Below are 55,408 nucleotides of genomic sequence, written 5' to 3'. Positions count from 1 at the left end.
AAAGACTTATGATTTGTTAAAGTATAGAGATTTTTATAGAACTTGATTGGTATAGGGATGGTAAATGAAAACTTTTTGATATAGTAAATAAAATGTCTGTAAGAGCATGTAGTTGGTAAATTTGATTAATATCTTTGTTAAAAATAAAAATTTAAGTTACTCAAATTTGGGGAAAGCAAGAAGCTATAGCTATGACGGGCTTGGAAACAGGATAGGCTTTAAAGAACATGAAAAAAAGATAAAACTTAATAAATATACTGAAAAATTGTTTTTTCTATGGAATAGGAATGAAAAATTATATTGGTTGGTATATATAATAATTATAAGTGAAAGTATACTTTTTATTGTGGTCTGGGTTCTTTATTTCCTAGGTGATATAAATATTTTGAGAAAATTTTTAAATATATATGTAGGAATATGCTCAATATTTGATACGATACTTGTAATAAAGATTTTGATAAAAAGAGTAAAAGATTATATTACGAGTAAAAATAGATAAATATATTTTAGTATATTGGATCAGTTATGGAGAGATTATGCGGAAGTGATATGAGCAGTATTTGTGTTTTCCGGTGGAACAATGCAATAAGGAGTAAAAGAACAGTAAGAAATTTAAAAGATAAACAGATCGACCAAAGTTGAAAAATTCTTTGCAGAATAGGAGGATTTCATGTCAAGTTTCAGCACTACGGCAATGGTTACTTTTTTAGGATATATACTGCTTTATGGTGTCTGTTGGGGAACAGATAAAACTGATATAGATAAACATAAGAAAAAAATAAAGCTTGATAAGTATACAAGCATATTATTTTTTTTATGGCAAAGGAATGAAAAAGTATATTGGCTAATATATATAATAATAATTACCGAAAGCGTAGTATTTATATTAGTGTGGATATCATACTTCTTAAATGTAGTATTTTTATATAAAATATTAATTGATTTGTACATACGAATATATTTATCCGGAATGGTTGTTCTTGGTGTAATAATTTTAAAGAAAAGAATAAAAGATTTTATAAGTGGTAAAAGCAGATAAAACCAATTAGAATCCCTAAAATATTATATTTCTGTGAGGTATATAATGTCTATGGTATTTCGGAATATATTCAAATTCAAAATATGATGATTTCAGAGAAGTTTAGTATGAAATATATAAGAATAATTGGATCATAGTAGATTAAGGGGATTGTTATGAAGAAAAATATAATAAAAGTATTTATATTTTTGATAATAATTGGAAGTATATATTGCCTTTATACTAAATATAACAAGTATCAGATGTTGAAAGAAATGGATGATAGTATACCTATAGTATTTGCAGCAGAACTTGAAGACGGAAATAAAGGGACTTTTAAGTACAATATAAAAACCGGAGAATATGAAAAAATTTCAGACTACATATTTCAGGAATTATCCTATAGTGATGATTATGAAAAGATTATTGGTGTGATATGGGAGGACAGATTTCAGGGTATAGCAGAACTTGATATGAGGGATTATACATTTAAGCCTATTATAAATATTAGTGATTTAAATAAATGTGTTAAACAATTAGGATTGGAAGAGATTAAGTATGATATTCCGGGAGAGGCAGAGCTTCGTATGCCTAAATACTATAAAGATGGATATACATTTTTTTGGGGTTATTATTCAACACATATATGTTATATAAAACCTGTAAAAAATAATTGGGATATTAGTATTGTTAATAGTGGTAAATTCTTATGTTATTCATATTTCATAAAGGAAGAATATATGGAGAATAAATTGTTTTTAGAAACAGATGAAACGTTGATGAGTAAGAATAAAGATAGAGGGACTATTATTGAAAGAAATATAGGAGAAGATAATAAAGAAGGTATATTAGATATAGAGTTACCGGATCTTCTTGACTCGGATGGACTTATGGATATGCCGGTTGATATGAGCAAGATTGCATATTATGAGGAACCGGAAATATATATTTACAATTTGAATACTGAGAAAAAGAAACATGTGACCAACCAATATTTATTTAATCAGAACATTATAGAATTGAAATTCTCGCCTTATGGAAAATATCTGTTTTATACAGTAGGTGACAATCCATTTTTTGGTGGGAGTTTTTATAGAAGAACTTTTTATCTGGTTGATATAGAATCAGGAAACAAAACAAAGCTGGTTAAATGGAAGACAACAGATATGTTTTATGGAATTGATTGGTAGAGAGGAAGCTTAAGTTACTCAAAATCGGGAAAAGCAAGAACTACAGCTATGACGTGCTTGGAAACAGGATAGGTTTTAAGGAATATGAAAAATAGATAGGCTATGGAGAAGATACCTATTGCACACAGGAACATTTGCATCAATTCGGATATACCGGTTACAGATATTATAATGTAGCTGACACATACTTTGTACAGGCAAGGGAGTATTTGCCGGTTTGGTGGGGAGGACAAGGACTGAATTTTTTAAAATTAGAAAAGTGTAAAAATAAGATGTGTTGGAAAATTTCATAGAAATTATAAAAGGATTGGAATTATCACGACATGAACAGTTAATACCATTTTTACTTGAATGTCTTAGAGATCCAAACTGGCCAATTTTCGAACTGGTAATAAGGGATGCATTACATCTGATTAGGAGAAAATGTTATGAGAAGGACGATAATAAAAGTATGTGCTATTTTAATGGGCATTTTATGTATGTTTTATATGTATAAGGTATATGTCGGTTATCAGATGGTAAAAGGAATAGTAGATCAGCCACCAATAGTATTTTCAGTGCGGTTTAAAAATGGAGACAGAGGAACCTTTAAATATAATATCAAAAATAGAAAATATGAAAGAATTTCAGACTATATATTTCAGGAATTGTCTTATAGTGATGATTATGAAAAGATTATAGGTGTGATATGGGAAGACAGATTTCAGGGGTTGGCAGAACTTGATATGGAAGATTATACATTGAGGCCAATTATATCCCTTAAAGATTTAAATAAATGTGTTAAAGAGGTTAACCTGAAGGAAATTGAATATGATGGTCCGGGAGTTACGCAACTTCGTATGCCAAAATACTATAAAGATGGATATACATTTTTTTGGGGTTACTATTCAACAGCCATTTGCTATATAAGAGAAGAAGATGGAAAGTGGAATATACGAATATTAAATAATACAGATTCTACAGGACATAACTACTTTCTAAAAGAAGAACAGGAAACATTATTCTTGGAAACAGAGAAGCCATTTGTAGAAAATAAAACTGAAACAGGAATTATTATAAAAAAGACAATTGATAAAGATGATGAGATTGTGTTAGTTGATGTTACTGATGAAAATTCTTTTATTGACATGCCGGATGATATGACTAAGATTGTGTATTATAGTGAACCTAAAATCTATATGTATAACCTGGAAACAGATAAAAATAATTATATTAGTAGTCAATTTTTGATTTGGCAACATATGTTATACCTTAAGCTGTCATCGGATGGAAGATATCTATTTTACACAGTTGGGGATATTCCATTTTTCTGGAGTGATTACTATAGGATGAATTTCTTTATAGTGGATACTAAAACCGGAAACAAAGTGAATTTAAATAGGTGGGAGAAAGGAGATAGGTTTTATGGAATTGATTGGTAGTTAGAAGGCAAATAAAAACTCAATATAATAGGACATGATAGAACAGCACAATTTACAAAGTGTATGACTACGGAAATAGCAAAGTCTATACAAGGAAGTGCATATATGGTGATGAATCTTGCTAAAAATAAAATTTAGGGAGTGTGAGACTAAAACGAGTCTCACACTCCCTATTTTGAAGTTATCTATTTCCGGACAACTCCTTTTTAGATTTATAATTTATTTTTTAAGATCTGTTTTATCTTTTGGAAGGACTACATTCAATAGAACAGCCATGATAGTTGCAACAACTACAGGGCTCTTTCCGAAGATAGTAGTAAATTCCGGTGGGAAAGCGGCAAGTGAACCTTGTGCCTGTGATATACCTACACCGAGAGCTACTGAAAGTCCGACAATAGATGTGTTTCTAAAGTCCATCTTCTCTGTGAAGATAAGCTTGATACCTGTCATTGCTATTGAAGCAAATACTGATATTGTAGCACCACCTAGTACACAAACAGGGATAGTAGTAAGCAATGCAGAGAACTTAGGTATAAGACCTGCTATAAGTATTATAATACCTGCAAGTCCAAGTACTGCTCTGTTTATAACCTTTGTTGTTGTTACAATACCTACATTCTGTGAGAATGTAGCTGTAGGAAGTCCGCCAAGTGCGGCACCGAGTATATTTGAGATACCATAACCGATGATACCGCTTCTAAGCTCATCACCTGTAGGAAGTCTGTCCATAGAACCGCTTGTTGTAGCTGATAAATCTCCGATAGCCTGAATAGAGTTTATAGCAAACAAAAGTCCGATTGCTATACAAGCTGCCAGGTCAAACTTTATACCGAAGTGAAGTATCTGAGGCAGTGAGAATACACCTGCACTTGCGACAGATGAGAAGTTGACCATACCAAGCACCAATGCAAGAATATAACCGCAAATCATTGCCACCAATATGGAAGCAAGCTTTAAGATACCTGTAGCAAAGTTGTTGAGTACTATAACAATAATAAGTGTAAAAATTGCTACACCCCAGTTCTTTAAAGAGCCGTAGTCATCTTTTCCAAGACCGCCTGCCATATAGTTTACAGCAACTGAGTAAAGTGAAAGACCGATAGTAAATACTACAGTACCTGTTACAAGCGGTGGGAAAAGCTTCTGAATTTTCTTAACAGAGAAACCTACCAATATAGCAACAATACCACCGACTATCTGAGCTCCAAGTATGGAAGCTACACCCGAAGTTTTCGCAATATCCTGCATAGTAGGAACGTATGCAAAGCTTATACCCATAATAACAGGAAGTTTTGCACCGATTCTAAATGTCTTGGTACCTATACCGAAAAGCTGTAAAAGTGTAGACAATGCGGCAACTACCAAAGCCGCTTGAACCATAAGCACTCTGTCCGGACCTGAAAGCTCAGCAACATTTGATACGATGATAGCAGGTGTTATACATCCTACAATCATTGCAACCACGTGTTGAAGTGCAAGTGGAAGAGCTTCTGAAAACTTTGGGAAACCGTCCAATTCAAATATAGAAGCATACTGCTTCTGGCCTGCATTTGCTGAATTACTCATATTATCAATACCTCCCTGATCAATCTACAATTCTTGTACCTGTCTTACCGTTAATAGCATCTTTAGCTTTTTCGAGCAATGTTATCATTGCAGTTTTGTTTTCACCTGAAGCAGCGAAATCTACTGCGGCAAGTACCTTTGGAAGCATTGATCCCGGAGCGAACTCTCCGTCATCAGCATACTTTAAAGCTTCAGCTGTGCTGAGCTTATCTAACCATTTTTCATTTTCTGTGCCATATCCGATGGCAACCTTTTCAACAGCGGTAAGGATAATAAGTGTATCTGCACCTACATTCTTTGCAAGAAGAGCGGCAGCCGCATCCTTATCGATTACTGCAGGAGCACCTGAAAGATGCTTTCCGTTTGATACTACAGGAATTCCGCCACCACCGCAGCAGATTACAACCTGTCCGTTGTCAGCCATTGACTTAATAGCAGACAACTCAATAATTTCCTGTGGAGCAGGAGAAGCAACAACTCTTCTGTAACCTCTTCCGGCATCCTCTTTTACGATCCAACCTCTGTTTCCTGCAGCTTCAAGAGCTTCATCCTTGCCCATGAACTTTCCGATAGGCTTTGTAGGATTTTCGAATGCTTTATCATTCTCATCTACTCTGATCTGAGTAACAACTGTAGCTATTGGAGGAACTTCAAGATTTCTGTTCATGAATTCCTCACGAAGAGCGTTCTGTATATCATATCCGATATAAGCCTGGCTCATTGCTACACATACTGAAAGTGGTGTTGAATCGGAGTCGGTATTATGTGCGTACTCTGTCATGGCATTGTTTATTACACCAACCTGTGGACCGTTTCCATGAACGATAAGAACCTCATGACCATCTTCGATCAAATCTACGATAGCCTTTGCAGTAGTTTTTACAGCTACCATCTGCTCTTTTAAATTATTACCTAGGGCATTACCACCAAGAGCGATTACAATCTTGCTTTTGAATTTCATATAAATTTCCCCTTAATGTTAGGATATAGTTTATAAAGACAAAGGGGCAGCCAAATATAGCCGCCCCCCTTTTGTATAGGCGATAGATTATCTACCGCCTTATTTACTAAGACTCACTGGCCTTTTTATTTTTCTGAAAAGATTCTGTCCTGTCCACGTGCCTCAAGCTGCTCTAAAACCTTAGCAGGATCTTTGAACTTCTCAAGTAAGATCATAGCAGCGATAACATATGGCTTGAAGCTTGCTTCTTTGTAAAGCGGATCTCTGTATCTGTCAAATACTGAACCGTCAACCTCGCCTTCCTTGCAAGAAACACCTGTGATATCAGCAGGTAAGCAGTGAAGATAAAGAGCCTTACCGTCCTTTGTAAGCTTCATCATCTCTTCTGTACATGCCCAATCCTTGTGCTCTGCATTCTGAGCAAGAAGCTCCTTCTCTAAAGCCTTGATTCCCTCTGAATCGCCCTCTGCATAAAGGTTTGTTCTCTTCTCCATAGCTGCAAAAGGTGCCCATGACTTAGGATAAACGATATCTGCATCCTTGAATGCTTCCTTCATATCGTTTGTGATAGTGAACTTACCGCCACACGCGGCTGCCTGCTCCTCTGCCTTCTTTGCAACCTCAGGCATTACCTCATAACCTTCCGGATGAGCTAAAACAACATCCATACCAAGTCTTGTGAAAAGACCGATAACACCCTGTGGAACTGAAAGAGGCTTACCGTAAGATGGTGAATAAGCCCAGCTCATAGCGATCTTCTTACCCTTAAGGTTCTCGATACCGCCGAACTCATGGATTACATGAAGAGCATCAGCCATACACTGTGTTGGGTGATCGATATCGCACTGAAGGTTTACAAGAGTAGGTCTCTGCTCAAGAACGCCGTCCTTGTATCCTGCCTCAACAGAATCTGCAACTTCGTGCATATATGCATTACCCTTACCGATGTACATATCATCTCTGATACCGATAACGTCAGCCATGAAAGAAATCATGTTAGCTGTCTCACGAACTGTCTCACCGTGAGCGATCTGTGACTTACCCTCGTCAAGATCCTGAACCTCAAGACCTAAAAGGTTACAAGCTGAAGCGAAAGAGAATCTTGTTCTTGTAGAATTATCACGGAAAAGTGATATTCCAAGGCCTGAATCAAATACCTTTGTAGAGATGTTTCTCTGTCTGAGGTCACGAAGTGCATCAGCAACTGTCCATACAGCATTAAGCTCATCATCTGTCTTTTCCCATGTAAGGAAGAAGTCGTTCATGAACATATCCTGTGTTTTGAGGTTCTTTAACTTTTCAACTAAACTCTTGAAATTTGACATTTTTTATTACTCCTTATTTTTAAAGCGCTTTGCGCTTAAAGTTTATATATTTATTTTATAGCTTGTACATAAGTTTAACCCTCCGGGCAGAAGCCCGTAACGTTAAACATAAATATTATTTTAATTAGTCACAGTAGTAAGCAGGAAGAGCTGCATAGAATGCCGCACATGTTACCAAGTCTTTCTTCCATGTGATCTCGTTTGGAGCATGAGCCTGTGCCTCTGCACCAGGTCCGAATCCGATTACAGGGATACCGTTTCTACCCATGATTGAAACACCGTTTGTAGAGAATGTCCACTTGTCAAGAAGCGGTCTTACCTCACGCTCAGGTGTAGTCTTAGCATTACCGATTCTCTTATCACCGAAGAGATCCTTGTAAGCTGCAACAGCACTTGTACAAACTTTGTGATCCTCAGGAAGTACCCAAGTAGGGAAGTAGCACTCGATAGGATATACAACACCTGTAAATGAAGGTCTGTCATAGTTGTACATGCTTACAACTACATCATCACCGTACTTCTTAACTGCAGGAAGCTGTCTGATCTCCTCAAGACATGACTCCCAAGTCTCACCTACAGTCATTCTTCTGTCAAGAGATACTGCACAAGAGTCAGCAACTGCACAACGAGAAGGAGATGTATAGAAGATTTGTGAAGCTGTAACAGTTCCTCTACCAAGGAATCTTGCTTCTTTCCACTGATCATTGTACTTAGGGTTAAGCATCTTTACAAGACCTCTGATGTCTGTAGACTCTGCATCACCGTTGTTGTTAAGTGCACGAACGTCTCTTAAGATATCGGCCATCTTGTAGAGAGCATTGTCACCTCTGTCAGGAGCTGAACCGTGGCAAGAAACACCCTTAACATCGATTCTGATCTCCATACGTCCTCTTTGTCCTCTGTAAAGACCACCGTCTGTAGGCTCTGAAGATACAACGAACTCAGGTCTGATCTTATCCTCATGGTAGATGTACTCCCAGCAAAGACCGTCACAGTCCTCTTCCTGAACTGTACCTACAACCATTACACGATACTTATCGTTAAGAAGACCGAGATCCTTCATAATCTTTGCTGCATATACTGCAGAAACTGTTCCACCGAGCTGATCTGAAACACCACGACCACCGATTTCTTCCTCGTCCTCAAATCCCTCATATGGATCAAAGTTCCAGTTGTCGATGTTTCCGATACCTACTGTATCGATATGTCCGTCAAATGCGATAAGAGTCTTGCCTGATCCCATGAATCCCATAACATTTCCCTGTGGATCAACTTTAACTTCATCAAAGCCTACTTTTTCCATCTCAGCTTTGATTGTAGCAACGTGAGCAGCCTCGTCAGATGACTCGCCCGGATTAGCAACTATAGCACGAAGAAAAGCTGTCATATCAGCCTTGTAGCCTTCAGCTAAAGATTTAATCTTCTCTAACTCTTCTTTTGATAATTTACCCATTGTATTGTTCCTCCTTCAATATATAACTATCTTATCTTTCCTTAGCTTCCCAGATAATATTTCTCCAACGTTGTGGATCAGTGTCACCCTCAGTTGAGAAGAGTAATACCTTAGAATCCTTGGTTAAGTTTAGTTTCTCTCTAAGCTCCTTGTACTCATCATCCATCATGATAGTAGCGAGTGCACCGAACGGAGCGGCTCCCGACTCACCTGAAAGAACCTGAGTATCTCCCTTTAAAGGAGCGTTAAGCATACGCATACCTCTTGCAGCTACGATATCCTCAGCAGCTATAAAGCATGTCACATGATTCTTTAATATGTCCCAAGATGTGATATTCGGCTCACCGCAAGCAAGACCTGCCATGATTGTATCCATATCTCCATCTACTATTCTTATATCACCGTCAGCAGCCTTTGCACCCTTGTAAAGACAAGCTGCAGCCTCAGCCTCAACAACTACCATGACAGGTGGGTTCTCTTTGTACTTATTAGCAAAGTAACCAACCATTGCACCTGCAAGTGAACCTACACCTGCCTGAACAAATACATGAGTAGGTCTCTCGGCAAACTGAGCATCAGCCTCAAGTGCCATAGTACCGTATCCTTGCATAATCCATGCAGGAATCTTCTCATAGCCTTCCCAAGCTGTATCCTGAACCACAACACCGTGCTCAACACCGGCAGCAAGCTTTGCAGCCTCACGAACGCACTCATCATAGTTTACATCGGAAATCCAAGCATCAGCACCCTCAGCCTTGATGTTGTTAAGTCTTGTCTCAGTTGAACCCTTAGGCATGATGATTACCGATTTTTGGTGCAACTTATTTGCTGCCCAAGCTACTCCACGACCATGGTTACCATCTGTAGCAGAGAAGAATGTAGCAGGTTTGAATTTCTTTGCAAACTCGTCGGATGTAAGAACTGAATAAGGTAGTTCAGATACATCTACATTCATTTCATCAGCTATGTACTTAGCGATAGCATATGAACCGCCAAGAACCTTAAATGCGTTCAAACCGAATCTGTAAGACTCATCCTTTACCTTTACTGTTCCTAATCCAAGGAATTCAGCCATTTCCTTTAAATCAGCCAATGGTGTTTGAGTATACTGAGGAAAGCTCTCATGGAATGCTTTCGCTTTTGTTACTTCTTCCACAGACATTATCGGAAGATTGGCATCCTCTGTTTTGGGCATATTATTTAAGACCCATTTTAGTTGTGACATGAAATTTTAAACCTCCTAAATTGTTTAGCAAAAATGCTATTATTCATTAACTGTCTTAGCCTGTTCAATGTAGCTATACAGTGTGAATTTACTAATTCCAAAAAATTGAGAAATCTTGTCCCCGGACTTAGTGATGAGAAAAGCACCGGCATCCTGTAAAAATTTAATAGCCTTAATCTTTTCATCCTTTGTCATAAGGGCAGGTGTCTTTCCTACAATCCTTACGCTTTGTTCTATCAGATTTTCAAGCAAATCATTTACACTAAGTGGGATTTGTCCATAAACGTCTTCCTCGGCAGCTTCAAAATTCTCAACTATATTTGAGAGTGTTGCCTGAGCATTTATGAAATTTGTCATATCATGGTTTATACCAAGAATAAATCTGTATTTACCGGTTTCATCCTTTAAGAATACGGAGGAAGATTTTAATATCCTGCCGTCGGTGGTATGAGTCTTATAGCCGAGGTGATCACTTACGTTTTCACCATTTTTCAAAGCCTCAAGAGTACCCAGAACTATCTTTGAAGCACCGTCACCGATTTTTCTTCCCGTTACATGACCATTAATGATATAGCAAATAGTGTGTTCCAGATCGTCAGCTTGTAAATCATGAATACAGACCTCACAGTCATTGCCGAAATGTCTGGCTATACCATGAGCAATCATTACCAAAGATTCTAAAGTCAAATCATCTCTTTTCATAAAATTCACTATTGCCATTCCTTTATTATTTGAATACCTAAAATTTTTTTAGGTATCTATAATATAGCACCTTTAACATAGCAAATCAATAGCAAACTAAAAAAAATTTAGATAAACAAAAATATTGTAAGAACACATAAAAAATAAGGGATTTAGTTGAATTTATACAGTTAAAGGTGATTGAAGATTAAATGACAAAAAATAAGCAACAAATATTTAAATAAATAGTATATAAATTTTAACTGTACATATTTAGGTGAAGAAAATATAATAATAGACATAATAAACAAAGGAGGAAATACTTACGAAGAGGTTTATAATAGTGCTTTCCTGCCTTTTCCTGGCCGGGTGCGGCAGTGCCGGTAAAGCTGATAATGAAAAGACAGTTGCTGAAAGCAAAATAGCAAACGAGAGTAATATAAATGAGAACGGTACAGAGGAAACGACAGAGAGTGAATCTGTAAAAAAGGACGGAGATATAGACTATGACCTGACAGTCATGGGAGCGGATATGGTCTATGCCACAGTATATCAGATGATGATAGACCCCAAGTCATATATAGGCAAGAGCTTTAAAATAAGAGGAAACTATTATTCTTCATACAGCAATGATAAAGATGTATACTATCATTTCTGTATGATAAAAGATGCGGCGGCATGTTGTGCACAGGGATTGGAAATTCTTTGGGCGGATGAAAAAATGAACAGACATGAAAACTGTCCTGAAGAAGATACTCTTGTTACTGTGGAAGGTGTATTTGAGACTTATGAAGAAGGCCCTAATACATATGGAAGAATAAAAGATGCGAAGATAGTGGAAGAGTAAGTATAAAACCGGGATTGTCAATACAGTTTGACTCTCCCGGTTGTTTTTATGATTTGCTCTGTCTTAACGATTTAAAAAAGGAGGTAAGCATACCGGAACATTCTTCATGAAGGGGACCTGATATAAGTTCTACTTCCGTTTTGTGATTGAAGCCGTCTGTTTGCAAAATATTTATAATGGAACCGGCACATCCGGCTTTCGGATTCATGGCGCCGAGAACAACTTTTTTTATTCTGGACTGGACTATCGCACCTGCACACATCGGGCAGGGCTCAAGGGTGATATACATGGTGCAATCTTCAAGCCTCCAATCTCCAAGCTTTTTACAGCCTTTTTTTATTGCAATAATTTCAGCATGTGAGAGTGTACTTTTGTCCTTGTTTCTTCTATTATATCCCCTTGCTATTATCTTATCTTCAAAAACAATAATACAGCCTATAGGAACATCACCTATATCACCGGCTTTCTTTGCCTGCTTTATGGCTTCTTTTAAAAAATATTCATCTCTATTCATAAATTCCCTTTATAAGACACAAAAAATTAACACTTTAGGTTTATAATTATAAAACTACAAAACTGTTAGAAAATATTCATTTTTTTATATTAAAACAAATGGTATAATATAAACAGTTACATTTTAAACTAAATCAAAATAAAAATTAAGTCAAGATATAAAGGTGGAACAATGGAATTAATATTGGTATGTGATGACGACAGAGAGATAGTAGACGCAATAAAAATCTATCTTTCAGGGGAGGGCTTTGAAGTACTTACAGCCTATGACGGTGAAGAAGCGGTAAAATTGATGGCAAAACACAGAGTTGATTTGCTTATAATAGATATCATGATGCCTGTACTGGACGGAATAAGAGCTACGATGAAGATAAGAGAGAACAGCACAGTGCCTATTATAATGCTTTCGGCAAAATCTGAGGATGCAGATAAGATTTTAGGACTGAATATCGGTGCGGATGATTATCTTACAAAGCCTTTTAACCCTCTTGAGCTTGTTGCAAGAGTAAAGAGTCAGCTTAGAAGATATAAAAAACTTGGAAATATGTCTGTGCCTGAGTCACAAAAGGTTGTTGTAGGTGATCTTGAAATTGACGATGAGACCAAGGAAGTTACAATTGCAGGAGAACTGATAAAGCTTACACCTATAGAGTACAATATACTCTTACTTCTTGCAAAGAATGCAGGAAAGGTGTTCTCTATTGATGAAATATATGAGCAGATTTGGAATGAAGAGGCTATCGGAGCCGACAATACGGTTGCTGTACATATAAGACATATAAGAGAAAAGATAGAGTTAAACCCTAAGGAGCCAAGATACTTAAAAGTGGTTTGGGGAGTCGGATATAAGATAGAAAAACAAAGCTGATATGGATAAGAATACATTTTTATCAAAAAGCAGGATGAAAGTATGGGTAACCATATTACATATAGCGGCTTTCATAGTTTTTGTTATAGGTATTTCAATTATTTATTGTAATGAAAATTTTAATAGGGGTCTGCTGTGGATCAATGCGGAGAAGTATGATGATTCGCCGGCATTCAGAACACAGTTTGACTCCGATATTTCATTGCTTTTTTCGTATGCAAATTTAAAGGATATCTTTGAAACGGACGGGAAATTTGACATAAATAAGGATGTATTCGGTCTGAATATGGGCCCAAGCAATGATGTGGATTTTACTGTAGGTGCAATAATAGAATATGCCAAGAGACATGGATTTTATATAGATGAGCATTTTCAGGTCAGTATTGTAGATCAAAGCCTGGTAAATCAGATAGAAGATACATCATATTTTGTTAATTACAGAACATATGCGGATACCTCAGGTCTTGTGGAACCGGGTGATGCATATATAAGTATGAAGACAATTATAACGGAGAGTCTTGTTTTGCTGTCAAAATACTACAATGCCTATGAAAGATTTATTCTCACCCCTTCAAATTTCAGATACAGACTCGAGTATGGTGATACTGTATATACAAATGACAGAACGCTTAATATTAAGAGTGTTTATGAATACGGAAAGTATGCAATAGCGTCTTCTCAGGGGATGATGGTTGACACTAATCTAAGTGAAATACCGAAAGAGTTGTCGTATCAGGCGGAAAAACTTACAGATAAACTGCCGAAGCCTTATAAGGTATATATCGCAGTGAATACCGTATACACCGCAACGGATACATATGCTTTAGCTAATGTGAATTATTTGAGGCAGAGGAGAGCATACTCTATAGGATTGGTATCGGCTACAGTAGGCCTTATTTTGATGGTTTTAAGTATGGCTTATCTTCTTATTTTCAGCGGTCACAGTGAGGGTAAGAAGGGCATAAAAATAAATAAGCTTTTTGATATTATACCGGTTGAAGTGAAAATTCTTTTGCTGACCTTCGGAATAGTTTTAGTTTTTGCCTCAAACAATTTTATAGGTCAGAAAGTATTACATATTTATATAGAAAAAAAACATTGGAATTTTGCAAATCAGATGCTGAATTACGCTTCTGTTTATATTGTTGCATTACCCATTGTATTTTCAATTGTAAGAGAGTATAAGGCCGGACTTTTGTGGAAAAACTCATACACAAAAGTGATTAAGGAAAGTTTTTCCGTATATATGTTAAAAAGAAGTTTTAAGAAAAAATGGGGATCGAATTTCCTTGTTTTGATGCTTGTGGATTTTATTGCGGTTACATTATTCCTTGTAACAACTATAAATGAAAAGAGACTTCTTGGAAGATTGATGATATTTATCTGCTTTATTATATTTTTAGTTATAAACTTTATTATATTTAATAAGATTTATAAAACGGCTATAGCTTTTGACAGTATTGCGGAAGCTATAAAAGAGATTGCAAGCGGCGATACCAGATACAGACTTAATGAGGATGAGTTTGCCGGAAGAGAGGCAAGTGTTGTAAAGGATCTCAACAATATAAGTAAGGGACTTCAGGGAGCGATAAACGATCAGGTAAAGAGCGAAAGATTAAAAGCCGATTTGATAACCAATGTGTCACATGATATCAAGACACCGCTCACTTCAATAATAAATTATGTCGATCTTATAAAGAGAGAAAAACCTGAAAATGCCAAAATACAGGAGTATTTGGATATACTATCCGTAAAATCACAGCATTTAAAGAACCTGACTGAAGATCTGGTGGAGGCAAGTAAGGTCTCAAGCGGAAATATATCAGTAGATCTAAGGGATATTGATCTTGTAGAGATGATAAACCAGACAAACGGAGAGTTTGAAGAAAAGTTCAGTGAAAAAGGACTGTCAATTATTTCAAATACTCCTTCAAGCGGAGTAATGATAAAGGCCGACGGAAGACATCTTTGGAGAGTTTTGGAAAATCTTTATAATAACGCTTTCAAGTATGCGGCTAAGAATTCAAGAATTTATATTGATATTATTTCAGATAATACCGGAGCAACATTCGTTATAAAAAACATATCTGAAAATCCGCTAAATATAAGACCTGATGAGCTTACAGAAAGATTTGTAAGAGGTGATGTATCAAGAACCACTGAAGGCAGCGGACTTGGGCTTTCTATAGCAAAGTCTTTGACAATACTGCAAGGCGGAAAGTTTGATATAATTATAGATGGTGATCTTTTCAAAGTTCAAATAAAATTTGAAAAAGTAGCATAAAGATTGGTATATGGTTAGATTGAATACAATCTAACCATATATTTACGTTGACATTTAGCACTCAAGGTGATATAGTGCTAACAACAACCCCTTAAAACCGGTTGGATAAAAGTAAACAAGGTTGATTACATTATCAAAAAAAGGAGGTAATATGATAGATGATCCCAAAAACAGAAGGCCGTTTTTGTATTATTATTTTATAGTCTTGATAATAATGACGGCAATAAACTTTATGGTACTTCCGTTTATAAAGGAAGGGCAGATAAAGCAGGTAGACTATGGTACATTTATGATCATGACTGAGAATAAAGAGATTTCGAAAGTTGATATACAGACAAATCAAATTCTTTTTACAGGAAGCAATGATAAGACGGTATATAAGACGGGACTTATGAATGATCCGGGACTCACAGACAGACTGCATAATGCAGGAGTACAGTTTTCAAGTGAAATAGTCAGAAAAGATTCACCTTTTGTGGATGCGCTTTTGAGCTGGATTATTCCGCTGGCATTATTCTATTTTCTTTGGAACAGAATTTCAAAAAGAATGTTTGATAAAAACAGTGCAAACTCTTTGATGTTTGGGAATATGGGCAAATCCGGTGCCAAAGTATATGTTAAGTCTTCAGAAGGAATTAAATTTGGAGATGTGGCAGGTGAGGATGAAGCTAAGGAAAATCTTACCGAGATAGTTGATTACTTACATGATCCGAGTAAGTACAAGGATATAGGTGCTTCAATGCCTAAGGGTATCCTTCTTGTAGGCCCTCCTGGAACAGGTAAGACAATGCTTGCAAAGGCTGTAGCCGGTGAGGCGAATGTTCCTTTCTTCTCAATGTCGGGTTCCGAGTTTGTTGAGATGTTTGTAGGTATGGGTGCTTCAAAGGTAAGAGACCTTTTCAAACAGGCAAAGGAAAAAGCGCCATGTATAGTTTTTATTGATGAGATAGATGCTATAGGTAAGAAAAGAGACGGACAGATAGGCGGAAATGATGAGAGAGAGCAGACTCTCAATCAGCTTTTGACGGAAATGGACGGTTTTGAGGGTAATTCAGGTGTTATGATTTTGGCGGCCACCAACAGACCTGATGCGCTTGATCCGGCGCTTACAAGGCCGGGCAGATTTGACAGAAGAGTACCTGTAGAACTTCCGGACTTAAAGGGTAGAGAGGAAATACTCAAAGTTCATGCTAAGAAGATAAAGATTGCGGATGATGTTGATTTTAAGCTGATTGCAAGAATGGCTTCAGGTGCTTCGGGTGCTGAGCTTGCAAATATTATAAACGAGGCTGCACTGAGAGCGGTCAGAGATAAAAGAAAGTTTGTAAATCAGTCCGATCTTGAAGAAAGTATTGAGGTTGTTATTGCAGGCTATCAAAAGAAAAATTCCATTCTGACGGATGCCGAGAAGTGGAGAGTGTCATACCATGAGGTTGGACATGCGCTTGTAGCCGCAAAGCAGACCAATTCGGCACCGGTTACCAAGATAACCATTATTCCGAGAACTTCGGGAGCACTCGGATATACCATGCAGGTGGATGAGGGTAATCACTATCTGATGACAAAGAGTGAACTTGAAAATAAGATTGCCACTCTTACAGGCGGAAGAGCGGCAGAGGAAGTGGTATTTGGAGATGTTTCCACAGGAGCTTCTAATGATATAGAGCAGGCTACAAAACTTGCAAGAGCTATGATTACCAGATACGGAATGAGTAAAGACTTTGATATGGTTGCACTTGAGACGGTTACCAACAGGTATCTCGGAGGTGATACTTCTTTGGCGGCTTCGGCTGAGACTGCCGCTGTTATAGACAAACAGGTAGTGGCCTTGGTAAAAGCTCAGCACGAGAAGGCTGCACAGATACTTATGGAAAACAGAGAAAAACTTGAAGAAATATCTCATTTCCTGTATGAGAAGGAAACTATCACAGGTGATGAGTTTATGGAGATATTAAACAGATAATATATGGAAAAATTAAAAGAGATTCGATTTGTCTAAAAATACTTTGTATTATACAGTTTATGAATAAAGAGAGGTATGGCTGAAAAGTCGTATCTCTTTTTTATGTTGAATGCTATAAAAATATAAAAACATACATTAATTTTAAAATTGTGGCTTACTTTTAGTTTACATTTTTTATAACGGTGTTATAATAACAGTGTTATAAGAAATGGGGAGGCTTATGAAAGATACAGATATTGAATTAAAAATACTTGAAATTGCAAAAAAAGAGTTTATGGAGCAGGGATATATGAATGCTTCCATGAGAGTTATTGCTGAAAAATCAGGATGTACTACGGGAATGCTGTATAGCAGATTTGTCGATAAGAACAAGATTTTCAGTATTCTGGTAAAAGAGGGGGCGGATAAACTTCTAAACGGATTTAAAAACAAGTTGGATTTGTTCGGAAGTTCCACCCCTAAAGAACAGATATCTTCCATGCACAGTTTTTCGGAGCAGGGAATGGAGGAAATAATGGATATAATATATGAATACTTTGACAGCTTTAAGCTGATAATATGCTATGGTTTCGGTTCAAGTTATGAGCATTATGTAGACAATCTTGTAGATATGGAGGTGGAAAGCAGCATTAAATTTATGGATGTGCTTAGGGAAGAGGGCTATATTGTTCGGAATATAAGAGTGGATTTGTGTCATATGTTGGCAAGCTCTTTATTAAACGGAATCTTTGAGACCGTTGCACATGATTTTGACAAAGATGATGCCATAGAATATGTAAACAGTTTGCAGGATTTTTTTGCAGCCGGCTGGGACAGATTACTTGGATTAAAACATGAGAAGGAGAATTGAGTATGAAGAAAAGATATGATTTTACATGGTTAAAAAATATCATTAAACAAAAAAGGGGATGGTATATTATATCTGTAAGTGCGGCAATACTTGGAGTATTTTTTGCGATGGCGCCTTATTTTATAATAGGCAATATAATGGTAAATCTTTTGGAGGGAGTAAAGGATTATTCCATATACCTTAATTTATGTCTAGTCATAACGATTGTTTGGCTTTTTAGGATATTATTTCATAATATATCAACATTTATTTCGCATAAAATAACTTTTGCAATGTTGGGAGACATAAGAAAAAATCTCTGTGAAAAACTTTATAAACTTCCATTGGGATATGTAAAGGATATTCCGTCAGGTTCACTAAAAAATATCATAGTTGAAAGAGTTGACAGCATGGAAATCACCCTCGCACATATGATACCCGAGCTTACAGCCAATATTTTAGGACCTGTATGTATAGTGATTTATTTGTTTTTCCTGGATTGGAGAATGGCATTGGCATCCCTTATAACTGTTCCGGTGGGTATAATTGCCTATATGGGAATGTTTAAAAATATGGATGAAAGATATAATAATACCATAGTAAAAACAAAAGTGCTAAATGATACCGCAGTGGAATATATCAACGGTATCGAGGTAATAAAGGTATTTGGAAAAGCGCAGAGTTCCTATGATAAATTTGTGCTGGCTGCCAAGGAGGGAGCTGATTGCTTTATAGAATGGATGAGGGCATGTATCTGGTATTCGTCTACGGCAATGTCTTTGCTGCCTGCAACCTTGGTAGGAATTTTGCCGATAGGAGTGTATCTTTATAATAAGGGCAGCCTTTTAGGTCCGGTATTTGTACTTATCATTATACTTTCTTTTGGAATCGTGGCACCTCTTATTACATGTTCGGCTTTTGCCGAGGATCTTGCCAAGGTAGGCACTATTATGTCTGAAATCAGCAGTGTGATGGAAGAAAAAGATATGGAAAGACCTAAAGATTTCAATCGCAAGTTAGGAAATGCTGATGTAGAGCTTAGGGCTGTTCGTTTCGGCTATCATAAAAAAGAAGTTTTGCATGGTATCGATATGAAAATAGATGACGGAAATGTGGTGGCACTTGTAGGTCCAAGCGGAAGCGGAAAGTCCACAATAGCAAAGCTTATAGCAGGTCTGTGGGATACAGGTGAGGGAAATATTTTAATAGGTGGAATAAATACAAAGGAAATACCCTTAGATGTGCAAAATAAATTTATAGCCTATGTATCACAGGACAATTATTTATTTGATTTGAATATAAGAGAGAATATAAGGCTTGGAAATCCGAAGGCAAGTGATAAAGAAGTGGAAGAGATTGCTAAAAAAAGCGGATGTCATGATTTTATAATGAATCTGAGTGACGGATATGAAACTGTTGTAGGAGGTGCAGGCGGACATCTATCAGGTGGTGAAAGGCAGAGAATTTCCATAGCAAGGGCGATGTTAAAGGATGCAAAGCTTATAATCCTGGATGAAGCTACCGCATATACCGATCCTGAAAATGAGGCATTGATACAATCAGCTGTGGCAAAGCTGTCACAGAATAAAACAATGATTGTGATAGCTCACAGATTAAGTACTATAAAGGATGTGGATAAAATATATGTGATAAATGACGGAAAAGTGGAAGCTGCAAATACTCATGATGAACTATTAAAGAGCAGTAAGCTTTATAAAGATATGTGGGAAGCACATATAGAAGTAAAAGACAGGGCATAGGAGAAGAGTATGATAGAAGTATTAAAAAAGTTTTTTGATTTTTGCGGAAATGTAAATAAAAAGAAATTTTATATATCTATAGTGCTGGGAGTAATGATGGCTTTCCTTGAGGCTTTGCGTATACCTGCAACCTATGTGGTTATAAAGGCGATAGTAAAGGGAAGTATAAATACAAATACCGGCTATATAAGTTTGGGAATTTTACTTATAAGTATAGTTTTTACCATAATAGTAAAAGCAAAAACCACAATGTTGCAGACAGAGGCGGGATATGGTACATGTGCAAATAAGCGTATAGAGATTGCGGAGCATATGAGATATATTCCTATGGGATATTTTAATGAAAACAGTCTGGGATATATTACCTCGGTTACGACAAATACTATGGAGGCTTTGGCTGATGTTGCGACCAAGGTAGTTATGATGACCACTCAGGGACTTCTTACAACTTTACTTATAATCTGCATGATGTTTACCTTTGATTATCGTCTTGCTCTTATAGCTGTTACCGGTTTACTTATATTTTTGGCTACAAACAGATATCTGCAGTACAGAGCTCTCAGTGTATCTGAAAGTAAGGACAATGCGGACAGAACTATGGTTTCCTCAGTGCTGGAGTATGTGCAGGGTATGTCTGAGATAAAATCATATTCACTGTATGGAGGAGAAAATAAAAAATTGACAGAGGCTATAGAAAATGCTTCAAATGTAAACTTTCAAATGGAAAAAAGACTGCTTCCGTTTATGGCATTGCAGACAATTATTACAAAGGCCACAGGTGTATGTCTGGTGGCGGTTTCCATATATTTTTATATAAATAACAGTATGAGTCTTGAAGACTGTATTATGATGCTTATATGTGCCTTTATGATGTATTCGGCACTTGACAGTGCAGGAAGTTTCTCGGCTCTTATAAGAAGTGTAAATATAGCTATAGAAAAGGCTAATTCCATCTTAAAAATAGATCCTATGGATATAAACGGAGATGATATAGTTCCTGAAAACTATAATATAGATTTGGAAGATGTTGATTTTTCATACGATAAAAGAAAGATTATAAATAATATATCTTTGCATATAGAGGAGGGAACCACAACTGCGATAGTAGGACCCAGCGGAAGCGGAAAGACCACATTATGCAGGCTTATGGCAAGATTTTGGGATGTCAACAGCGGAAGTATAAAGCTTGGAGGCAAGGATGTGCGTGATTACAGTATGGACTCTCTGATGAAAAACTTCAGCTTTGTTTTTCAAAGTGTTTATCTGTTTGAGGACACTGTTGCAAATAATATAAGGTTTGGAAATCCGGATGCAAGTATGGATGAGGTAATAAAAGTGGCAAAGAAGGCATGCTGCCATGATTTTATAATGAAACTTGACAAGGGTTATGATACTGTGATAGGAGAGGGAGGAGCCTCTCTTTCAGGTGGAGAAAAGCAAAGGATTTCAATAGCCAGAGCTATGATGAAATCGGCGCCTATTATAATACTTGATGAAGCCACCGCAAATGTGGACCCGGAGAATGAGAAGGAACTTGTGCAGGCTATAGAGGAACTTACCAGAAAAAAGACGGTAATAATGATAGCCCACAGATTAAAGACCGTTAGAAATGCGGATAAGATAGTGGTTATAGATGAGGGCAAAATAGTACAGGAAGGAAAGCATGAAGAGCTGATAAAGCAGGAAGGAATTTACAAAACATTTATAAATGCCAGAGAATTGGCGGTAAGCTGGAAGATAGCATAGGGTATGGAAGCTTTCTGTTTACATAATCCCCAAACTTTAATATAATGTCGTTGATATTCGTTTGGATATTTAGAAAATAATGAAAGTGGGTGAGCAAATGGTAGAATTAGACGGTTTTAAAACCACACTACAATCCTACGAAAAAATATTGCTGGAAGTGAGGGATTCACTTTGACTTAGACAGTAAGGAAAAAAAGATAATTGAGCTTGATCGTGCTATGGAAGAGCCTACATTTTGGGATGATCCGAAGGAGAGTACCAAGATAGTAAGAGAGGCAAAACAGCTCAAAGATACTGTCGAAAAATATAATAAGTTAAAGTCCGAATACGAAGATATCGGAGTCCTTATAGAGATGGGCTATGAGGAAAATGATGAGAGCCTTACACCTGAGATAGAAGGTATGCTTGAAGCGTTTACAAAAGAAATAGATGAACTTAAGATAGCTACACTTCTTACAGGTGAATATGACTCTTCAAATGCCATCATGAAACTTAATGCAGGTGCAGGCGGAACCGAGTCCTGTGACTGGTGTTCAATGCTTTACAGAATGTATACAAGGTGGGCCGCCGGGGAAGGCTACAGTGTAGAAGTTCTTGATATGCTTGAAGGTGATGAGGCAGGTATAAAGTCTGTCACATTACAGATAAACGGTTTAAATGCCTACGGTTATCTTAGAAGTGAGCATGGTGTGCACAGACTTGTGCGTATCTCGCCTTTTAATGCGGCAGGAAAGCGTCAGACATCATTTGTGTCCTGTGATATCATGCCTGATATTGAAGAAGACCTTGACGTGGATATCAACCCGGATGATCTGAGAATAGATACTTATCGTTCATCAGGTGCCGGCGGTCAGCATATCAACAAGACTTCTTCAGCCATAAGAATCACACATATCCCTACAGGCGTGGTGGTACAATGTCAGAATGAAAGAAGCCAGTTCCAAAACAAGGACAAGGCTATGCAGATGCTTAAGGCAAAGCTCTTTATGTTAAAGCAGCAGGCAAATGTCGAGAAGCTTTCGGATATCAGAGGTGATGTAAAGGACATAGGCTGGGGAAATCAGATTCGTTCCTATGTAATGCAGCCATATACAATGGTAAAGGATCACAGAACCGGAGCGGAAAGCGGAAATGTAAGTGCCGTGATGGACGGAGATATTGATAAGTTTATTATTGCATATCTTACATGGCAGAGCCTCGGTTGCCCTGCAAGAAATGCGGGAGATGAATAAGTCAGGAATAAAGAAACCGACTGTGAAAAAATGTTTTCACGGTCGGTTTTTAATATTACATTTTTAGAGATTCGCTCAATAAAAACATACTGTTGAGATAATGCTTATATTCAGGCCCTTTTTTATTAAAATCATCTTCGTTTATTCCTCTATAAACATAAATTGCAGTTTCAAAAAAGGATGAATTGGACATAAAGTAATCTTTATCCGGTATATAAATCAATATAATCTTAGGAGAATCTCCGATTTTTACAAATCTCTCATAAAAATCCTTATAAAAGCGGGAAGTCGACAAATTTTGTGGAAGTTGCCAAATATCATTAGTAGGAATATTCAGATTGTTTTCGCGGGTATTATAATTAATCAATGATATGGCTGACTCCGCAGTCATCCTGTCAAGTTCACTATATAATACTTTAGTCAGACCATAATCTTTGGAAAGCAGTAAAATCATATCATCAAGTGATTTCTTCGGCACAATAATATCATTTTTATAAAAATTATAGACTGACGGTAAAAAACTGATATCTGTAGTAGATATATCTTCGATAGTCCGATAATTACAAATGTATTGATTCATAAAGTTCTCCTTACTTTTAATCAAAATCACCCCTTTGTAGCTTTTTAATATTGTATCTAATTTAATTCCGGGATATTTCAAGATACTTATATCATATTCTTCTCTCATTTTCATCACCTAAATTCCTTAATATGTTATTCTTTTTATCTTGTTCAGAATTTTGGATATATCGACTTATTATTGGGTTTATTTTACTTTTTCATAAAGATATAATCACTATATAAGTTTTACGTAACGGAGGAATATTTATGAAAAAGCAAGTAATTGCAATATCTTTGGCAGCTATGACTGCTTTTAGTCTTATGGCTTGTTCAGGTCAAAAGAGCGAGGGAACGGCAAGTTCCGATGCTAAGGTTGAAAGCAAGGATACAAAGGACGGGGATCTTAAAGAAACAGGAAAGCTTGTTATATACAGTCCTTTGACCGAGTCTATGATCGACGAGATGATTACAAAGTTTGAAGAGGAAACTGGAATAGAGGCGGAGTGCCTTGCAATGGGAACCGGAGATGCTCTTAAAAGAATCGAGACAGAGGCTGATAACCCGCAGGCGGATGTACTGTGGTCCGGAACAATAGGTACAGTAAAGAATAAGAGTGAGTATTTTGCGGATTATAAATGTGCAAATGAAGATGCATTCTATGATGAGTACAAGAATAAAGAGGGCAATCTTACAAGATTTGATACAATACCTTCTGTAATCATGGTAAACACAGATTTGATAGGAGATATAAAGGTTGAAGGCTATGAGGATTTATTAAATCCTGAGCTTAAGGGAAAGATAGCTTTTGCAGAACCGTCAGCGTCATCTTCATCATTTGAGCACCTTGTTAATATGTTGTACGCTATGGGTAACGGTGATCCTGATAAGGGTTGGGACTATGTAGAAAAGCTTGTAGACCAGCTGGACGGAAAGCTTCTTGGAGGTTCATCAGCAGTTTATAAGGGAGTAGCGGACGGTGAGTATACGGTAGGACTTACATTTGAGCAGGGTGCTGCACAGTATGTAGGAGCAGGTTCGCCTGTAAAAGTGGTATACATGAATGAAGGTGTTATCTTTAGAGGAGACGGTGCATATATAATAAAGAACTGTGCCAATGAGAGAAGTGCTCAGATCTTCCTTGACTGGTTGACAAGTAAAGAGACACAGGAATTTATGAATAATACACAGTATCGTAGAAGTATCAGAAAAGACGTTGAAGCAGGTGATGCCATGAAGCCTATGAGTGAAATCAAGGTTATCACTGACGATGAGACCAATACAGCTGAGCATAAGTCCGAATGGTTGGATAAGTTCAAAGAAATATTTACAAAATAAATTATGGAAAAGCTGCTGCATAATACAGAACAATACAAGTAAAAGCTAAAGAGACTTAGATATAGCTTGTAAGAGTTGTGTTGGCGGCAGCTCTTTCTTTAACCGGAAAGAATAACTATATATCAGGAGAAAAAGATGAGCGTTAGTATAAATGTAAAAGATGTTGTAAAAAAATATGGTGATATAACAATAATACCGGATCTGTCCACCACTATAAAAAACGGAGAGTTTTTCACACTGCTTGGACCTTCAGGCTGCGGAAAGACAACATTACTTAGAATGATAGCGGGATTTAACTCAATAGAGGGCGGTACAATAGCATTTGACGATAAAGTTATAAATGATACGCCGGCACAAAACAGAAATATAGGAATGGTTTTTCAAAGTTATGCGATCTTCCCGCATCTTACAGTAAGACAGAATGTAGAGTACGGACTTAAGATAAGAAAAGTACCTAAGGCAGAGATGAAACAAAGAGTGGATGAGATACTCAAGATAGTAAAGATAGAAGAGTATCAGGACAGGCTGCCTGAGAGGTTGTCAGGCGGACAGCAACAAAGAGTTGCACTTGCAAGAGCGATTGTTATACATCCTCAGGTGCTCTTAATGGATGAGCCGCTCTCAAATCTTGATGCAAAGCTTAGAATAGAAATGAGAAGTGCCATAAGAGATGTACAAAAGCAGATAGGAATAACTACAGTATATGTAACTCATGATCAGGAAGAGGCGCTTGCGATATCGGACAGAATAGCTGTAATGAAAGACGGTATTATCAGACAGATAGGCAGTCCGCAGGATATCTATGCCAGACCTTATGATGCATTTGTTTCAACATTTATCGGACATTCAAATCTTTTCCACGGAACTCTAAAGAGTGCAGATGGAGGCTACAAAGTAGTATTTAATGACGGATACAGTATATTTATGGACAATATATCAAGTGAAGCCAAGGATGGAGAAGAAGTAGTAATATCTGTAAGACCTGAGGAGTTTTCTATTTCTGAAACCGGAATTGATTGTAAGATTCTAAGCAGAGTTTTCCTTGGAAAATATACCAACTATTTCCTTGAGTTTGCACCCGGTATGGTACTTGATAATCAGCCAAGTATTGAATACTCTCAAGACCTCGGTCAGGCGGACAGAATATTTGATGAGGGAGAAAGTATAAAACTGCTTCCGAACAAGAAGAAAATCAATATATTTACAAAGGATATGGAAAAGAGTCTTATAAAGGATGTGGTAAAGTATGCTGAATAAGAAGATTAAATTAGATTTCTGGAATATAGTTACGTTATTAATAATTATAGTTTTTGCGATTTTCCTTATTTATCCTTTACTAAGCCTTTTTTTAGACGGTTTTAAAGACAGTAAAAGCGGTGTATGGTCTTTGATGAACTACATTCAGTTCTTTTCAAAGAAATATTATACAAGTGCACTTATAAATTCCTTTAAGCTTACAATCAGTGTAACTGTAATAGCTGTTTTGATAGGAGTTCCTTTAGCATATTTTATGTCTTTTTATAAGATAAAGGGAAAGGGAATCTTAGAGGTATTGTTTATTATATCAATGATGAGTCCTAACTTTATCGGTGCTTATTCATGGATACTTTTGCTTGGAAGAAACGGAAGTGTTACAAAGTTTTTGGAAAAAGCACTTGGCATAAATATGCCTTCAATATACGGATTTGCAGGAATGTTACTTGTATTCTCTCTTAAGCTCTATCCTTTTATCTATATCTATGTATCGGGGGCATTAAAAAAGATAGACGTTGCCCTTTCAGAGGCGGCAGAGAGTTTAGGTTGTGGTGGACTTAAAAAGGTATTTACGGTTATTATGCCTCTTATAACCCCGACACTTGTTGCGGCGGCACTTTTGGTATTTATGAACTGTATGGCGGATTTCGGAACACCGGCACTTATAGGTGAGGGATACAGAGTTATGCCTACTCTTGTCTATTCGGAGTTCGTAGGTGAGTCGGGAGGGTCTGCAAACTTTGCGGCCTGTATGGCTACTATAATGATAATTATAACCGCCTTGGTATTCTTCTTACAAAAGTGGTATATAAATACAAAATCATTTACAATGAGTTCGATAAGACCTATACAGCCGAAGGAACCGAAGGGAATCTTTAAAGTACTTATTTATGTGTACATATATCTGCTTGCAGGTCTTTCTATAATTCCGCAGGCTATGGTGGTATATACATCATTTAAGGCGACAAAGATGCAGGTGTTTGTGGACGGATTTTCATTGGGAAGCTATAAAAAGGTTGCCGATAAAGCATTGGCAGCAGTTACAAACACATATGTATTCTGTTTCTTTGCAATTGTAATAATTATAACTTTGGGAATGTTGATAGCATATCTTACAGTCAGAAGAAGAAGTGTACTTACTTCAGCTATAGACAGTATTGCAATGTTCCCTTATATTGTACCCGGATCGGTTCTCGGTATAACTCTTTTGATTGCATTTAATCATAAGCCTTTGATGCTTGCAGGTACGGCGTTTATAATAATTATATCATTGGTAATAAGAAGGTTGGCATATACATTGAGGTCAAGCTCTGCTATACTTTATCAGATAAGCCCAAGTATGGAAGAGGCTGCTGTAAGTTTGGGAGATACTCCTGCTAAATCATTTATAAAGGTTACTGCAAAGATGATGCTTCCGGGAGTGGCATCCGGTGCTATTTTGAGCTGGATTACAATAATAAATGAGTTGAGTTCTTCAGTTATGTTATATACTTCAAAGACTAAGACAATGTCTGTAGCTATTTACAATGAAGTAATAAGAGCAAGCTACGGCCCGGCGGCGGCACTTGCAAGTATATTGACATTGACAACAGTAATATCACTTCTGGTATTCTTCAAGGTATCCGGAAGCAAGGATGTTACAATGTAATAAAAATATAATATAGGATATAAAGGGTGTAAGCTATGAATAAAAAGATAAGTTTTAAAGAAGAGTTAAAAAGGAGTCTTATAGTTCATGCGCTTACACCCTGTTTTATTTTATGCATAATATGTACACTTGGATTTATTTCAATTGCATTTGTAAATATATATAGGAATAATAATACATATTCACTAAACTCAAAAGAAAAGCTTGAGGTTGTTTTAAACAGCTACATTGAAAATACAAATCATGTTGCAAATGAGATTGATATAGAACTTTTTAAAAACAACAACCAATACAAAGTTGAGATAATAGAAGGTGTATATAACTTCATAAATCAAAAGGATATAAAGGCACAATTTTATATTTTTGATAAAAAGTTTGATATGTTATTCAGCACGGAAAGAAGTGATAATAAAAAGGACCTCATAAAATATCAGATAGACGGAAGCAAATCAAACTTTTGGGGAGAGAGCCCCGGTATAATATATATTTATGGTGGTAACGGAACAGAAAATCCTCCAATATCTTCATATCTTATAGTAAAGCCTATTGTGAGAGATAATGAATTTGCAGGGCTTTGTACATATGAGTTGGAGCTTAAAAATCTTGACGCTGTTTTTAACAATACAAACAGTACGGTTTTGCTTGTAAATAAATTTCATAGAGTGCTATTTAGTAATTCAAAGCGTTTTGTGGATGACAGGAATAAGATTATTAAAAATTTCAGAGACAGAAGAGGGCTGATCTTTAATGACGGAGAACTGATCTATATTTCAAGGAATAAGGTTGATTATGCAGATACGTGGATATATGTGATTACAGATTGCAGCACTTATCTTAATATAAGCGTAATAATGCTGCTGTTGATAATTGCCATAGCAATTATAATGGCGGCGGCAATTTCATCAAGTGCAGGTAAATTCTCGGCAAAAAAGACTGCAATAATATATCAACTTATAGATGCTCTAAAGCAGGTAGAGGATGGAAAACTTGATATAAATTTGAATATTGAATCTGATGACGAGTTTAAATCCATAGGTCATTCTTTTAATATGATGCTTGGGAGTATAAGGCATCTTATAGAAAGACATGATAAAATGGCTCTGGAAAATAATATGGCGATAGTTCAAATGATGGAATCGCAGTTCAATCCGCATTTTTTATTCAATACACTTGAGTCTATAAGATATCTGGTGAAATTTAATCCGAAGGTTGCAGATAAGACGGTAGTAAACTTGTCAAAGCTTTTAAGATACAGCATACAAAATACGGTAGATACAGTCAGATTCAAGGAAGAGTTTGATTTTGCCAAAAGATATATAGAGATAATGAAGGTGAGATTCGGTGAAAGGCTTGAGTTTAATGACAATATTTCTGAGGATGTCAAAGAGGTAAGTGTACCGAAGATGGTGATTCAGCCCATTGTGGAAAATGCCGTTAAATATGGATTCGGTGAAGATGTGGAAGTTTTAAAGGTTGGTATATCTGCTTATATCAAATCCGGAAAAGTGTATGTAACAGTAAGGGATGACGGAGTAGGTATAGAAAAAGATTTATTAAAAGAATTGGTGGTTAATTTAAAGGAGAAATACAATCTTTCGGACCATATAGGACTTTACAATGTACACAAGAGAATAGAACTTCTCTACGGTAGTGAATACGGGCTTGAGATCAAAAGTGAAACGGGTAAAGGTACGGAAGTTGTTTTGGTGTTGCCGGAAATTTTTAAATAGGGAGAGTGAGATATGCATAAGATCATTATAGTTGAAGATGAGGAGATTATAAGAAACGGTCTTGCTATTTCCTTTGATTGGATGGATTACGGATGTAATATAGTGGGGCTTGCAAAGGACGGCAATGAAGGGCTTGATATGATACTTGAGCTTAATCCTGATATAGTTATCAGTGATATTAAGATGCCGAAGATGACCGGAATAGAAATGATACAAAATGCCAAAAAGCAAGGCAAGGATTTTTTCAGTATAATTCTTACCAGCTATGCGGAATTCGGTTATGCCAAAAGTGCAATAGAATTCGGTGCGTCAGGATATTTATTAAAGCCTGTAGACGAGGACGAGCTTGTAGAATTGTTAAAATCAATAACCGATAAAATAAATAAAAAGAACAGGCAAAAAAAGATAGAGGAAAGTGTAAAGGATAAGATAATAGAAAAGGAAGACGACTGGAAAATATTTTTAAAAGCGGGAGAAAGCTCAGATGCTATTATAAGCTCGGTTTATAATATTATACAAAGTAAATATACAGAAAGGCTGAGTATAAATGATGTGGCGGACGAGCTTAAGGTAAGTAACAGTTATATCAGTAGGAAGTTAAAGACAAAGCTTAATACAAGTTTTGTTGACCTTTTGAGTCAATACAGAATAAAAAAGGCGATATCTTATCTTGAAAAAACCGATCTTATGATATACGAAATATCATGCAAAGTAGGATTCAGTGATTACAAGTATTTTTGTACCGTATTTAAAAAATACACCTCTTTAAGTCCTTCGGAGTATCAAAAAAACAAAGCAAAAAGATAATGATTTATCGCTTGCAATAAAAATCGAACTATGATATTATTAAGTACTGTGACACATAATCCTTGCTTTTGATATCGATATCAAAGGCCAGAGACCAAGAGGAGGTAAGAAATGACAAGTACATATGAATTAGCATTAGTGCTTAATGGTAAGCTTGAAGATGATGCAAGAGCGGAAGCTCTGGAGAAAGTTCAAAACTACATCACAAGATTTGGTGGAAGCATTGTAAATGTCGATGATTGGGGTAAGAAGAGATTTGCCTATGACATCAACAAACAAAAAGAAGGATTCTACTATTTCATTAAGTTCCAGTCAGAGGATAACAATTGTCCTAACGAGTTAGAGGCAAATGTTCGTATCATGGAATCAGTTGTGAGATACCTAGTCGTTAAGCAGTAAGCTTAATATAAAGGAGAGATTGTATGAACAGAGCCATATTAATGGGCAGACTAACAAGAGACCCGGAAGTAAGATATTCAAGTGGTGAGAGATCTATGGCAATTGCAAGATATACACTTGCGGTAGACAGAGGTTTCAAACGTGGAGACCCATCTGAGCAGAACGCAGACTTTATACCATGTGTTGCATTTGATAAAGCCGGCGAATTTGCAGAGAGATATTTTAGACAGGGAATGAGAGTATTGGTTTCAGGTCGTATTCAGACAGGAAGTTATACCAACAAAGAAGGTCAAAAAGTTTATACAACTGAGGTCATTATAGATACTCAGGAATTTGCAGACAGTAAGGGAGCAAGCGATGGCTCAAGCAGCTATCAGGCTTCTACAAGACCGTCACCGGCATCAGCGAGTACAGACGGATTTATGAATATTCCGGACGGAGTTGATGACGAGGGTCTACCATTTAACTAGGTTAAAATTAAGAAAGGGGACTTTATCATGGCATTTAACAAGGCTGACAGAGCAGAAGGCTCTAGAAGAAGACCTGCTAACGGATTACGCAGGAGAAAGAAAGTTTGTGCATTCTGTAGTGATAAGGAAAAGGCTATTGATTATAAAGATGTGGCAACTCTTAGAAAATATATTTCAGAGAGAGGAAAAATCCTTCCAAGAAGAATTTCAGGAAGCTGTGCTAAGCATCAGAGAGAAATCACAGTAGCTATCAAGAAGGCTAGACATATAGCTCTTCTTCCTTACGTTGTAGAATAAAATTTACAAAAAATATAACAAAACCCGTTTTTGTCTAAGACAGAGACGGGTTTTTTGCGTTAGTTAAGGTAAATGTAATGAAAAATACAACCTTGTAGTGTATAATATATGATACAAAAGAGTGTATGGAATTAAATAAACTTTAACGAGCATAAACTATATGGAGTAGAATATGAAAAAGAAAATACTTTTACCGGTTTTGGCTTTAGGTTTACTTTTGGTAACGCCTTTAAGTGCATATGCCGAAGGCTGGGTAAAATCCGGTTCAGACTGGACTTACCTGGACAAAAATAATAATAAAATAACAAATGAGTGGAGAAAAGGTGCAGATGACAAATGGCGTTATTTAAATGATGCAGGCGTTATGGCAACTGACAGCTGGGTGGACGATGACAAATACTATGTTGACAATCAGGGGCTTATAGTGGAAGGCTGGAGAAAACTAAAGGACAGAGGTGAGGATTACTGGGCTTATTTTCAGGCCGGAGGTAAGGCGGTCAAAGGCAATTGGAAGAGCATAAACAATCAATATTATTACTTTGATGAAGACGGAAAGATGCTTACCGGGTGGATACTTGATGACAACTACTATATAAAAAGTGACGGAACCATGGTGACCGGCTGGTATAAACTTATGCCGCCAAATGATGAGGGAGAAAGAGGAACAGGGCCGAATTCATCCTCGAATGAAAAGTGGTTCTACTTTACAAATACAGGAAAGAAGTTTAAACCCGTACTGACAAACGGATCAAAATTCGGTGAGAAGAAGATAGACGGTGTAAGATATGCTTTCAATGAGAACGGAGAGCTTGTTACAGGCTGGGTACAGACTTCCGGAGGTTCAAATCCTACCATCAAAAATTTCAAGTATATGAATGAGGACGGAACTCTAAGAACAGGCTGGTATTCCATAGAACCGCCTGAGGAGCTCCTAGGAGAGTACAATCATACTGTTGAATGGTTCTACTTTTCATCTACAGGGGAGCCTGTTGCATCAAAGAATGAAAAATTGTATGCAAGTGATTTGCAAAAAATAAAGGGAAATCAGTATCTGTTTAATAAAAACGGCACACCTGTATACGGTATTCAAAAGGTTTACCAGGGGAATACATATTCGGCATACTATTTCGGAAATGAGTCACAATGCTATCTTATGAAAGGTAAGCAAACGATAAAGGACGGAACCGGCAAGTCGGAGGAGTATTTTTTCCAGACTTCAACAGGTAAGGGGCTGACAGGCACAAAGGACCACAAGCTTTACTACAAGGGAAGACTTGTAAAAGCAAATGATTCCTTAAAGTATCAGGTTTTTGCAGTGCCGAATGAGAGCGGAAGCGGTACTACAAACTATGTGGTGAACTCATCAGGTAAGATAGTATCAAACGGAAAAGTAAAAGATGCAGACAAGGTGGAGTATAAGACCAATTCGGTAGGAGTACTTGTGGCAATAGACGGTGATACAAATATAAAGGGAACTTTTGAAACACCGCAGGAACCTGAGTGGACTAATAATGATTAAAGTGAGGTAAATATGGATTGTATTTTTTGTAAAATAGCCAACGGGGAGATTCCTTCAGATACAGTTTTTGAAGACGACAATTTTAAGGTGATACTTGATTTATCACCTGCAAGCAAGGGACATATGCTTATATTGCCGAAGACACATGCAAGAGATATCACGGAACTTGGTGAGGATATAGCCGGAAAGGCAATTGTTTTGGCTGCAAAACTGGGTAAGGCATCTATGGCGGCTCTTGGAGCTACAGGATTTAACACACTGGCAAATACAGGGGAGAGCGCAGGTCAGACGGTTTTCCACTGTCATATACATCTTATACCGAGATATGATGACGCTTCAAGTATTGTAAGTTGGGTACCGGGACAGTCGGATAAGGAAGTACAAAAAGAGACAGCAAAGAAAATAGCAGAGTGTATAAGATAATGGAACTTGGAATAGGTAAGAAAAATTATGTTGCGATCGGCATTATCATTGTAAATATTATATATTTCATTTTTCTTGAAACCCATGGAGGCTCGGAAAGTACCATGGTTATGCTCAAATACGGTGCGGCTTTTCCGGAGAACATTAAAAACGGTGAGCATTACAGACTTGTAACTTCCATGTTTATGCATTTCGGAATAGAACATATCGTCAATAATATGCTTATTTTGGTACTTCTTGGAGGAAAACTTGAGGATATACTGGGGCATGTGAGATTCTTCATTATATATATGCTCTCAGGTATACTTGCAAATATAGGTTCTGACTGGTTTCAGAATTATACAGGTGATGTGGCTGTAAGTGCAGGTGCTTCAGGTGCGATATTCGGTATAGTGGGAGCGCTTTTATATGCTTTACTTGTAAACAGAGGAAGAATAAAGGATTTGAGTGTACAACAGATAGCAATCTCTCTTGCACTTATGCTTTATACAGGATTCAGGACTACAGGTGTGGACAATGCTGCACATGTGGCAGGTGCCGCGGCGGGATTTATATTATGTCTGGTTTTGTATCATGGTAATAAAAAAGAAGAGTTGCAATCTGATGAATATTATGATAGAATTTTATAGCTAAATAAGCACATCAAGTGAATAGGGAAAGAGGTGCCATAGGTCCTTTTCTTAAGCTTGATGGAAGAAAAACCAAAGGAGAAAAACAATGAGTGTTATTTCAATGAAACAGTTACTTGAGGCAGGTGTTCACTTCGGACATCAGACAAGAAGATGGAACCCTAAGATGGCTCCATATATCTACACAGAGAGAAACGGTATCCATATTATCGATCTTCAGCAGAGTGTAGGTATGGTTGATACAGCATACAATGCTATGTCAGACATAGCTAAGGATGGTGGAAAGATCCTTTTCGTAGGAACAAAGAAGCAGGCACAGGATGCTATCAAGGAAGAGGCAGAGCGTTGCGGAATGTACTATGTAAACGAGAGATGGCTTGGTGGAATGCTTACAAACTTTAAGACAATCCAGTCAAGAATCAAGAGACTTCGTCAGTTGGAAGAGATGAGCGAAGACGGTACATTTGATTTACTTCCAAAGAAGGAAGTTATCCAGTTAAAGAAGGAATGGGAGAAGCTTGAGAAGAACCTCGGCGGTATCAAGGATATGAAGAACATTCCTGACGCTATATTTATTATAGATCCAAAGAAGGAGAGAATCTGTGTTCAGGAGGCTCATACTTTAGGTATTCCACTTATCGGTATCTGTGATACAAACTGTGATCCTGATGAGCTTGATTACCTTATCCCGGGAAATGATGATGCTATCCGTGCTGTAAAGCTTATCGTAGCTAAGATGGCAGATGCAGTTATCGAGGCAAATCAGGGTGAGATCCTTTCAACATCAGAAGACGTTGCCGATGATTCACTTGAGGGTGAGACATTTGCACCTGATAAGGAAGAATTGGACGACAGACAGTTCTAATTTTAAAGAGATTTGAGTTATAGACGGGTTGCAAAGAGGGTTTTTACCGCTTTGCAACTTGTCATATTTATAAATGTTTAGGAGGTTTTACAATGGCAGCAGTAACAGCAGCAATGGTAAAAGAGTTAAGAGAGATGACAGGCGCAGGAATGATGGACTGTAAGAAGGCCCTCGCTGCAACTGATGGAGATATGGATGCGGCAGTTGACTTCCTTCGTGAGAAGGGACTTGCAGGAGCACAGAAGAAGGCAGGTCGTATAGCAGCTGAAGGTATCGTAGATGTTTGTGTAAGCGATGATGCTAAGAAAGCGGTTGTACTTGAGGTTAATGCAGAGACAGACTTCGTTGCTAAGAATGAGAAGTTCAGAACTTATGTTGCAGAGGTTGCAGCACAGGCATTAAAGACAACTGCAAGCAATACAGAAGAGTTCTTGAATGAGAAGTGGGATCTTGATCCAAGCCTTACAGTAGCTGAGAAGCTCTCAAGCATGATCTCAATCATCGGCGAGAACATGTCTATCAGAAGATTTGAGAAGATAGAAGAGAATGCCGGTTGTGTAGTTTCATACATTCATGCCGGTGGAAAGATCGGTGTTCTTGTAGATGTTACAACTGATGTTGTAAACGATGAAATCAAAGAGATGGCTAAGAATGTTGCAATGCAGGTTGCAGCACTTCATCCGAAGTATACTTCAGACAAGGAAGTTGATGCAGAGTACCTTGCAAAGGAGAGAGAGATTCTCTTAGCTCAGATCAAGAACGATCCTAAGGAGGCTTCAAAGCCTGAGAAGGTTATCATGGGAATGATCGAGGGTAGAATTAAGAAGGAGCTTAAAGAGATTTGTCTTCTTGACCAGCAGTATGTTAAGGCGGCAGACGGCAAGCAGTCTGTAGCTGCTTATGTTGCAGAAGTTGCTAAGGCAAACAATGCAAACATTTCTATCAAGGGATTTGTCAGATTCGAGACAGGTGAAGGCCTTGAGAAGAAGAGCGAGAACTTTGCAGAAGAAGTTGCAAAGCAGATGTCAGGAAACTAATATAAATCAATAATATATTTAACCGGAGCCAAGATACTTTATATAATCTTGGCTTTAGTTGTACAAAAAGGAGAAAATATGGATATCACAAAAATAGTAACAGATATAATAAACAAGGCAAAGGCGGATCCTGAACTTTTATCAAACCTTGCAAAGGATCCTGAGAAGACAATAGAAGGACTTACAGGTATCGATATACCTGACGGTCAGCTTGATTCTGTTGTTGCAGGTGTAAAGACACAGATAGCTAAAGTAGGAATCTCAAGCGCTATGGACAAGATTGGAGACCTTTTTAAGAAATAATATGGACTTTTTATTTGATTTGCATACGCATACAATCGCCAGCGGTCATGCATACTCCACATTGAAAGAAAATATGGAAGAAGCGGCTGCAAAAGGACTTTTGGCATATGGCTTTTCAGATCACAGTGAGGCTGTACCTGGTTCATGCAAAAACATCTACTTTATGAATTTCAAAGTAATTCCGAGAAGGTTTAAGGATGTCTTGATTTTGAGAGGAGTGGAGGCAAATATAATAGATTTTAAGGGCAATCTGGATATAGATAATAATGTTCTTGGAAGACTTGATTATGTTATAGCCAGTCTACATACCATTTGCATAAATCCGGGAACCTTACAGGAGAATATGGATGCATACTTCGGTGCAATGTCAAATCGCTTTGTAAAGATTATAGGACATCCGGATGACGGAAGATACCCGATAGATCATGATGAGCTTGCAAAAGAGGCAAAGAAAAGAGGAATAGTTCTGGAGCTTAACAATTCATCTCTAAATCCAAGTTCGGCCAGACAAAACGGAAGAGAAAATGCCATAAAGATGCTTGAAGCCGCAAGAAAGTACGGTACAAATGTCATATGCAATACGGACAGTCATTATGCCGATTCGGTAGGTGATTTCAGAAATTGCGATATATTATTGAGAGAAATGGATTTCCCACAGGAACTTATATTAAATAACAGTATGGAAAAACTGAAATTGGTTTTAAACAAGAGTATTGACGAAATGTAAATGCTGTTTTGAGGTAATTATGGAAGAAAATATACAAAAGAAATCACAGGGAATCACAGATATGACCTGTGGAAAACCTTTAAAACTTATATTGGCATTTGCTATACCCATGCTTATAGGAACATTATTCCAGCAGTTCTACAGTATGGTGGATGCGGTAATGGTAGGTAAGTATCTGGGTGTTAATTCATTGGCAGCTGTGGGTTCCACAGGTGCCATCTTTTTCATGGTAAACGGCTTTGTTATTGGAAATACGGCAGGGTTTTCCATACCTATAGCACAAAAATTCGGTGCAAAAGACTATAGTGAGATGAGAAGATTCACTATGAATGCGGTATATATGGGAATATTTTTCTCCGTAGTTCTTACTGCAATAGTCTGTCTGCTTACAAGGTTAATACTTGTAGTTACAAATACACCCGCAGAAATTCTGGACGAAGCCTATATATATATTATTGTTATATTTGCAGGCATTCCTGTAATGTATCTTTATAATTTGACGGCAAGTATTATAAGAGCATTGGGAGATTCAAGGACTCCGCTGTATTTTCTTATAGTGGCGGCATTGCTTAATATAGTGCTGGATATTGTATCAATACAGTTTATGGGACTTGGAGTGGCAGGACCTGCCTATGCAACAGTTATATCACAGCTGGTATCGGGAATACTATGTGTGATATTTATGGTTAAAAGGTTTCATATATTAAAGCTTAAATCGGGAGAGGGCAGAGTATCCTCAAGGCATATAAAGATATTATTGTCCATGGGCATCCCTATGGGATTGCAGTATTCAATCACCGCCATAGGCTCTGTAATATTGCAGGCTGCAGTAAACGGACTGGGAGCTGTGGTTGTAGCCGCGGTAACGGCAGGCAGTAAGATAAGCAGCTTCTGTGTGGCTGTAACAGATGCTCTTGGGGCGACCATGGCTACTTATTGCGGACAAAATGTAGGTGCCGGAAAGCTTGAAAGAGTAAAGGAAGGTGTAAGAGTAGCTACAATAATAGGAATAATATATTCTGCAATAGTATTTGTTTTAATGATATTTATCGGTGGAGAATTGCCCAAGTTTTTCATTGATGCAACAAAGACGGATGTAATAGAAAGGGCAAGGATATTCCTCTTGTGGAATTCAGGATTTTATTTTGCACTTATCTTTGTTAATGTATGGAGAAACTCCATTCAAGGTATGGGATTTCCTATGTTTGCCATATTGTCGGGAGTATGTGAGATGTTTGCCAGAGGCTTTATAGGTTTTGTGGCAGTTCCACATCTTGGTTTTGTGGCGGCATGTATGGCATCACCTCTGGCATGGATAGTTGCGGATATGTTTCTTATACCCGGATTTTTATATTGCATAAATGTATTAAGAGAAGTATTTAGAGAAAAAGAGATAAGAGAAAAATTTCATTATGAATAAATATAATAAAAAGATAGGAATATTGTACATACTTGGAGCTGCATTCGGTTTTTCCCTGATGGGACTCTTTGTGCGAATGGCGGGAGAACTGCCCACATTTGAAAAGGTGTTTTTCAGAAATCTGATTGCAGCCTTTGTAGCATTCTTTATGCTTATAAAAAGCGGTTATAAGTGGGAAAATATAGGAAGAAAAAATTGGATTTTATTATTTATCAGGTCAACCTGTGGATTTATCGGTGTTATCTGTAACTTCTATGCAATTGACCATATGAATATAGCAGATGCCTCTATATTGAATAAACTTAGTCCTTTTTTTGCAATACTGATAAGTTTTATAATTTTACAAGAAAAACCGGTTATGATGGATATTCTAACTACGGTAGTAGCATTTATAGGCGCGATATTTGTAGTAAAGCCAAGTGCAAATTTTGCATTTGTAGTAGCTATGATAGGAGTCATGGGCGGACTTATGGCGGGCATTGCATATGCTTTGGTGAGAAAGATGACCGGTAGCGGTGTGAAGGGAATGTTCATAGTATTTTCATTCTCGGTTTTTTCAAGCATATGCTGTATACCGCTTATGGCTATAGATTTTATCATCCCAAGCTTTATACAGTTTATAATGCTTATGGGTTCGGGATTTTCCGCAATGGTGGGACAGATTTGCATTACAAAAGCCTATACATATGCTCCGGCAAAGGAAATATCGGTATATGACTATACACAGGTTATATATTCGGCACTTTTAGGATTTGTATTTGTAGGTCAGATACCGGACAGATTAAGCTTTATAGGATATACAATTATTATATCTATGGCGGTACTGAAGTGGATTTACAATAATAAAGAGAATTAGAGATTTATATTACACTAAGATATTTTTAATTATTTAAATAAAACTGTTGAAATATAAAGCTAAAAAAATGCGACTTGAGTTTTATTTACCCTTGTCGCGTTTATGATTTATTTTGTAAGCTCTTTAGAAAAAACATCCTTTATAAATGAGGCATCTTTGTCCGTCAAAGCTTCGATTACAGATTTTATAGATTCCAGGGCTTCTTTTTTTCCATGAGCATGTATTACTTCAATAGCAGAAGCACGTGCCAAACTGTTTGCATTAGGATCCTTAATAATTTCTATCATTGCAGCTATTATTTTATCCTTATTGTAGTACGGATTTTGTGCTTTCCATTCTTCAAAACCCGTATCAGATATTCCACTCAAATAATTAAGCACTGTAAATTCAGGTATATTTTCATTTCTTGATGTCTTTTCAATATATTCAACAGTCGCATTATAAGCAGTTTCATTATGACCGTTCATATAAGTAGGATTAAGCCACATGTCTATAAGAGCTTTTCCACAGATACCATGAAGCTCGTATTTACTGTCATCAAGAAGTATTGTTTTTAAATACTCCGTGATTTTTGTATTATCTCTAAACACTCCGCTTTTTTCACATGCGGTTCTCATAACTTCTTTATTCTCGTCCTGCATAAGTTCAAAAACCAGATCTTGCGCTCCTTCTATGTCCTTATTAGAACCGATGCATAACCAATAGGCTGCTCTTTCTCTTACTCCGGGATTCTCATTTTTAGCCATATCAAGAAGGAACTTTGCAATTTCGGGATCCTCTCCGGCTTTATATGCTACTACACTTACAGCTCTTCTAAGTACATATGGCTCTGTTTCTGTCTTTAGGATTTCTTTCACCAAGTCTATGTTTTCCTCTTTTGCTCCGTTAAATTCATCCATCAGCTCACATGCAATACCCCTAAGTTGAGGATATTCACTTTTTATCAAGGTTTTTAGTACATTTTGGCTTGCAATATACTTAACATTCTTATCATCCAACAATGAAAATGCCTGCTGTGTAACGCTTCCGTCTTCAAGATTTAAATCTTCAGTAATGGGGACATATCTGTAAGTTGATACCAACTCTAAAAATTCTTCATCTGTAAGTTCATTCTTACCGATTAAGTTTTTTGTCAGATCATCTACCGTCAAACTCTTATAGTCAATATCCCTTGTGTTTTTTGGGGATTCCAATTCTTTATTTTCTTCTGCTACAGAGGAAGTTGAATCATCGGCACTTATCTTTGTCTCATCAGTTGAACTTTTACAGGCTGTAATACCTACAGAGGCTGTAACGGTAAGTGCAATTATAATGTGCAGCAAGTATTTATTTTTTCTCATAACATTTTTCCTTTCGTACACAAGAAAATTATATGATGTCCGGTAAAAGTAAATTTATCCGGTTAGAGTTCATATAATTAATAATCAGTTTGATACACTTAATATATACTATAATAATAAAGTATAGGCAATAACTTCGTATGAAATATATAAAAAAATGGTTATCACTTTATGAATCTGCTTCTATAAGTGATAGCCATTTTTTAGTTTACTTAAATATTTTAGTTTACTCCAATATATTTCCAAGCTTTTGGGGTTCTATCTTATTCTTTTTTGCATACCCTGTAAGTATAAGCGTCAGAGCACCGTCACCTGTTACATTACAAGCTGTACCAAATGAATCTTGTAGGGCAAAAATGGTAAGCATGAGAGCGGTTCCTGTCTCGTCAAACATAAGAACTCCGGTTATAAGACCGAGTGAAGCCATTACTGTACCTCCCGGAACTCCCGGTGCACCTATTGCAAATACACCAAGGAGAAGGCAGAATAAAATCATCTTTGCAGGAGAAGGGAATTCTCCGTAAAGCATTTTTGAAACTACCATAACAAAGAATGTCTCAGTCATAACAGAGCCGCAAAGGTGGATATTTGCAAACAGCGGAATACCGAAATTTACCATATCTTCACGAAGAGGCGGTTCCGATTTCTTGGCACATTCCAGAGCAACTGAAAGTGTAGCGGCACTTGACATGGTACCTACCGCAGTCATGTATGCAGGTCCGTAGTTTCTTATTATATCCAAAGGATTTGCACCTGCATAAGCACCTGCGATAAGATAAAGAAGTGCCAACCATATATAGTGACCTATCATTACCATAATGATAATAACAAGGAACACAGGCAATTGTTTTGTTATACTTCCCTCATATGCGAGAGTTGCAAAAGTAGTACCGATAAGAACAGGAAGAACAGGAATAACAAATCTTGTTACTATGCTGAGTACAACCTTTTGGAATTCCTCCAAAACACCGGTAATAAGTTCGCTTCTGTTCCATGCTGCAGCCAATCCAACCATTACAGAGAAGAAAAGAGCACTCATAACAGGCATTATAGCCGGTATGGAAAGCTGGAATACAAGCTGAGGTAATTCCTTAAGACCTTCAACTTCAGGTGCCAGACTCATATGAGGAAGGATCAAAAATCCTGAGGCTGTAGCAAAGAATGCCGCACCGATTGAAGAAACATAGGCTATTATAAGAGCAACTATAAGTATTCTTGACGCATTGCTGCCAAGTCTTGTAATTGAAGGGGCAATAAAACCTATAATAATAAGCGGAATACAAAATCCTATAAATTGCCCTACAATATACTTAACAGTCACAATTATATTAAGCAGTGCTACAGAAACGGCACCTGTATCATTTTTGTTGAGGAAAAGCCCTACAGCAATACCTATTACAAGTGCAAGCAACAGCCTGAAAGGCAGACTGTTTAAAATACTATTCTTTTTCATATCAAAATCCTCCTAAAGATTTAATGGTTTTCCACCATAAGTTTTATAATCTCATTGTTTGTTTCTCTCATTCCGTCCTTGCCTATCTTTGAAATTCCCTTGATAGTCTCTTCAATATTGTTCATTACAATACCGTCACCGCCATGGAAAGCCTGGCCGTCTCTATACATGCTAAGTCCCATAATAGCCGCATCCACTGAAGAGGCTATCTTGGCCGCACATGATGCCTTTGCTCCGTCACACATAATACCCGATACTATAGCCAAAGTATTTACAACGGTGTGTTCCACAGCTTCAAGACTGCCTTCCGTAAGATAGGCAATTCCTGCACCTGCACCTGCTCCTGCACTTACAGCACCGCAGTAGGCTGACAGTGTACCTATGCCATGTTTTTGATGTATGGAAGTAAGATTTGAAAGTGCAAGTGCACGATAAAGCTTTTCCTTTGATGCTTTTAATTCTTTGGCATACTCGATAACAGGAATTGAACAGGTGATACCTTGATTACCGCTTCCGGAGTTTATAATAACAGGAAGCTCACAACCGTTCATTCTGGCATCCGAGCCTGCGGCGGCTTTTGCTTTTGCCCTTACCTTTATATCATTGCCATAGGTATCAAGCAGCACAGAACCTATATTCGCACCGTAATTTCCCAAAAGGCCTTCTTCAGATATCGAAGTATTATAATATATCTGTCTGTCAAGAGTTTCTTTCACGTCCGAAATATCCAGTGAGTTTATAAAATCCCAGATATCATCCATATTGAGCAGATCTTTATCCGCACTCGTGGATGTAGCGTTATTTTCTATTTCAGCTTTAAAAATTATATCATTATTCTTTTCAATAAGCACTATATTTGTATGTTGATTTGTAATACGAATCTTTACATACTCATCATCAGTAAAAAGTGTAATAATAAGATCAAATACATAGCCGATATCAAGAGGAATTACATCAATTTCTATATTATCCATAAAATTTGCAATTTCACATTTTTTGTTGTCATCCACATCTGAAATAACTTCAAGTTTTCTATCGGCATCGCCTGCAACTATACCGGCCGCCACCGCAGCAGGTATTCCTTTCAGATGTCCGGTATTTGGAACAATCACACTCTTTACATTTTTGATTATACTTCCGCTGGTCTCCACAAGCACTTTTTTAGGCAATTTGCCAAGCACTTCCCTTGCCTTTGCAGCCGCATAAGCCAGCGCTATGGGTTCCGTACATCCCATAGCCGGTACAAGCTCTTCCTTTAATATTCGGACATAAGTCCTGTACCTGATATCATCCTTTTTCATTAAACTAAACACACCCCCAAACAGCTTGTTTTATTAAATATTATTATGGTAAATATTATGTATATATAGTATAGTAGGTCTATGTGTAAATTGTAAATCTTAAAAAATTAAATATATAATTCAAAAAAAATAAATATAATTAGTTAAATATATTTAATATGCTGTGGGACTACAAAAACATTTACCAACCATATAAAGGGGAAGTTATGGAAAATTTTTTAGATTTAAAGAAGCTGAATACCTTCGTGAAAATAGCGGAATCGGGGAGTTTTTACAAAGCCTCAATGATGCTTGGGTATTCACCGGCAGCTGTATCGATACAGATACAACAACTCGAGGTTGACCTTGGGATGAGACTTTTTGACAGACTCGGTAAGCAGGTGCGACTTACAGATCACGGAAAACAGTTTTATCCATATGCCGAGAAGATACTTATGCTCAATGAAGAGGCAAAAGAGTCACTAATAAGAACGGATGATATGCTGACAGGCGAACTTCGAATAGGAACAATAGATTCCATTTGCGACACATTATTTCCACAGGTTTTGGCAGAGTTTTATGAGAAGAATCCGAATGTTTCGGTAGAAGTAAAGGTGTGTACTCCGTCAGAGCTGTTTGAGGGAATAAAACATAATAATATAGATATAATGCTGTTACTTGATAAACCGAGCGTTTCAAAGGATTTCGTTGCGGATGTACAGATGGAGACCGAGGTGGTATTTTGTGCTTCAAAAAATCATCCGTTGGCATGCAAAAATGAAATAGAGCTTTCAGAGGTCCTAAATTATCCCTGTATACTTACGGAGAAAAATGCAAGCTACAGATATATTTTTGAGAGTAAACTCTCGGAGCTTGGTCTTAGCATAAAACCAAGTATTGAATCACAGAATACAAATCTGATTATCAAACTTTTGTGCAACAATATGGGTTATTCTTTGTTACCCAGATTTTTGATAGAGCCGAAACTTAGAGATAACACATTGGCTGTATTGCCTATAAAGGATTTTCATATAAAGGTGAATTATCAGGTACTGCATAAGAAAGATAAGTTTGTGAACAGACAAATGGAAAGCTTTATAAATATGTTGGAAAAGCAGGCAGGAATACTGCAGGTAAGCAATCCGTAAAACTGATTTATAATATATCAGAGCCATAAAACAGTCCAAAATATTCCGAACAAATGTTCTTTTTACTGTACTTTTATATTCTCACATGCTATAATTTTTCCAGGTTGGCAATGCCGACAGAATAGAAAGGTTAAAAATAATGGAATTTAAATTACATTCAGAGTTTTTGCCTACAGGAGATCAGCCTCAAGCAATAGAGGCGCTGGTAAAAGGATTTAAAGAAGGAAACCAGTTTCAAACCTTGCTCGGTGCGACCGGTTCCGGTAAGACATTTACCATGGCAAATGTTATTCAGAAATTGCAAAAACCTACACTTATAATAGCACATAATAAGACTCTGGCCGCTCAGCTCTATGGAGAGTTCAAAGAATTCTTTCCTGAAAATGCGGTAGAATACTTTGTTTCTTATTACGATTATTATCAGCCTGAGGCATATGTGCCTTCCACAGACACATATATTGAAAAAGACTCTGCAATAAATGACGAGATAGATAAACTCAGACACTCCGCCACAGCATCACTTTCAGAAAGAAAAGATGTGATAATAGTGGCCTCGGTGTCATGCATATACGGACTTGGTAGCCCGATAGACTATCAGGAGATGGTAGTATCATTAAGACCGGGAATGGAAAGAGACAGAGATGATGTCATAAGAAAGCTGATAGATATGCAGTATGACAGAAACGATATGGACTTTCATCGTGGTACTTTTCGTGTGCGTGGAGATGTGCTTGAAGTATTTCCGGCGGCATCCACATCCACAGCATTAAGATTTGAGTTCTTCGGTGATGAAGTGGACAGAATACTTGAGATAGATACACTGACAGGAAATATCTTGGCCGAACTTTCACATGCGGTCATCTTTCCGGCATCTCACTATGTGGTGGCACCTGAAAAGATGATGATTGCCACACAAAATATTCTGGAAGAGTGTGAAGAGAGAGTAAAGTTCTTCAAATCGGAGGATAAGCTTATAGAAGCTCAAAGAATAGATGAACGAACTCATTTTGATGTGGAGATGATGAGAGAGACCGGATTTTGCTCAGGGATAGAAAACTACTCAAGACATCTTACAGGTTCGGCACCGGGAGAACCTCCCTATACATTGATAGATTATTTTAAAGATGAATTTCTTATAATCGTAGACGAGTCCCATATTACCATTCCGCAGGTTAGAGGAATGTATGCAGGTGACAGATCAAGAAAGACCACTTTGGTAAACTACGGTTTCAGACTGCCTTCGGCACTTGATAACAGACCTCTGGAATTTTCGGAGTTTGAATCAAAGATAGATCAAATGCTTTTTGTATCCGCTACACCAAGTGTATATGAAAAAGAGCATGAAATGTTTAGAACGGAGCAGATCATAAGACCTACAGGACTTTTGGATCCGCCTATAAGTGTAAGACCTGTAGAAGGTCAGATAGATGATTTGATTTCCGAAGTAAACAAAGAAATAGAAAAAAAGAACAAGATACTTATCACCACTCTCACAAAGAGAATGGCGGAGGATCTTACCGAATATATGAAGGAAGTCGGTATCAGAGTAAGATACCTGCATTCGGATATTGATACATTAGAGAGAGCGGAGATTATCAGGGACATGAGACTTGATAAATTTGACGTACTTGTAGGTATCAATCTTTTGCGTGAGGGACTTGATATACCTGAGATTACCCTGGTGGCGATACTTGATGCGGATAAAGAAGGTTTCCTTAGAAGTGAGACCTCACTTATTCAGACCATAGGAAGAGCCGCAAGAAATGCGGACGGACATGTAATAATGTATGCCGACAATATGACGGATTCCATGAAGGCTGCAATAGATGAGACCTACAGAAGAAGAGGCATACAGGAAGCCTACAATAAAGAGCATGGTATCACACCTACCACAATAAAGAAGGCGGTAAGGGATCTGATAGCGATATCAAAGGCTGCCGAGAGTGTATCAACTATTGATAAGGATGTGGAATCCATGGATAAAGCGGAGATAAACAAGCTTATAAAAGAGCTTGAAAAGAAAATGTTTAGAGCCGCTGCGGAGCTGGATTTTGAAAATGCGGCACTATTGCGAGATAAGATAAGTGAGCTCAGAGCAAACTTATAAAAATAATAAATTGGAGAAGAGGAAGTGGCAGACAAAAAAAATGTGTCAAAAAGCCTGGAAAGAGTGGTGGCGGAGACAGCCATGCTTGCAGGTGAGACTATGCTCATAGCCGGAGCGGAGATCAGCAGAGTGGAAGATACGATGAACAGGATACTCGACTATTCAAAATGTGAATCACATACTGCATTTGTTCTGGCAACAGGTATTACCTTGACTTTGGACAGTGATGAAGGACTTATTACGATGTCAAAAAGAGTACCTGAAAGAACTACAAATATCAACAGAATATATCTGATAAACAATGTATCAAGAGCCTTGAGTGCAGGGAAAATGGATATATATGAGGCGTATTCCGAAATAAAAAAGATAAAGGATGTAAGACAGTTTACAGGTATTTTATACGGACTTTCCTTTGTAGGAGTGGCACTTTTTTTCACCATGATGCTTGGCGGAGATTTTACCGACTGCATGGTGGCCGGAGTTGCGGGACTTGCAATGGCAATTACACAGTGGGCACTGGTTCCTTTCGGATTCAACTCATTTTTCCTGAATATGATTTCCACACTGTCCATGGCTTTGACAGCGGTGGGATTTCAAAGATTTGTATTTGCAAATATGAATATCGATCTTGTCATAATAGGCGGAATAATGCCGATAGTACCCGGAGTTATTTTTACCACAGCGATGAGAGATACTCTAAACGGTGATTATACCGCAGGTGTCAGTAGAATGCTTGAGACAGGTGTTGTGGCCTTTGCTGTTGCCGTAGGCGTGGCACTGGCATATGTGATTTTGTGAGGCGGATATGTTGTTTAAGATAATTGGTGCATTTATTGCAGTGGTGGCTTTTTGTATCATGATAGAGCTGCCGAAAAAATACATGGTACAGGCAGGAATGACCGGAATGGTTGGCTGGGCCGTATATCTTTTGATGGATATGGTTGCACACAGAGTGGAAATAGCGGCACTCGTTTCAGCACTTTGTATTGCAACAATGTCACATATACTTGCCAGAGTTTTAAAAGCACCGGTAAGTAATTTCCTTATACCGGGAATACTGCCGATAGTGCCCGGAGGCTCAATATACAGATGTGCTTATGCCTTTATAAGGGAGTCGTCATATCTGAGTACCTATATGAACGAAGCATTGAAAATTGCGGGGTCCATAGCCCTTGCCATATTCTTTGTGGATTCGGTATTTAAGTTGCATTTACCGAAAAGATTTAAAAAATCAAAACAGACATAAAACCGGATAGCAACTTTATCAATAAAAAGAGCAAGAATACAATTGACAAGGTAAGAGTAGAATCTTAATGTAATAGATAGTAGAATAAACTTTTAATTTATGGAGACGTGTATGTATTATATTGGTGTTGATTTGGGTACTTCGGCCCTAAAGCTTGTGATGATTAACAGTAAAGGTGAACTTGTAAAATCCGTATCAAAGGAGTATCCTCTATACTTCCCACATTCAGGATGGAGCGAGCAAAAGCCCGAAGACTGGTTTATAGCGGTAAAAGAAGGATTAAAGGAAATTTGTGAAGGTGCAAAAGAGAAGATAGCAGGTATCAGTTTCGGAGGACAGATGCATGGACTTGTTATTCTTGATAAGGATGACAATGTGCTAAGGCCTGCAATACTCTGGAATGACGGCAGAAGTACTGAGGAAACAGACTATTTAAACAATGTTATCGGAAAGGAAAAACTTTCCAAACTTACGGCAAATATTGCATTTGCAGGATTTACCGCACCTAAGATACTTTGGGTAAAGAATAATGAGCCTGAGATTTTTGCAAAAATTTCAAAAATAATGCTTCCGAAGGATTATATCAGCTATATGCTTAGCGGAAGCTTTGCTACAGATTATTCGGATGCTTCGGGTATGCTGCTTTTGGATGTAAAAAACAAAAAATGGTCATCCGAAATGATTGAAATATGCGGTATTTCAGAAAATATGCTTCCAAAACTTTTTGAGAGCTTTGAGGTGGTAGGAGATATAAAACCTGAGCTTGCAAAAGAACTCGGACTGAATGAGGATATAAAGATAATCGCAGGAGCAGGAGATAATGCGGCTGCGGCTATAGGTACCGCTACGGTGGGTGAAGGTGCATGCAATATTTCTTTGGGAACTTCCGGAACCATATTTATATCCAGCCAAAACTTCGGAGTGGATAAGTACAATGCCCTACATTCCTTCGATCACTCGGACGGAAAGTATCATCTTATGGGATGTATGCTCAGTGCGGCTTCATGTAATAAATGGTGGATGGAAGATATATTAAAGACAAAGGATTTTTCAAAAGAGCAGGAAAATATAGATAATCTTGGAGAAAATAAGGTGTTCTTTTTGCCATATCTTATGGGTGAGCGTTCACCTCACAACGATCCTGCGGCAAGGGGTACATTTATCGGAATGAGTATGGATACAAGAAGAGAAGATATGACACTTGCAATACTTGAGGGTGTTACTTTTGCTCTTAGAGATTCACTTGAGGTGGCAAGAAGCCTGGGTATAGAGATAAAGAAAACCATGATATGCGGCGGAGGTGCAAAGAGTGCACTTTGGAAAAAGCTGGTGGCTAATATCATGAATGTGGAAGTGGAAGTACCTGTCAGTGAAGAAGGTCCGGGATTTGGAGCGGCCATACTTGCGGCGGTAGGCTGCAATGAATACGAAAGTGTTGAAGCTGCTACAAAGTCCATAATAAAAATAAAAGAAAGAATACAACCGGAACCGGAACTCGTAGCAAAATACGAGGAAAGATACCAAAAGTTTAGAAAGATATATCCGGCACTTAAGGGTATATTTAAAGAGATTTTATAAGGAAGGAAATTTATGTTACAGATAGGAACAAAAGCACCGGAGTTTTCACTTCCGGATGAGAACGGAACAGTCAGAAACCTTTCAGATTATGAAGGTAAGAAAATTATATTATACTTTTATCCGAAGGATAATACTCCGGGTTGTACAAGCCAGGCCTGTGGATTTGGAGAACTCTATCCGCAGTTTATGGAAAAAGGAGTGGAAGTAATAGGCATCAGTAAAGACAGTGTTGCATCACATAAGAAGTTTAAAGATAAATATTCACTGCCGTTTACACTGCTTTCAAATCCCGAGCTTGATGTGATACAGGCCTATGATGTATGGCATGAGAAAAAACTCTATGGAAAAGTATCTATGGGAGTGGTAAGAACCACATATCTTATAGACGAAAAGGGAGTTATCATAGAGGCTATGGATAAGGTAAAAGCCGCCAAGAATCCGGCTGAGATGTTGGAGATTTTGGGATGAAAACAGTAGTATCACCTGCCAAGACAATGATAGAAAATACAGACTGTTATATCGGAAGCAGTGTACCTACATATATTGATAAGAGCAAGATCCTTTTAGAAGAGATAAGACAAAGATCCTATGAGGAATTAAAAGAGATCTGGAAATGCAATGAAAAGATTGCAAAAGAAAATTTTGACAGATTTAAAAATATGAATTTGCAGGGGAGTCTTACCCCTGCAATATTTTCTTATCAAGGTATACAGTATCAGTATATGGCGGTAAATGTAATGGAAGCCACCGCAATAGAGTATATAAAGGAGAATTTGTATATACTTTCGGGATTTTTCGGAATACTTAGAGCATTTGACGGAGTAAGCCCGTATAGACTTGAGATGCAGGCAAAGATGGAGATAGGAAAGCACAAAAATCTGTACGAGTTTTGGGGCGATAAAATATATAAGAAGCTTTTTGAAACCGGAGAGGTGGTAATAAATCTGGCCTCAAAAGAATATTCAAAAAATATTGAGAGCTATCTGGAGGATAAAGACAAATTTATCACATGTGTGTTTGCCGAGAAAAAAGACGGAAAAGTAGTACAAAAAGCCACCTTGGCAAAGATGGCAAGAGGTGAGATGGTAAACTTTATTGCATCCGGAAATATCCAAAATGAAGATGAAATAAAAAAGTTTGACAGACTCGGGTTCAAGTTTGACAAAGAGCTTTCAAATGAGAAAAAATATGTATTTATATTAGAGTAATTTCGGAAGGTTATTATGTATATTTCAAAACCCTATAAGGGAAGACCTGTTGATATTGAAAAAAGACAGGACAAAGAAAAAAGATGTTATGATTTTTTGGACGGATTGGGAGTGGAATACGAGGTGGTTGACCATGATGAAGCTTCAGATATGGAAAAATGCAAGGAGATAGAGGGTGCACTGGGAGTTAAAATCTGCAAGAATATAGTTCTTTGCAACAGACAGGAGACAAGATTTTTCCTGTTTATGATGCCTGGAGATAAGAAGTATGTTACAAAAGATATCTCAAAGAAACTTGATATGTCCAGACTGTCATTTGCAAAAGAGAATTATCTGAAAGAATTTTTGGATGTAACTCCGGGTTCCGTAAGCGTACTCGGACTTTTAAACGATAAAAACAACAGAGTTGACCTTGTTATAGACAAAGATGTAATACAGGCTGATTTTATCAGATGTCATCCATGTGAGAATACCTCAACACTGAAGATAAGTACTGAAGATTTTTTGAATAAAATAATACCTGCATTGGGAAAAGAAGCTAAAATAATAGATAATTGAAAATGAATAATAAAAAAAGGATATTTGCGGCAATAGACTTAAAATCCTTCTATGCCTCGGTAGAGTGCAGAGAAAGAAAATTGGATCCCTTGGATATAAATCTGGTAGTGGCTGATGAGAGCAGAACCTCAAAGACTATCTGCCTTGCGGTAAGTCCTGCACTTAAGACCTTTGGAATACCCGGAAGGCCGAGACTTTTTGAAGTAATAAAAAGACTGCAGGAAGTAAATAACAGAAGAGAAAAACTTGTAGGAAAGGCTGAAGGAAAGTCATATTCTCTTGAAGAACTCAAAAAAAATGTAAAGCTGGAAGTTGATTTGGTGGTGGCTGTACCGAGAATGAAAAAATATATGGAGTACAGCGCAAGAATAATCAGTGTATATCTAAAGTATGTCTCACCTGAGGATATCTATGTATATTCGGTGGATGAAGTCTTTATAGATATTACGGGATATGCAGGCGATGATGCAACAGGTTTTGTGGAAAAAATGGTAAAAGATGTCCTTGATACCACAGGAATAACGGCAAGTGCCGGTATAGGAGAAAATATGTACCTGGCAAAAATAGCTATGGATATCATGGCAAAAAGAGCCGAGCCTAATGAGCATGGAGCAAGAATAGGAGAGCTGAGTGTCAAATCCTACAGAGAAAAGCTTTGGAGTCATACACCTATTACCGATTTTTGGAGAATAGGAAGAGGTTACAGCAAGAACCTTGCAAAGTACGGAATGTATACAATGGGAGATATTGCAAGGGAGAGCTTAAAAAAGAATCGTGCCAATGAGGGGATGAATCTTTTATATAAGCTGTTTGGAAAAAATGCAAGCTTTTTGATAGAACATGCCTGGGGAATTGACAATACGGATATCAAAGATATAAAAGCATATACTCCGGAGAAAAAAAGCATAAGCGAAGGTCAGGTATTGCTCAGAGCGTACAGCTATGAAGAGGTAAGAACGATTGTTATAGAGATGGCGGAAAGACTCTCATTTTCATTGCTGGAAAAAGATACCGCCACAAGGCAGATAACTTTAAGTATAGGATACGATATAGACAGCCTGGCAGATCCGAAAACAGCAAAAATATACACCGGGAATATTACAAAAGACTTTTACGGAAGGATCGTACCTGAGGGTGCGCACGGCTCGATAAATCTTTTATCATATACCAATTCCACAAAAGAAATCTGCAAGAAAAGTGAGGAGCTCTTTGAGAAACTTGCAAATCCCATATTGCTGTTTAGAAGGATAACGATAGTTGCAAGTGAGATAAGTCATAAAAACAGCGCAGGCTGTACGGGAAATCTCTTGGAAGCAAACAGCATTTCTAAAGAAAAAGAAAGCAGCAGAATGAAAGCCGTACTTAAAGTAAAAAGAAAGTTCGGAAATAATGCCATATTTAAAGGGCTTAATCTCAAGGAAGAGGGAACTGCACTTGACAGAAACAGACAAATAGGCGGACATAGGGAATAAAGTAGAAATACATTGAAAAATATCGAAAATGATATATACTATAGATAACAGTTTATTACTTCAGTTCGTAAAAATCAAATAAGGAGACATCTTATGAGAAAATTTAAGACGATTTTTGTGACAATGCTACTTGCGGTATTTCTGCTTAGCGGATGTTTTAGTTCAGACAAAGCCGAATATATCGAGCCGGATGCTCTGACAAAAACATCATGGATTTCATATGATGACGGATCATATTGGGTGTTCAATGAGTACCACAGCTTTTTCTGGTATCAGGAGAAGGGGATTACCGATGACAATTATTATGGCGGAACATATAAATTGTACAGAGGTGAGAAGGCAATGGATTTTATAGAAAAGAAGCTTTCCTCCTATGGTGTGACCAAGGCCGAGCTGATGGAAGTTATAAACAGATCGGACGAATATACAGTAGAAGATTTTATATGTATTTATACAAAGAATACGACATTTATGTTAGAGGGTAAGGAACAGATATCTAAGCCGAATATGATACCGTACATGGGATTTCTTTTGGAAGATGAAACGATACTGGATATTGCAAATATGAAGACCGGATCTTACTACGGATTTATTAAAGAAGAATAGAAAATTTATACAGCCCACGCATTTATGTTACTGATAAGTTAAAGTATTACTTTGTCAGGATATAATTGTGTGGACTTTTTTTATATAAAATCAAGCATGAAAAGATAAGAATGTTATGTTATTCGAGTAAATATGAGGAGTAGATTTATGTTAAGTAAATATAAGAAAATACTTATTTGCATACCCATAATAACCGTTGTTTTATTTGTATTATATACTGTAAATAAAATAGCCTTTTTCCATGATCCGGAGTTTGAAAGGGCGGTAAGAGATACTTTAATATCATCTAGGGTGTCAATGGTAGATAGAAGAGAAAAGGCATTAGGTGGAATAATTTGGAAAAGAGATCTTGAGAGGGTTCAGTCGTTATCAATAAACTTTAGAGAATATAAAGTAAAAAATATTGAAGATATAAAGTATTTTAAGAACACTAAAACTGTATGGTTTAGCTACATAAGTGCGTATGATGGAGATAATAGTATTTATGAGGAGGAGCATGTGCTTGATAATATATATTTAATAAAAAAATTTAAATATTTAAAGGATTTACATTTATATCATTTGAAGATAAATGAAGACATTGAGGCTATGTTTCCTGATACAAAAGTTTTTATCGAGTAGAGGTTAAAAAATCAAATGTTGAAAAAAAGAAGACTAAGCCAAAACGAAGAGGCAATAAGGGGTATTTTACTGATAATAGTTTTTATAGTGGGACTTGTATTCCTTAGAGATATACTGGTAAAAAGGGGAGTAAGCATTACTATGTTAACAGAGTTAGACTATATAAATGCAGCAGAATATTACATGCAGAAAAAATATGGGGAGGAGTTTGAAGGAGAATATGTATATGAAGGTAGCGTATATGTACACCCAAAGTCAAAACCGGAGTGGCATGCAGTAGTAGAAGTTTATAGTGAAAATGGATTAACTTACTTTAGCGATAATTATGTAGGATATCTAAAGAAAGCTGAACTTGAGAAGTATATATGTGAGTTGGTCAAACCTATATATGGAGAGTGTAAAGTTTACACACATCCATATGGTTTTGCATTGGATGACAGCTTTAATAAAGATACAGATATAATGACGTATGTAAGTAATAGTGACTATACTACATATATATTTACAGATAAAAAGGCTGAAAATATAGAAAAAGATTTTAGAAAAGCATGTGAAATATTTGTAGATAAAGATTTGCAGACCAACAGATTACTGGTTACATATATCACAAAAGAAGACTTAGATAAGTTTGAAGAAGACGTAAAAGATTATACATTTAATACATTAAAGTTTTATTATAGAATTTCAAGCTTTTATGATAAGGCATACAAGACAGGTTTTGATGATGAGATAGATATATTGGAAGGAGACAAGGATTATGGCAAGTGACCAGACCTACAGATGAAGAATTACAGGAAAAGACAAATACCGGAAAAGAGTAAGTATATTAGAGGTAGGATTAAAAGAACAGTGGATATTACATCGGAGGAGTGAATTTATGCTAAGGAAATATAAGAAGATAATTTGCGCAACAGTAATTATTATTATCGTATTTGCATTATATACTGTAAATAAAATAGCTTTTTTTCATGACCCGGAGTTTGAAAGATTGGTAAGAGAAACCAAGGTTAATTACTGGATGTATACTACAGATGAAGATAAAAGACATAAGCCACTAGAAGGTATTATTTGGAAGAGCAATCTTGAATGTGTAGGAAAAATATATATAAACTTCCGAGAATATCATATAAGAGACATAAGCGACTTGATATATTTTAAGAATGTTGAATCAATACATTTGGCTTATTCAAGTGCATATGACGGAGATAAGAGTATATATGATGACGAGCATGTACTTGATAATTTATACAAGATAAAAGATTTAAAATACTTGGATGACTTGCAATTATATCACTTAAAGTTAGATGATGAGGATATAGAAAATATAAAGAAAATGTTTCCTAATGCGAGGGTAATTATAGAATAAATATATACGGATTTACATTTATATCATTTGAAGATAAATGAAGACATTGAAGCTATGTTTTCTGATGCAGAAGTTTTTATCGAGTAGAGGTTAAAAAATCAAATATCACTACCTATGTAGAAACTTCTGCATAGGTAGCAAGAGTTAACTTTTCTCCAGAATGTTGATTGCTTTTTTTAGTACATCAAGAGCATTCTGAGCATCACGAAGCTCACGTTTGAGGCGAGCTATTTCTTTTGCATCATCAGATTGATAGTTACCTA

The 55,408-nt window shown here is 37.0% G+C and carries 53 protein-coding genes; 42 read left to right on the top strand and 11 right to left on the bottom strand.

Going from position 1 to position 55,408, the window contains the following annotated elements:
• The first annotated feature begins 211 nt into the window (after nt 1–211).
• From HMPREF1495_RS04955 to HMPREF1495_RS04940, 4 genes are all read left to right on the top strand, one after another.
• Nucleotides 212–499 (top strand): hypothetical protein, encoded by a 288-nt coding sequence (locus HMPREF1495_RS04955; RefSeq protein WP_156912979.1) that lies wholly within the window; start codon nt 212–214, stop codon nt 497–499.
• 171 nt (nt 500–670) lie between these two features.
• Nucleotides 671–1,039 (top strand): hypothetical protein, encoded by a 369-nt coding sequence (locus HMPREF1495_RS04950; RefSeq protein ID WP_034212566.1) that lies wholly within the window; start codon nt 671–673, stop codon nt 1,037–1,039.
• A gap of 155 nt (nt 1,040–1,194) precedes the next feature.
• Nucleotides 1,195–2,208: a hypothetical protein gene (locus HMPREF1495_RS04945; RefSeq protein WP_034212564.1), complete on the top strand. Its 1,014-nt coding sequence runs from the start codon at nt 1,195–1,197 to the stop codon at nt 2,206–2,208.
• Between the two features lie 428 nt (nt 2,209–2,636).
• Nucleotides 2,637–3,629: a hypothetical protein gene (locus HMPREF1495_RS04940; protein WP_034212563.1), complete on the top strand. Its 993-nt coding sequence runs from the start codon at nt 2,637–2,639 to the stop codon at nt 3,627–3,629.
• Nucleotides 3,630–3,848: 219 nt separating this feature from the next.
• Here the strand turns inward: HMPREF1495_RS04940 and HMPREF1495_RS04935 are convergent, their stop codons facing one another.
• The 6 genes from HMPREF1495_RS04935 to HMPREF1495_RS04910 form a co-directional block, all read right to left on the bottom strand.
• Nucleotides 3,849–5,195 (bottom strand): uracil-xanthine permease family protein, encoded by a 1,347-nt coding sequence (locus HMPREF1495_RS04935; protein ID WP_007595639.1) that lies wholly within the window; start codon nt 5,193–5,195, stop codon nt 3,849–3,851.
• A gap of 19 nt (nt 5,196–5,214) precedes the next feature.
• Nucleotides 5,215–6,156: a carbamate kinase gene (gene arcC / locus HMPREF1495_RS04930; RefSeq protein WP_034212561.1), complete on the bottom strand. Its 942-nt coding sequence runs from the start codon at nt 6,154–6,156 to the stop codon at nt 5,215–5,217.
• A 125-nt stretch (nt 6,157–6,281) separates the two neighbouring features.
• A complete protein-coding gene (gene ygeW / locus HMPREF1495_RS04925; protein ID WP_034212560.1) occupies nt 6,282–7,481 on the bottom strand; it encodes a knotted carbamoyltransferase YgeW in 1,200 nt (399 codons plus the stop codon).
• 124 nt (nt 7,482–7,605) lie between these two features.
• The gene (locus HMPREF1495_RS04920) at nt 7,606–8,934 is read right to left on the bottom strand and encodes a YgeY family selenium metabolism-linked hydrolase (RefSeq protein WP_007595644.1); all 1,329 of its coding nucleotides are present in this window, start codon (nt 8,932–8,934) and stop codon (nt 7,606–7,608) included.
• A gap of 31 nt (nt 8,935–8,965) precedes the next feature.
• Nucleotides 8,966–10,159 (bottom strand): diaminopropionate ammonia-lyase, encoded by a 1,194-nt coding sequence (gene dpaL, locus HMPREF1495_RS04915; RefSeq protein ID WP_007595645.1) that lies wholly within the window; start codon nt 10,157–10,159, stop codon nt 8,966–8,968.
• Nucleotides 10,160–10,198: 39 nt separating this feature from the next.
• Entirely contained in the window at nt 10,199–10,861 is a 663-nt protein-coding gene (locus tag HMPREF1495_RS04910) for a helix-turn-helix transcriptional regulator (RefSeq protein WP_034212572.1), read from the bottom strand.
• A gap of 322 nt (nt 10,862–11,183) precedes the next feature.
• Here HMPREF1495_RS04910 and HMPREF1495_RS04905 point away from each other — a divergent pair, with 322 nt between their 5' ends.
• Nucleotides 11,184–11,687, top strand: a complete 504-nt coding sequence (locus tag HMPREF1495_RS04905) for a hypothetical protein (protein WP_034212558.1) — start codon at nt 11,184–11,186, stop codon at nt 11,685–11,687.
• Nucleotides 11,688–11,733: 46 nt separating this feature from the next.
• Here HMPREF1495_RS04905 and tadA read toward each other — a convergent pair whose 3' ends face one another.
• The gene (gene tadA / locus HMPREF1495_RS04900) at nt 11,734–12,201 is read right to left on the bottom strand and encodes a tRNA adenosine(34) deaminase TadA (RefSeq protein WP_034212557.1); all 468 of its coding nucleotides are present in this window, start codon (nt 12,199–12,201) and stop codon (nt 11,734–11,736) included.
• A 171-nt stretch (nt 12,202–12,372) separates the two neighbouring features.
• On the opposite strand from tadA, the gene HMPREF1495_RS04895 reads away from it, so the two are divergent.
• The 7 genes from HMPREF1495_RS04895 (at nt 12,373) to prfB (ending at nt 22,882) form a co-directional block, all read left to right on the top strand.
• The gene (locus HMPREF1495_RS04895) at nt 12,373–13,068 is read left to right on the top strand and encodes a response regulator transcription factor (protein WP_007595650.1); all 696 of its coding nucleotides are present in this window, start codon (nt 12,373–12,375) and stop codon (nt 13,066–13,068) included.
• Nucleotide 13,069: 1 nt separating this feature from the next.
• Nucleotides 13,070–15,352: a sensor histidine kinase gene (locus HMPREF1495_RS04890; RefSeq protein WP_034212555.1), complete on the top strand. Its 2,283-nt coding sequence runs from the start codon at nt 13,070–13,072 to the stop codon at nt 15,350–15,352.
• Between the two features lie 151 nt (nt 15,353–15,503).
• Complete coding sequence (gene ftsH, locus HMPREF1495_RS04885; protein ID WP_034212553.1) at nt 15,504–17,315, top strand: ATP-dependent zinc metalloprotease FtsH; 1,812 nt, start codon at nt 15,504–15,506, stop codon at nt 17,313–17,315.
• Nucleotides 17,316–17,535: 220 nt separating this feature from the next.
• Nucleotides 17,536–18,165 carry a TetR/AcrR family transcriptional regulator gene (locus tag HMPREF1495_RS04880; RefSeq protein WP_034212551.1) on the top strand — a complete coding sequence of 210 codons (630 nt, stop codon included), beginning with the start codon at nt 17,536–17,538 and terminating at the stop codon, nt 18,163–18,165.
• Between the two features lie 2 nt (nt 18,166–18,167).
• On the top strand, nt 18,168–19,904 hold the full coding sequence (locus HMPREF1495_RS04875) for an ABC transporter ATP-binding protein (protein ID WP_034212548.1): 1,737 nt from the start codon (nt 18,168–18,170) through the stop codon (nt 19,902–19,904).
• A gap of 9 nt (nt 19,905–19,913) precedes the next feature.
• Entirely contained in the window at nt 19,914–21,650 is a 1,737-nt protein-coding gene (locus tag HMPREF1495_RS04870; RefSeq protein ID WP_007595660.1) for an ABC transporter ATP-binding protein, read from the top strand.
• 97 nt (nt 21,651–21,747) lie between these two features.
• Nucleotides 21,748–22,882, top strand: a protein-coding gene (gene prfB / locus HMPREF1495_RS04865) for a peptide chain release factor 2 (protein WP_156912978.1) whose coding sequence is annotated in 2 segments (ribosomal slippage) — nt 21,748–21,822 and nt 21,824–22,882 — 1,134 coding nt in all. Because the reading frame shifts where the segments join, the coding sequence is not laid out codon by codon here.
• Nucleotides 22,883–22,937: 55 nt separating this feature from the next.
• On the opposite strand, the gene HMPREF1495_RS04860 is transcribed toward prfB, so the two are convergent.
• On the bottom strand, nt 22,938–23,462 hold the full coding sequence (locus HMPREF1495_RS04860; RefSeq protein WP_034212570.1) for a hypothetical protein: 525 nt from the start codon (nt 23,460–23,462) through the stop codon (nt 22,938–22,940).
• A 248-nt stretch (nt 23,463–23,710) separates the two neighbouring features.
• Between HMPREF1495_RS04860 and HMPREF1495_RS04855 the strand changes: the two genes are divergently transcribed.
• The 17 genes from HMPREF1495_RS04855 to HMPREF1495_RS04775 all read left to right on the top strand — a co-directional run bounded on the left by HMPREF1495_RS04855 (nt 23,711) and on the right by HMPREF1495_RS04775 (nt 39,162).
• Nucleotides 23,711–24,778, top strand: coding sequence for an ABC transporter substrate-binding protein (locus HMPREF1495_RS04855; RefSeq protein WP_034212545.1), 1,068 nt, complete (start codon nt 23,711–23,713; stop codon nt 24,776–24,778).
• Between the two features lie 135 nt (nt 24,779–24,913).
• Entirely contained in the window at nt 24,914–26,035 is a 1,122-nt protein-coding gene (locus HMPREF1495_RS04850; RefSeq protein ID WP_034212543.1) for an ABC transporter ATP-binding protein, read from the top strand.
• Complete coding sequence (locus HMPREF1495_RS04845; protein WP_034212541.1) at nt 26,025–27,680, top strand: ABC transporter permease; 1,656 nt, start codon at nt 26,025–26,027, stop codon at nt 27,678–27,680. The genes HMPREF1495_RS04850 and HMPREF1495_RS04845 overlap by 11 nt, the downstream gene beginning before the upstream one ends.
• A gap of 35 nt (nt 27,681–27,715) precedes the next feature.
• Nucleotides 27,716–29,410, top strand: a complete 1,695-nt coding sequence (locus HMPREF1495_RS04840) for a sensor histidine kinase (RefSeq protein ID WP_034212539.1) — start codon at nt 27,716–27,718, stop codon at nt 29,408–29,410.
• A 12-nt stretch (nt 29,411–29,422) separates the two neighbouring features.
• On the top strand, nt 29,423–30,217 hold the full coding sequence (locus HMPREF1495_RS04835; protein ID WP_034212537.1) for a response regulator transcription factor: 795 nt from the start codon (nt 29,423–29,425) through the stop codon (nt 30,215–30,217).
• 111 nt (nt 30,218–30,328) lie between these two features.
• Nucleotides 30,329–30,616 carry a 30S ribosomal protein S6 gene (rpsF, locus tag HMPREF1495_RS04830; RefSeq protein ID WP_009661951.1) on the top strand — a complete coding sequence of 96 codons (288 nt, stop codon included), beginning with the start codon at nt 30,329–30,331 and terminating at the stop codon, nt 30,614–30,616.
• 23 nt (nt 30,617–30,639) lie between these two features.
• Nucleotides 30,640–31,086, top strand: coding sequence for a single-stranded DNA-binding protein (locus tag HMPREF1495_RS04825; RefSeq protein ID WP_034212535.1), 447 nt, complete (start codon nt 30,640–30,642; stop codon nt 31,084–31,086).
• A gap of 27 nt (nt 31,087–31,113) precedes the next feature.
• On the top strand, nt 31,114–31,383 hold the full coding sequence (gene rpsR / locus HMPREF1495_RS04820; RefSeq protein ID WP_007595675.1) for a 30S ribosomal protein S18: 270 nt from the start codon (nt 31,114–31,116) through the stop codon (nt 31,381–31,383).
• A gap of 172 nt (nt 31,384–31,555) precedes the next feature.
• Nucleotides 31,556–32,902 (top strand): N-acetylmuramoyl-L-alanine amidase family protein, encoded by a 1,347-nt coding sequence (locus HMPREF1495_RS04815; RefSeq protein ID WP_034212533.1) that lies wholly within the window; start codon nt 31,556–31,558, stop codon nt 32,900–32,902.
• Nucleotides 32,903–32,914: 12 nt separating this feature from the next.
• Complete coding sequence (locus tag HMPREF1495_RS04810; RefSeq protein WP_034212532.1) at nt 32,915–33,325, top strand: HIT family protein; 411 nt, start codon at nt 32,915–32,917, stop codon at nt 33,323–33,325.
• Nucleotides 33,325–33,954 (top strand): rhomboid family intramembrane serine protease, encoded by a 630-nt coding sequence (locus tag HMPREF1495_RS04805; RefSeq protein WP_198013545.1) that lies wholly within the window; start codon nt 33,325–33,327, stop codon nt 33,952–33,954. Before HMPREF1495_RS04810 ends, HMPREF1495_RS04805 begins: the two co-directional genes overlap by 1 nt.
• Before the next feature lie 88 nt (nt 33,955–34,042).
• Nucleotides 34,043–34,819: a 30S ribosomal protein S2 gene (rpsB, locus tag HMPREF1495_RS04800; protein ID WP_007595680.1), complete on the top strand. Its 777-nt coding sequence runs from the start codon at nt 34,043–34,045 to the stop codon at nt 34,817–34,819.
• Nucleotides 34,820–34,911: 92 nt separating this feature from the next.
• The gene (gene tsf, locus HMPREF1495_RS04795) at nt 34,912–35,856 is read left to right on the top strand and encodes a translation elongation factor Ts (protein ID WP_034212531.1); all 945 of its coding nucleotides are present in this window, start codon (nt 34,912–34,914) and stop codon (nt 35,854–35,856) included.
• Nucleotides 35,857–35,934: 78 nt separating this feature from the next.
• Nucleotides 35,935–36,159 carry a hypothetical protein gene (locus tag HMPREF1495_RS04790; RefSeq protein WP_007595683.1) on the top strand — a complete coding sequence of 75 codons (225 nt, stop codon included), beginning with the start codon at nt 35,935–35,937 and terminating at the stop codon, nt 36,157–36,159.
• 1 nt (nt 36,160) lies between these two features.
• Nucleotides 36,161–36,886: a phosphatase gene (locus tag HMPREF1495_RS04785; RefSeq protein ID WP_034212530.1), complete on the top strand. Its 726-nt coding sequence runs from the start codon at nt 36,161–36,163 to the stop codon at nt 36,884–36,886.
• 19 nt (nt 36,887–36,905) lie between these two features.
• Nucleotides 36,906–38,306, top strand: coding sequence for an MATE family efflux transporter (locus HMPREF1495_RS04780; protein WP_034212529.1), 1,401 nt, complete (start codon nt 36,906–36,908; stop codon nt 38,304–38,306).
• Nucleotides 38,299–39,162, top strand: a complete 864-nt coding sequence (locus tag HMPREF1495_RS04775; protein ID WP_034212527.1) for a DMT family transporter — start codon at nt 38,299–38,301, stop codon at nt 39,160–39,162. Before HMPREF1495_RS04780 ends, HMPREF1495_RS04775 begins: the two co-directional genes overlap by 8 nt.
• Nucleotides 39,163–39,269: 107 nt before the next feature.
• On the opposite strand, the gene HMPREF1495_RS04770 is transcribed toward HMPREF1495_RS04775, so the two are convergent.
• The 3 genes from HMPREF1495_RS04770 to HMPREF1495_RS04760 form a co-directional block, all read right to left on the bottom strand.
• Nucleotides 39,270–40,502 carry a HEAT repeat domain-containing protein gene (locus tag HMPREF1495_RS04770; protein WP_034212525.1) on the bottom strand — a complete coding sequence of 411 codons (1,233 nt, stop codon included), beginning with the start codon at nt 40,500–40,502 and terminating at the stop codon, nt 39,270–39,272.
• A 226-nt stretch (nt 40,503–40,728) separates the two neighbouring features.
• Nucleotides 40,729–41,955: a dicarboxylate/amino acid:cation symporter gene (locus tag HMPREF1495_RS04765; RefSeq protein ID WP_034212523.1), complete on the bottom strand. Its 1,227-nt coding sequence runs from the start codon at nt 41,953–41,955 to the stop codon at nt 40,729–40,731.
• A 20-nt stretch (nt 41,956–41,975) separates the two neighbouring features.
• Nucleotides 41,976–43,256 (bottom strand): L-cysteine desulfidase family protein, encoded by a 1,281-nt coding sequence (locus HMPREF1495_RS04760; protein WP_034212521.1) that lies wholly within the window; start codon nt 43,254–43,256, stop codon nt 41,976–41,978.
• A 206-nt stretch (nt 43,257–43,462) separates the two neighbouring features.
• Here HMPREF1495_RS04760 and HMPREF1495_RS04755 point away from each other — a divergent pair, with 206 nt between their 5' ends.
• The 13 genes from HMPREF1495_RS04755 to HMPREF1495_RS04695 all read left to right on the top strand — a co-directional run bounded on the left by HMPREF1495_RS04755 (nt 43,463) and on the right by HMPREF1495_RS04695 (nt 55,145).
• Nucleotides 43,463–44,383 carry a LysR family transcriptional regulator gene (locus HMPREF1495_RS04755; RefSeq protein ID WP_034212519.1) on the top strand — a complete coding sequence of 307 codons (921 nt, stop codon included), beginning with the start codon at nt 43,463–43,465 and terminating at the stop codon, nt 44,381–44,383.
• Nucleotides 44,384–44,522: 139 nt separating this feature from the next.
• Entirely contained in the window at nt 44,523–46,490 is a 1,968-nt protein-coding gene (uvrB, locus tag HMPREF1495_RS04750) for an excinuclease ABC subunit UvrB (RefSeq protein ID WP_034212517.1), read from the top strand.
• 24 nt (nt 46,491–46,514) lie between these two features.
• On the top strand, nt 46,515–47,288 hold the full coding sequence (locus tag HMPREF1495_RS04745; RefSeq protein WP_034212515.1) for a threonine/serine ThrE exporter family protein: 774 nt from the start codon (nt 46,515–46,517) through the stop codon (nt 47,286–47,288).
• A gap of 7 nt (nt 47,289–47,295) precedes the next feature.
• Nucleotides 47,296–47,736: a threonine/serine exporter family protein gene (locus HMPREF1495_RS04740; protein ID WP_007595707.1), complete on the top strand. Its 441-nt coding sequence runs from the start codon at nt 47,296–47,298 to the stop codon at nt 47,734–47,736.
• A 111-nt stretch (nt 47,737–47,847) separates the two neighbouring features.
• Nucleotides 47,848–49,314: a xylulokinase gene (xylB, locus tag HMPREF1495_RS04735; RefSeq protein WP_034212513.1), complete on the top strand. Its 1,467-nt coding sequence runs from the start codon at nt 47,848–47,850 to the stop codon at nt 49,312–49,314.
• Between the two features lie 12 nt (nt 49,315–49,326).
• Nucleotides 49,327–49,782: a thioredoxin-dependent thiol peroxidase gene (bcp, locus tag HMPREF1495_RS04730; protein WP_034212511.1), complete on the top strand. Its 456-nt coding sequence runs from the start codon at nt 49,327–49,329 to the stop codon at nt 49,780–49,782.
• Nucleotides 49,779–50,522 carry a peroxide stress protein YaaA gene (yaaA, locus tag HMPREF1495_RS04725; protein ID WP_034212509.1) on the top strand — a complete coding sequence of 248 codons (744 nt, stop codon included), beginning with the start codon at nt 49,779–49,781 and terminating at the stop codon, nt 50,520–50,522. The genes bcp and yaaA overlap by 4 nt, the downstream gene beginning before the upstream one ends.
• Before the next feature lie 15 nt (nt 50,523–50,537).
• Nucleotides 50,538–51,080: a prolyl-tRNA synthetase associated domain-containing protein gene (locus HMPREF1495_RS04720; protein WP_034212508.1), complete on the top strand. Its 543-nt coding sequence runs from the start codon at nt 50,538–50,540 to the stop codon at nt 51,078–51,080.
• 2 nt (nt 51,081–51,082) lie between these two features.
• Nucleotides 51,083–52,552, top strand: coding sequence for a Y-family DNA polymerase (locus tag HMPREF1495_RS04715; RefSeq protein WP_034212507.1), 1,470 nt, complete (start codon nt 51,083–51,085; stop codon nt 52,550–52,552).
• Nucleotides 52,553–52,645: 93 nt separating this feature from the next.
• Entirely contained in the window at nt 52,646–53,158 is a 513-nt protein-coding gene (locus HMPREF1495_RS04710) for a hypothetical protein (protein WP_034212506.1), read from the top strand.
• A gap of 147 nt (nt 53,159–53,305) precedes the next feature.
• On the top strand, nt 53,306–53,779 hold the full coding sequence (locus HMPREF1495_RS04705) for a hypothetical protein (RefSeq protein WP_034212505.1): 474 nt from the start codon (nt 53,306–53,308) through the stop codon (nt 53,777–53,779).
• An 18-nt stretch (nt 53,780–53,797) separates the two neighbouring features.
• On the top strand, nt 53,798–54,547 hold the full coding sequence (locus tag HMPREF1495_RS04700; RefSeq protein ID WP_034212567.1) for a hypothetical protein: 750 nt from the start codon (nt 53,798–53,800) through the stop codon (nt 54,545–54,547).
• Between the two features lie 109 nt (nt 54,548–54,656).
• Nucleotides 54,657–55,145 carry a hypothetical protein gene (locus tag HMPREF1495_RS04695; RefSeq protein ID WP_034212504.1) on the top strand — a complete coding sequence of 163 codons (489 nt, stop codon included), beginning with the start codon at nt 54,657–54,659 and terminating at the stop codon, nt 55,143–55,145.
• Nucleotides 55,146–55,408 lie beyond the last annotated feature (263 nt).

This window comes from Lachnoanaerobaculum sp. MSX33 (assembly GCF_000512995.1).
Classification (GTDB): Bacteria; Bacillota; Clostridia; order Lachnospirales; family Lachnospiraceae; genus Lachnoanaerobaculum.
This window is presented reverse-complemented; position numbering and strand designations above follow the sequence as displayed.

Coding starts and splice junctions, on each gene's coding strand:
- HMPREF1495_RS04880 (WP_034212551.1), top strand. CDS start 17,536: ATGAAAGATACAGATATTGAATTAAAAATACTTGAAATTGCAAAAAAA.
- rpsB (WP_007595680.1), top strand. CDS start 34,043: ATGAGTGTTATTTCAATGAAACAGTTACTTGAGGCAGGTGTTCACTTC.
- HMPREF1495_RS04875 (WP_034212548.1), top strand. CDS start 18,168: ATGAAGAAAAGATATGATTTTACATGGTTAAAAAATATCATTAAACAA.
- HMPREF1495_RS04860 (WP_034212570.1), bottom strand. CDS start 23,462: ATGAATCAATACATTTGTAATTATCGGACTATCGAAGATATATCTACT.
- HMPREF1495_RS04695 (WP_034212504.1), top strand. CDS start 54,657: ATGCTAAGGAAATATAAGAAGATAATTTGCGCAACAGTAATTATTATT.
- tadA (WP_034212557.1), bottom strand. CDS start 12,201: ATGAATAGAGATGAATATTTTTTAAAAGAAGCCATAAAGCAGGCAAAG.
- HMPREF1495_RS04710 (WP_034212506.1), top strand. CDS start 52,646: ATGAGAAAATTTAAGACGATTTTTGTGACAATGCTACTTGCGGTATTT.
- HMPREF1495_RS04755 (WP_034212519.1), top strand. CDS start 43,463: ATGGAAAATTTTTTAGATTTAAAGAAGCTGAATACCTTCGTGAAAATA.
- HMPREF1495_RS04770 (WP_034212525.1), bottom strand. CDS start 40,502: ATGAGAAAAAATAAATACTTGCTGCACATTATAATTGCACTTACCGTT.
- ftsH (WP_034212553.1), top strand. CDS start 15,504: ATGATAGATGATCCCAAAAACAGAAGGCCGTTTTTGTATTATTATTTT.
- HMPREF1495_RS04765 (WP_034212523.1), bottom strand. CDS start 41,955: ATGAAAAAGAATAGTATTTTAAACAGTCTGCCTTTCAGGCTGTTGCTT.
- HMPREF1495_RS04705 (WP_034212505.1), top strand. CDS start 53,306: ATGTTAAGTAAATATAAGAAAATACTTATTTGCATACCCATAATAACC.
- HMPREF1495_RS04825 (WP_034212535.1), top strand. CDS start 30,640: ATGAACAGAGCCATATTAATGGGCAGACTAACAAGAGACCCGGAAGTA.
- HMPREF1495_RS04940 (WP_034212563.1), top strand. CDS start 2,637: ATGAGAAGGACGATAATAAAAGTATGTGCTATTTTAATGGGCATTTTA.
- HMPREF1495_RS04835 (WP_034212537.1), top strand. CDS start 29,423: ATGCATAAGATCATTATAGTTGAAGATGAGGAGATTATAAGAAACGGT.
- HMPREF1495_RS04780 (WP_034212529.1), top strand. CDS start 36,906: ATGGAAGAAAATATACAAAAGAAATCACAGGGAATCACAGATATGACC.
- HMPREF1495_RS04890 (WP_034212555.1), top strand. CDS start 13,070: ATGGATAAGAATACATTTTTATCAAAAAGCAGGATGAAAGTATGGGTA.
- HMPREF1495_RS04760 (WP_034212521.1), bottom strand. CDS start 43,256: ATGAAAAAGGATGATATCAGGTACAGGACTTATGTCCGAATATTAAAG.
- xylB (WP_034212513.1), top strand. CDS start 47,848: ATGTATTATATTGGTGTTGATTTGGGTACTTCGGCCCTAAAGCTTGTG.
- uvrB (WP_034212517.1), top strand. CDS start 44,523: ATGGAATTTAAATTACATTCAGAGTTTTTGCCTACAGGAGATCAGCCT.
- HMPREF1495_RS04815 (WP_034212533.1), top strand. CDS start 31,556: ATGAAAAAGAAAATACTTTTACCGGTTTTGGCTTTAGGTTTACTTTTG.
- rpsF (WP_009661951.1), top strand. CDS start 30,329: ATGACAAGTACATATGAATTAGCATTAGTGCTTAATGGTAAGCTTGAA.
- arcC (WP_034212561.1), bottom strand. CDS start 6,156: ATGAAATTCAAAAGCAAGATTGTAATCGCTCTTGGTGGTAATGCCCTA.
- HMPREF1495_RS04715 (WP_034212507.1), top strand. CDS start 51,083: ATGAATAATAAAAAAAGGATATTTGCGGCAATAGACTTAAAATCCTTC.
- HMPREF1495_RS04945 (WP_034212564.1), top strand. CDS start 1,195: ATGAAGAAAAATATAATAAAAGTATTTATATTTTTGATAATAATTGGA.
- HMPREF1495_RS04720 (WP_034212508.1), top strand. CDS start 50,538: ATGTATATTTCAAAACCCTATAAGGGAAGACCTGTTGATATTGAAAAA.
- HMPREF1495_RS04850 (WP_034212543.1), top strand. CDS start 24,914: ATGAGCGTTAGTATAAATGTAAAAGATGTTGTAAAAAAATATGGTGAT.
- HMPREF1495_RS04950 (WP_034212566.1), top strand. CDS start 671: ATGTCAAGTTTCAGCACTACGGCAATGGTTACTTTTTTAGGATATATA.
- tsf (WP_034212531.1), top strand. CDS start 34,912: ATGGCAGCAGTAACAGCAGCAATGGTAAAAGAGTTAAGAGAGATGACA.
- HMPREF1495_RS04910 (WP_034212572.1), bottom strand. CDS start 10,861: ATGAAAAGAGATGATTTGACTTTAGAATCTTTGGTAATGATTGCTCAT.
- HMPREF1495_RS04810 (WP_034212532.1), top strand. CDS start 32,915: ATGGATTGTATTTTTTGTAAAATAGCCAACGGGGAGATTCCTTCAGAT.
- rpsR (WP_007595675.1), top strand. CDS start 31,114: ATGGCATTTAACAAGGCTGACAGAGCAGAAGGCTCTAGAAGAAGACCT.
- HMPREF1495_RS04870 (WP_007595660.1), top strand. CDS start 19,914: ATGATAGAAGTATTAAAAAAGTTTTTTGATTTTTGCGGAAATGTAAAT.
- HMPREF1495_RS04775 (WP_034212527.1), top strand. CDS start 38,299: ATGAATAAATATAATAAAAAGATAGGAATATTGTACATACTTGGAGCT.
- HMPREF1495_RS04855 (WP_034212545.1), top strand. CDS start 23,711: ATGAAAAAGCAAGTAATTGCAATATCTTTGGCAGCTATGACTGCTTTT.
- HMPREF1495_RS04895 (WP_007595650.1), top strand. CDS start 12,373: ATGGAATTAATATTGGTATGTGATGACGACAGAGAGATAGTAGACGCA.
- ygeW (WP_034212560.1), bottom strand. CDS start 7,481: ATGTCAAATTTCAAGAGTTTAGTTGAAAAGTTAAAGAACCTCAAAACA.
- yaaA (WP_034212509.1), top strand. CDS start 49,779: ATGAAAACAGTAGTATCACCTGCCAAGACAATGATAGAAAATACAGAC.
- HMPREF1495_RS04785 (WP_034212530.1), top strand. CDS start 36,161: ATGGACTTTTTATTTGATTTGCATACGCATACAATCGCCAGCGGTCAT.
- HMPREF1495_RS04935 (WP_007595639.1), bottom strand. CDS start 5,195: ATGAGTAATTCAGCAAATGCAGGCCAGAAGCAGTATGCTTCTATATTT.
- HMPREF1495_RS04845 (WP_034212541.1), top strand. CDS start 26,025: ATGCTGAATAAGAAGATTAAATTAGATTTCTGGAATATAGTTACGTTA.
- dpaL (WP_007595645.1), bottom strand. CDS start 10,159: ATGTCACAACTAAAATGGGTCTTAAATAATATGCCCAAAACAGAGGAT.
- HMPREF1495_RS04920 (WP_007595644.1), bottom strand. CDS start 8,934: ATGGGTAAATTATCAAAAGAAGAGTTAGAGAAGATTAAATCTTTAGCT.
- bcp (WP_034212511.1), top strand. CDS start 49,327: ATGTTACAGATAGGAACAAAAGCACCGGAGTTTTCACTTCCGGATGAG.
- HMPREF1495_RS04840 (WP_034212539.1), top strand. CDS start 27,716: ATGAATAAAAAGATAAGTTTTAAAGAAGAGTTAAAAAGGAGTCTTATA.
- HMPREF1495_RS04790 (WP_007595683.1), top strand. CDS start 35,935: ATGGATATCACAAAAATAGTAACAGATATAATAAACAAGGCAAAGGCG.
- HMPREF1495_RS04805 (WP_198013545.1), top strand. CDS start 33,325: ATGGAACTTGGAATAGGTAAGAAAAATTATGTTGCGATCGGCATTATC.
- HMPREF1495_RS04740 (WP_007595707.1), top strand. CDS start 47,296: ATGTTGTTTAAGATAATTGGTGCATTTATTGCAGTGGTGGCTTTTTGT.